We start from the raw sequence: 57,671 nt of genomic DNA, 5'->3' as shown, positions 1-57,671 counted from the left end.
GAAGATATCCGCCAGTGTCTTGATCGCCCGCTGAAGCGGGTTCTGCTTGCGGGCAGCAGCTGACTTCACCTCATCCTTGGAGGAGCGGGAGCCGCCGGTCAGTTGAATCATCTCGTCATATACTTTATCGACCGTGCCCGGACCGATAACAATCTGGAATTGCCCCTGGGAAGAGAATTGTCCTTTCACGAGGTCATTTGCGTCCAGCGCCGCCGCGTCCACCTTACTCTCGTCATAGAGCGAGAACCTTAGCCGGGTCACACAATGCGTCGCAACCTCAATATTCTCCTTGCCCCCAACCGCCCGGACAATAGCTTCAACATTTTTGCGGTCTATAGCCATATTGTCACTCCTCGCATAGTTGATGAATACATAGTAGCCCATCAGATTTCAACTTGTGAAAATTACTTTAACTAATCGCTTGCTAAGGGTTTGCCGCTCCCCGATCAGATCAGGGGGTAAAGGGCAGGCTTAATTGCAATCTGTACAACTAAATCCTCGGATGTGCCCCCGTATCTCTGCTTAGCTGTATTTCGTGCAATTAAGATGCCTAAATACTTGGATTTTCGCCCATCCGGACAAATTTAGTTGTATAGACTACAGTTAGAAGAGGAAAGCCTTCCGTTTGACTGCTACCCTTTCATGCTCAACTGGTCAAAAATACGTTCGAAGTATATTCCCGCAATTTCGGTCTTTTGGTCTTTTCTAGTTCTGACTGATCAGCCACATATATGAGGCGTACGGGCTTAACCGCAGCTCTTGCTTGAATGCAAGATCCTCTCCCGTATTGCCGAGCAGAAGCTTGTCTTGACCCGCTGCGCTTAAGTCTGCCCACTGATGATCCGCAAGCCGGAAGGTGATCTCCTTACTGCTGAAGTTCGAGACCATCACCAGTGCCTCGCCGTCCCCCATACGTGCATAAGCGAACACCTCGGGATGTGCTTCGTCCAGTCTGCGGTAGATGCCGTCCGTGAAGACCGCATGCGCCTTGCGCAGAGCGATCAGCCTGCGGTAGTGATGGAAGATCGAATCCGGCTGATCCAGCTCTCTCTGCACATTGATGTCCGGGTAACGTTCATCCACCTTCAGCCAAGGAGTACCAGTAGTGAACCCGGCGTTCGGGCTGTCCTCCCACTGCATCGGCGTCCGGGCGTTGTCCCTTGAACGTTCCTGAAGGATTGCAAGGGCCTGCTCAGAACTTGATCCCTGCTCACACAGAATACGGTACATATTCAGCGATTCAATATCACGGAATTCTTCGATGCTCTTCCATCGCGGATTCGGCATCCCGATTTCTTCACCCTGATAGACATACGGTGTGCCCTGTAGTCCATGCAGTGTAGTCGCCAGCAGCTTGGCGCTCTCCTTGCGGTACACAGTATCATCGGTGAACCGGGAGAGGGCGCGCGGCTGATCATGATTGTTGAAAAATAATGCGTTCCAGCCCCCGCCCTCCTGCATCCCGGTCTGCCACTCACTGAACAGCCGCTTGAGTGCTTCGAAATCGTAAGGCATCAGCTCCCACTTGCGGCCGTTCGGATAATCCACCTTCAGATGATGGAAGTTGAAGGTCATCGAGAATTCCCGCTGCTCAGGGCTGGAGTAGCGGATGCACTGCTCCAGTGTCGTAGAGGACATCTCACCGACCGTAACCAGCTCATGCGGGCCAAATACCTCGTCGTACATGGCCCGGATGTATTCGTGGACCCGTGGACCGTCTGTGTAATACTTCCGTCCGTCTCCCGGCGGCACACTCCCGTCATCGTCCGGGAAACGCTGGTCCTTGGAGATCAGGTTAATAACGTCCATCCGGAAGCCGTCCACACCCTTGCGGGCCCAGAACAGCATCATCTCGTTCACCGCTTGGCGGACCTGCCCATTCTCCCAGTTCAGATCCGCCTGAGTCTTGTCGAACAGGGTCAGGTAATATTGGCCTGACGCCTCATCGTACTGCCAGGCGGGACCGCCGAACTTCGACTGCCAATTGTTCGGTACTCCCCCGCCTGGCGCTGGGTCCTTCCAGATATAATAATCACGGTACGGATTATCCCGGCTGGAGATCGCCTGCTTGAACCACTCATGCTCTGTCGAGGTATGGTTGACTACGATATCCGTCATGAGCTTCATTCCGCGCCGGTGCAGCTCCGCTACCAGCTCGTCGAAGTCCTCCATCGTGCCGAATTCGGGGTTAATCCGCTCATAGTCGGCCACATCGTAACCGTTATCATGTCCCGGCGAGACATAGACCGGTTGGAGCCAGACAATATCAATCCCCAGTTCCTGCAAATAATCCAGCTTCTCCGTCAGGCCTCTGATATCGCCGGTTCCGTTCCCCGTCGTATCCCTGAAACTCTTCGGATACACCTGATACACGGTAGACCGGCGCCACCATTCCGCTGTCCGGGCTTGACTCACTTGATTCAACTAAAGCACCTCCATGAAGAACTTGTTGACATACATTACACTTGTATATACAAGTTCAAACAGAGAGGGGCCCGAATGTGAGGAGGATGCTCTCGCACCAACGGATACATTAGGCCCACGCACCGTCCCCCGGCACATTGTGTTCGGTTTTTCGCATCCATTTTTCCAGCGCCCTTCGCGCGAGCACAATGTATGCTGTTTTTGACATACATTCGGGCCGTATGCCGCTTGCGAGCACAATTTATGCTGTTTTTGACATACATTCGGGCCGTGTGCCTGCTTGCGAGCACAATGTATGCTGTTTTTGACATACATTCGGGCCGTATGCCGCTTGCGAACACAATGTATGCTGTTTTCCACATACATTCGGGCCGTATGCCGCTTGCGAGCACAATGTATGCTGTTTTTGACATACATTCGGGTCGTGTGCCTGCTTGCGAGCACAATGTATGCTGTTTTTGACATACATTCGGTTCACGCGCCCCTACCTGCAAATTGTGTGCGGTTTTTCGCATACACTGGGTCCACGTACCTTCAGGCCGAGCATCCACCACTCCACCTCACGAAAAAAACAGCGCCCCTCCCCGCAACCGGGGACAGAACGCTGCTTGTTAAAATGCTATTAACTCTACACTCTTCGCTTATTCGCACTACTTTTCGCTATGATTAGCTGCTTTCTACTACTCCAAATATCCCTTAATCAGTCCCAGCGGCAGCAGCTTCGGCTGCTCGCAGGTGGTGGTCAGCTCGGCATAGCGCTTCGAGTCGGAGCTGGTGTGGAAAGCGTGCATGATCTCCAGCACATGATTCGCCAGCTCACCGTTTGCGCGCGGGGTCTCACCAGTTCCGATGCAGCGGGCCATATCCGCCACGCCGATGCCCCGGCTGTTGCCCTCATAGCTATGGACCACCGGAATCTCCTTGAATTCGGAGCTATGCGCCGGGCGCAGCAGGATCGGGCCGCCGAAGGTGTTCGGGTCCGGCACAATCAGGGTGCCCAGCGAGCCATAGATCTCGATGCGCGGCAGTGTGCTGTGCCAGACATCGAAGCTGGTAATCATCGTGGCAACCGCACCGCTGGCGAACTGGATTGTTCCGGCCACATGTGTAGGTACTTCAACCTCGACTACCTTGCCGAACTTCTTCTCACTGGTGATCGTCCGGGTAGGGAACGAGGTCTTCGTCATGCCGCATACCGTAGTGGCCGGACCAAGCAGAGATACCAGAGCCGTCAGATAATACGGGCCCATATCGAACATCGGGCCGCCTCCTGCCTGATAATAGAATTCCGGGTCCGGGTGCCAGCTCTCATGCCCATGGCAGAGCATGAAGGCAGTGGCCGCTACAGGCTCACCGATATAGCCGTCCGCGATCAGCTTGGCGCAGGTCTGGAGTCCGGCTCCGAGGAAGGTGTCCGGCGCGCAGCCGATGAACAGCCCTTTGTCCTTAGCCAGTTCCACCAACTCAGTCCCATGCTCAAGCGACAGCGACAGCGGCTTTTCCACATACACATGCTTGCCTGCGAGCAGTGCTTGCTTACACACATCGAAATGGTAATTAGGCGTGGTCAGATTCACGACAATCTCAATCTCGTCCGAAGCCAGCAGCTCCGCTGTCGTCCAGACATTCGGCACTCCGTATTGCTCAGCCGCCTGCTGCGCCCGCTCCAGATTTAGATCCGAACAGGCGTAGACCTCCGTATTCTTGAACGTTCCCGTCAAATTCTCGAAATAAATGCCGCTGATATTTCCGCAGCCGACAATCCCAATTTTTACTTTACGCACGCTGTCTCCCACCTTGTCCTTCGTTTATTTGGCTGCCCACAAGAAGCCCCGGCGCATCAGTTCCTTGGCCTCCGGGATATCGAACACATCCGCATGATGTCCAAGCGCGTTATAGAATACCTTGCCCTGGCCCCATTTCTTCGTGTAGACGACCGGCATCGTGATGACACCATTGGCCGAATGCTCCCCTTCACTCATAACAAAAGTAGTGGTAGCCAGTACATTCACCGCCGGATCGACGTGCAGATAATACTGCTCCGACTTCACCATAAAGTCCTGCATACCTTCCACAATCGGGCTGGAGCCGGATTTCACGATGTTCACTTCATAATCCACCCCATCGTTGAAGGGATGTGCCACCCATTGCGATCCGGTCAAAAATTGCCATTCCGTATTGGTACGGAAGGAGTCGCACATCCCGCCGTGACAGCCCGCGATGCCTACGCCGGAAGCCACAGCCGCCAGAACCGCCGAGCACTGCTCCCCCTTGATTTCACCCATGGTCCACACCGGCACGATCAGGTTCAGCGCCTTCAGTGCCTCGGCATCATTGAAGCTGTCCAGCGTATCCGAGACTTCAACCTCGAAGCCTTCATTCTTAAGAATATCCGCAAAAATCGCCGCTACCTCATTCGGTTCATGCCCGTCCCATCCGCCTTTTACAATCAATGCCTTCTTTGCCATATCAAGCTCTCCTTTTTGTCCTATTTATCCAAGTTCGGGTTATAGATTGATTAAGATCCGGTCTTCCTGAAGAAATTGTAATTCATTGCGGCCGTTCCTGCTCGTCATTTTACTTGTAGGAATGGTCATTTTTTGCTAAATTTAAGACTGCATGATGCGAGAAGCAGCAAATCACTGAAACCGCTTCCCGACGAACTGCCGGGAGGACGAGAACAGGAGTAACCATGAGAGCGTTTCACGAGAACCGGACGTATGGCTATGCGTTTCCTTTCACTGCCTTTGTAAGCCGTAATATTGATTTTTTGGCCCACTGGCACAATGATCTGGAGATTGTCTATGTGCTGGAGGGATCGATCCGGATGGGGATTAACTCCGAGACACGGGTGCTGACCGCCGGCGATCTGGCCGTATGCAGCAGCGGGGATATTCATTATTATGACAGCAAGAACAGCCAGTCCAAGCTGCTGATGGTTATTTTCAACCCTTCACTGATCGGATATCCGGCCGGCTGGCCTCTGAATATGCGGCTGATGTCCCCTTTTCTGCATAACAGCCCATCTGCCCCGGCAGAAGGCAATCCCCGGCTGCCTGCGATTATGCAGGAGCTGCTCGAGGAGTATCTGGAGAAGCCACCGCATCATGAACAGCTGGTGACCGGCCTGCTGCATGAGCTGTGTGCGCTGATTCTGCGGCAGATGCCGCTGGATATCGTGAATCCGCATAAGGATAAGCGGCGCATTACCAATATGAAGATTATGCAGGAGGTGCTGGAGTATCTGGATGTCCATTACATGCACCCCATCACCCTGGCCGATGCCGCCCGGCATGCCAATATGAGCCTGTTCTACTTCTCCCGCTTCTTCAAAAGCATTTCAGGCATGAGCTTCGTCGCCTACCTGAACAGCATCCGCGTCAACCAGGCGGAACGGCTACTGCTGGGCACCGACAAAAGCATTCTGGATATCGCCCTGGAATGCGGCTTCACCAATATCCGCACCTTCAACCGGGTGTTCAAGCAGGTCAAGCTGCGGACACCGAGTGAGCTGCGATAGCATTCCGTGGCCTTTTTTACAGAGTATTGGCGAAAAATTGGATATGTATAGGTTGTTACCGTCTCATCGGGGAATTTCCAGGAATATGATGAAAGTACCCTACTTCAAGGAGGCTAACCTGTTGTCGAATCCCAGCATCCCTAACATCAGCCCCACGATAAACTTAACCAGGGACGATGTCATTAACCTGCTGCTATCCTCCATTGCCATGGAGGAACTGGCACTTGCCCATATTATTAACGCCGAAGGCGAGAAGCTCCAATTTGCTTTGGGGACGCTGACTGGAATTAGCGTTCCTCCTGCTACACTCGCATAGGTGCAAACCTTAAACTAATGAATAGAAAGAGGCAACTTCGGAAGCTTGATTACTCCTGAAGCTGCCTCTTTCTTTTATCCATACGCTTAGTTGTAGCAGATTCTGACCCTGACTCCGCACCAAACCATTACACCTGAATATGGATATATTAATTATTAACAATTATGCTGCTGACTCCGCACGTGTGCTGAAACCGTTCTCAAATATAATGACAGGAAGTGATGAAGGAATGGCCTTTTTATCAACAGGACCCATCGAGAATAACCTGGTTAACGGGATGAGGCCAACTCAGCAGGTTACTGTTAAAATCGTTAACAGCAGTGGGATCTCGGCTTCCTCAGTCTCCATTCAGGGGTATTATCTAAATGCAGGAACAAGGCACATGTATGTGAACGAAGTACTCGCTATTACAGAGAATCAAGTCATCACGAAGGAATATTATGCTGATTTTAATGGTTTTGAATTTAAATTTATTACATCCGATACTCCCACTGATAGGAATCAATCTGTTCAAATATCGGTGTGGGGCAAGAGTAGTACAGGTCAGCTGGTAACCGCACACCGTCTGGTATCTGAAGAACTGCTTGGTGAAAATAACGTCGGAGCGACAGGACCTGCTGGAGAACAAGGCCCTCCTGGAGAGGATGGACCTACAGGGGCAGGGACAACGGGCCATACCGGGCCAACCGGCATCGGACTTCCTGGACCTACCGGCACTACCGGGGCAGGGCTTCCCGGACCTACCGGCACTACCGGCATCGGACTCCCTGGACCTACCGGCACTACCGGGGCAGGGCTTCCTGGGCCTACTGGCACTACCGGCATCGGACTCCCTGGACCTACCGGCACTACCGGGGCAGGACTTCCCGGACCTACTGGCACTACCGGCATCGGACTTCCCGGACCTACCGGCACTACCGGTGCAGGGCTTCCCGGACCTACTGGCACTACCGGCCTCACGGGCGTTACCGGGCTCACGGGTGTTACCGGGGCTACAGGTACCCTTTCAACAGCTTATGCCGTTAGCTTTGCAGATTCTTCTACTACTGCGGTTATTCTTACTCCAAATGATAAAATAGGTTTCATCGCACCAGCTCAATCTCTTGGTATTACATGGAATGCCGCTTCAAAAGATTTTATAGTTCCTGCAAATGGAGTTTATCATGTAACGTGTACTGTTTCTGTTGCAAGTGGTTCGGACGGAGTGTTTGAGTTCATGAGTGGACCTACACCATCAGCGGTAAGCAGGTCAATTGCATATGCAAGTTCCTCTGGTTCTGTTACCATGTTCGATATTTTCTCCTTGAACGCTAACGACAAAATTGCCGTTAGAAATGGCGGCAATGCAAGTGTTACGATGCTAACCGGCACTACTGACGGAAGAATTCCAAATTATGCAATGGTCACTATCATCAAAATCTCCTGAGCATAAGTACCACATAACAATTTGTAATCGATTACAAGTTCGTACTTGGCAGTAGGAAATGTTAAAGGGCCCGCCATTCCGCGGATTCAGCTGTCCTTCAATCTGGATGATAGCCAGATCGGCACCCTGCTCTCGCTCAATGCGCTGGGCTATCTGATTGCCTGCTCCTTCACCGCTGTTCTTGTCCGCAAATGGGCCATCAATGCCGTCACTATTATTTCATTCGCTTCCATGGTCCTCTCGGGGGTACTGATTTACCTGTCCATTGCCATGGAAGAGCTTGGACTTGCCCATATCATTAATACTGAAGGTGAGAAATCCAGTTCGCCCTGGGCACGCTGCCGGGGATCACGGGTCCCCTTGCCACTCTCGCACAGATTCCAGAGGTTAACGAGAGTACACGGGCTATGCTGAATACCATCTCCCGCCAGGAGATGTTGCTGGATTCCAAGCTGACGACCGCTGCCAGCCTTCCAACACTGGCTGGACCTAACGGAGCCCCTGAGGCTGTCACCAGTGTTAATGGTCAGACCGGCGATGTCGTGCTGGGTGCCGAAGACGGTGTCTTCCCGATCAACAATGATGGTTTTCGGGTAGTAACCTCAGTCAATTTAACCAGCCGGGGGTCTACCGCTCGGCAGACCCGTTCGGTCCAGATGCGCAGAACGGTCCAACTGTCCTCCACAATGCCGTCTGGACCCTTTATGACTCCCAAGTCGGCAACTATGTCCAGCAGCTCTACATCTCCAATTCCTCCCTCTACTACCGCAGCAGTCAGGATGGCGGAACCAGCTCCCGGGTGGTTGGATTCCCATCGGCGAACAAGGACCCACGGGGCCGACAGGTACCGGAGTTACGGAGCCAACTGGGACGACCGGGCCGGACGGTCCAACTGGAACCACAGGTTTAGCTGGTCCGACGGGTACAACAGGTCAACCTGGGACCGCCACTTACTCTGTGGGAGGACAGTCTCGCGGAATGGCCATTAATATCCTTGCGAATACGCTGTATGTAGCCAACTCCCAAGCTGCAGCCAATAATATTTGGCAAATCGATATTCCCTCAGGAGTAATCACACCAATTGCTAATGTTACAGCCTTTCATGTTCAGATTGATATCAATCCATCTGGTCTATGCCAGCATTGGAGCGTCGAATGCCGTAGTTTTCATTGATCCATTTTTGTCATAACGCAGGCTAAGAACGGATTAACCGTCTGTGCCTCACGTATTGCAAGGAGAGGTGCGCAAGCAGTTGCGCACCTCTCTTCTATATAATGATGGACAGAATTCCGCAGAATAACAGCTCATCCTCTAAGTCCACACCAAACCGCTAAGTCTGCATATTACTATATTAATCATATAAGTATGCTGCTGACGGGAGTATTTCCGATTATATGTGCAGACTCGGCATACCATGCTATTCCGCACATACTTGAATGAAATCCAATTATACAGACAGGAAGTGATCAAGTAATGGCCTTTTTATCAACAGGACCGATAGAAAATAACCCGGTTAACGGAGTGAGGCCGACTCAGCAGGTTACCGTTAAAATTGATAACCGCAGCGTTGACTCGGCTTCCTCAGTATCCATTCAAGGGTATTATCTAAATGCGGGAACAAGAGTCCTGTACGTTAGCGAAGTCGTCCAAATTGCAACAAATCAAGTCATTACGAAGAATTATTACGCTGATTTTAATGGTTTTGAATTTATCTTTGTTACACCTGCAAATATGACTGAATTGAGCGATTTCATTCAAATCTCGGTGTGGGGCAAGAGCAGTACAGGTCAACTGGTGACCGCACACCGGTTGGTGTCTGAAGAACTGCTTGGAGAACATAACGGTGGAGGGGCAGGTCCCACTGGAGCAAGTGGACCCACCGGACCCGCCGGCGAAAGAGTGACGGGTCCTACAGGAGCAACGGGGAAAGACGGAGCAATCGGGCCGACTGGGCCAGGAGTGGGGGCAACTGGCGCTACTGGTGGTACCGGGGCTGCAGGAGTTACAGGGCCGACTGGGACAGGAGTAGGGGTAACTGGTGCTACTGGTGCTACTGGTGCTACTGGTGATACCGGGGCTGCAGGAGTTACAGGACCGACTGGGCCAGGAGTGGGGACAACTGGTGCTACTGGTGGTACCGGGGCTACAGGAGTTACAGGACCGACTGGGACAGGAGTGGGGACAACTGGTGCTACTGGTGCTACTGGTGGTACCGGGGCTACAGGAGTTACTGGCTTTACAGGAGCTACTGGCTTCACAGGGGCCACTGGCTTCACAGGAGCTACTGGCTTCACAGGGGCCACTGGCTTCACAGGGGCCACTGGCTTCACAGGGGCCACTGGCTTCACAGGGGCCACTGGCTTCACAGGGGTTACTGGAAACACCTCCACCGCCCGCCATTTATTTATTGGAAACAACACTTCCAATACTACGTTTGCTGCCAACACCGAAGTTCCGTTTAATCAGACGATTGTCGATAACGGCGGTCCCGATATTGTACTTTCATCGCAAACCTCAATTACTCTGTTACAGGGAAACTACTGGGTTTCCTGGAATATAAGCGGAGGTGTTGCCACCGCAGGCACCCCTCTGTCCTTTGCCTTGCGAAGAGGCACGACGCTAATCACGGGTAGCAGAGCAGTAAACAGCATTGCTCCTACTGCTCAAACCATTTCTGTAGGGGCCGATCTAATCATAGCCGTGACTAGTGCCAGCGATTCTATTAATTTATATAACGATGGTGGCGACGCATCCGTAACTTCATTAGGCAGTCGGCTTGCAGCCCAAATATCCTTTATTAAATTATCGGATTAACTGCATCCTCATATAAAATTACAGGAATTCCATCCTGGTGAAGCCGAGAAGCAGCCTCTTTTATAGGGCTGCTTTTTCACTCCTGCTATTAAGTCCGGCCCGTTTGCAGAATTCGCAAATGGCATAGCCAGATTACTACTATATCTCTGGTCAAAACCGAAATATCTGAATACGATGTCAGGAACAGGAATTAAGGGAGATATCAAAATTGCCGATAAACTTAACTGACAGTCCTTGCTACGGGAACAATCAACCCTTGCCCTTTCACCGTAAAATAACTACAATACACAAATACACGTATTCCAACAAGCAATTATCCAGGAGGCACTCTACCTTGAAAGCTCAGTCCCGCAATTCTACCAGCAAACGCAACACCGTCTACATTATGCAACTCGTAACGATCTTCCTCGGCTTTGTGGTCTTTGGCATCTCCGAGAATATCAAAGGGCCCGCCATTCCGCGGATTCAGCTGTCGTTCAATCTGGATGAAGGCCAGCTCGGCACCCTGCTCTCGCTCAACGCGCTGGGCTATCTGCTCGCCTGCTCCTTCACCGCTATTCTTGTCCGCAAATGGGGCATCAAGGCAGTCACCGTTATTTCCTTCGCTTCCATGGTTCTCTCAGGGGTGCTAATCTACCTCTCGCACAGCTATCCGCTGTTTGCTTCCTCTTACTTTCTAATGTACATAGGGAACGGGATGCTGGAGATCGGACTGGCGATTCTGGGGGCACGTATCTTCGTCAAAAACACGGGGATGATGATGAACCTATCCCACTTCTTCTATGGATTAAGCTCAACTGTAGCGCCGCTGCTCGCTACCGGAGTGATGTCGCTGAGTGTATTCGGTCATACGCTGGACTGGCGGGGGATGTATCTGGTCATGCTGTCGCTCTGTCTGCTGCCGATCCTCTCGGCGCTGCGCAGCACATTTCCCGGGGATGATCTGCCGAATGAGGACCGCACCTCCTTCCGTACCCTGACGCGCGATCCCGCGCTCTGGATGATGGTGATGATCCTGTCCTTCGGCGTGGTCTCAGAGCTGGCGGTGGGCGGCTGGCTGGTCAACTTTCTGGAAAAGGCTTATGCCTGGGACACTGTCCGGGCTTCCGGCTTACTGTCAGCCTTCTTCCTGCTATTCTCCCTGGGACGGCTCTTGCTGGGTGCGCTGACCGACCGGATTGGCTTCGTGCTCTCGCTGATTATTTTCTCCTGCTTCTCGGCGGTCTGTACCTTCGCCGCCCTGGCCGGCGGGGAGCGTCTCGCCTTTCTGTTCGCCATATCCGGGGCCGGGATCGCTATTATCTATCCTACCGTGATGGCTTTTATTGCCCGCCGCTACCCGAACGGAAGCGATACAGCCATTACCTTTGTGGTCACCTTAATGGGCCTCGGGAGCGTCATCGGCAACTATATTATCGGCTGGGTTATTGAGTCCGTCAAAGCCTTCTACGGCTCCACCACCGAGCTTGGCCTGCTCCGCGGTCTCCAGGCGGGGTACGGGTTCATCGGGCTGTGTGCAGCCGTCTGCTCCCTGTCGGGCATCGTGCTGTATGTATATTTGAAGCGGCGGCAGGAATTGATCTGAGGGACTGGACTGAGGCTTGCCGCTGCTACCAGACCGCACGGAATCCTAATCGACCCTCTCTGTAATCAGTTATAGGTTTCACATTATACGATCCCAGGTATCTTGAATGTTATTGATGCAACAAGCTATGCCTTATTAGGCACGGTTACTGTTGGCAGCAATCTTACGAATGTTGAGAGGTGCGTCTAAGCAGTTGCGCACCTCTCTTCTATGTAAAGATGGACAAAATCACACAGGATAACAGCCGGAAATATATCAGTAATACCACTAGGCTACGGATTCGCAAAGGAATACTTGAAATGGACTCGACCTTAATCCGCACCAAACCGGAGTGTCCGAATATTACTATAGTAATCATTAAGTATGCTGCTGACTGGAGAGTTTCCGGTTATGTATGCAGACTCAGCATATAATACCGGGCGCATACTTGAACGAAATCCAAATATACGGACAGGAAGTGACCCAATAATGGCCTTTTTATCAACTGGACCGATCGAAAATAACGCGGTTAACGGAGTGAGGCCGACTCAGCAGGTTACCGTTAAAATTGATAACCGCAGCGTTGACTCGGCTTCCTCAGTATCCATTCAAGGGTATTATCTAAACGCGGGAACAAGAGTCCTGTACGTTAGCGAAGTCGTCCAAATTGCAACAAATCAAGTCATTACGAAGAATTATTACGCTGATTTTAATGGTTTTGAATTTATCTTTGTTACACCTGCAAATATGACTGAATTGAGCGATTTCATTCAAATCTCGGTGTGGGGCAAGAGCAGTACAGGTCAACTGGTAACCGCACACCGGTTGGTGTCTGAAGAACTGCTTGGAGAACATAACGGTGGAGGAAAAGGGCCGACTGGAGTGACAGGACCGACTGGTCCAGGGGGAGGGGCTACAGGGCCGACTGGAGTGACAGGACCGACTGGTCCAGGAGAAGGGGCTACAGGGCCGACCGGAGTGACAGGACCGACTGGTCCAGGAGATGGGGCTACAGGGCCGACCGGAGTGACAGGACCGACTGGTCCAGGAGATGGGGCTACAGGGCCGACCGGAGTGACAGGACCGACTGGTCCAGGAGATGGGGCTACAGGGCCGACCGGAGGTACGGGAGTCACTGGAGCTACTGGAGCTACTGGCGTTACTGGCGTTACTGGCGTTACCGGCGTTACTGGCGTTACTGGCGTTACTGGCGTTACTGGCGTTACTGGCGTTACCGGCGTTACTGGCGTTACCGGCGTAACCGGCGTTACTGGCGTTACCGGAATCACAGGGCCTAATATATTGGCCACTCATGGACAATTTGTACCGGTCAATAACACAACAGTAACTAATAACGTCACGCTTAATATCCCGTTCATTACAGTATTTACTCAGGGGATTACCCTTGGAGGTACCGGTGGTAATCAAAGTATAGTGATACCGGAAACAGGCATTTATTTTGTTGCCTACACCATTCGATTGTACATTAGTGATACCTCTGCAAGCGCCGATATTATAAGTATTGTACCTACCTTGAACGGTAATATTACTCCCTTCCCCTCCTATCTGTATAAAGCAGATGGAGGAACTCCTGGACCTGGCGGCCTGGCGCTGGCGGCCAGTGGTCTGATAAATGTAACCACGGTAGACTCAGAGCTTATTTTCCCAGTCTTAGCACAAGGAATTACGGGGTTAAACTTGCAAATCACAGGACAATCTAGCTCTAACACTTATAGTAATGTAAGCATATTTAAAATTTCTTAAATATAGAGCTGGAAAATGAGCACAAGCAGGATGCCCAGTATGCGATTGAATGATCGCAAAGGCACCCTGCTTTTTAATAATCATGAAGCCAACCGTGCCCTTGAGGCTAGCGTATGCGGGAGACATCCTATTCGATTTTTCTCATACAATGGGCCGTTCGCCTTCCCGAAGGGGGGCCAAGAGGCTGGAAAAACACCAAAGTTAAAATAGGCATGGCGCTTAGACCTGACAGTGTTATTTTCACGCCCCTATGACTGCCTCTTACAAATACCCTTTAAGATTGTTGAGCACCACCGCGTACCCGTTAGCATACATGTGGACACCGTCCATCGTGTATGCTTCTTTCAAATTCCCTTCAGCATCCATCAGCCCCTCATTGACATTAATGAACTCATAACCGTGCTTCATCGCCAGTTCCTCCACAGCCCGGTTCGCTTCCAGCAGCGCCGCATTGGTTCTCGTTCTGAAGTAGTTCTCACGCATCTCCTCATCCATTCCGGGGAAGTCGGCCTTGGCATTCACCGGATAATACGCCATGACATACACCTTGCACTCCGGCAGCCTGGCCCCGATCCGGGTCAGAATCTCATTGTAATTCGCAAGCAGCTTCTCCAGCTCATACTCCCCGTCCGCTGAGCTGATGTCGTTGGTGCCGATATTAATGAACAGCTTCGAAGGCGCAAGCTCCAGCACACAGACCTCCAGCGCTTCGAGCAATTCCCGGGTCACATAGCCCGCAATCCCGCGGTTATAGATAACCGTCTGCTTATCCAGCGTCTGCTGCAATTCATTCACCGGAAAAAACTCCATCAGCGAAGAGCCCGCCAGTACAGTCTGCCCTTTTAGCGCCAAGGTGTTCAGGATGCTGTACTTCTTCACCTTTTCTTCTTTCTCCTCTTGCATTTGCTTCTCCCACATTGCGTCAAGCTCTTCCTCAGTCAAGCTAATCTCCTCCGTTTCTGCTGCTCTACTCTATTGTACTCTGCTACTCTACTATTGTTCTACTCCATAACTAAACCTGCAACTCGCTCCAAATTGTGTCAGAAATATGGAAATTGATCTTCATGTAAGGTTTATGTTCTATGCACACGTGTTCCGTTATATGTTAGATATCGGGTGCGGTCAGAGGTGCACATCTGGCTGGTTTGCCCGCAAGGTGCCGGTACGCCGGACCTCAATTCTACAGTTGAAGGGCGGAATGTTTTTGAAAAAGGTAGTTGGCTTGCTCCTGTCGGTTGCACTGTTGTCTTCGTTCTATGTTGCCAGTCCCCCCGAGGTATCAGCCGCATCACCAATTGTGGTGAATTCGACGATTGTAGTGAAGGCCGGGGAGACGTATAACGGCAATGGCCAGACGTTCGTTGCCAATCCGAGTACGTTGGGAGACGGCAGCCAGGCAGAGAACCAGAAGCCCATCTTCCGGCTGGAAAAGAATGCTACACTCAAAAATGTAATTATCGGCGCTCCCGGCGCAGACGGGGTGCACTGTTACGGCAACGCTACCATCTCCAATGTGACCTGGCAGGATGTCGGCGAGGATGCCCTGACCCTGAAGGCCTCCGGCACCGTCAATATTACAGGCGGAGGTGCGTACAAAGCCTACGATAAAGTGTTTCAGGCGAACGCTGCGGGCACCATCAACATTAAGAACTTCAGAGCCGACGATATCGGCAAGCTGGCCCGCCAGAACGGCGGCACCTCCTACACGGTGAACTTCACACTGGACAACTCGGACATTTCGAACGTCAAGGATTCCATCTTCCGCACAGACAGCAGCAGCAGCGCCGCCCGGATCACCAATACCCGCTACCGGAATGTGCCAACCCTGTTCAAGGGTTTTGCCTCGGGCAAGACCAGCCAATCGGGCAACACGCAATATTAAGGTACAATAAGGTGTACAATAAGGTCAGGGAAGCTAGTGTGAATACACCCGGCTGATTCCTGCAGCAGACCACCTTTAACAGTAACCGCCTCCATTTCCGGCTCCGCCGGGATGGAGGCGGTTTCAGTTCAGACGGACGGCCAAGCACACATGAACACGATAATATCCGGGATGGAGAATTGGATTTATTTTGGACACATCTGCCCCTCTCAACTCTATCGACATGAACTCACATGATATGTTATTATGATACACTGATAACGTATTAACGAACTAAAGCAACCGATGCGGCAGGCAATCTACTAGGGGGATTAGAGAGATGAAGAGACAGGGAATATGGGTTCTATTAACCATCATGGCTATTGTACTAATTACAGGCTGCTCAGGCTCCGGTTCAGGCGGCAAGGACGGCAAGCTGGTGATCGGCATAGATGACAAGTTCGCCCCGATGGGCTTCCGGGATGACAACAATGAGCTTGTCGGCTTTGATATTGACTATGCGAAGGCAGCTGCCAAGAAGATGGGCAAAGAGGTGACCTTCCAGCCGATTGACTGGTCCGCCAAGGAATCCGAGCTGAACAGCGGGCGCATCGATATGATCTGGAACGGATACACCATCACGGACGAGCGCAAGGAGAAGGTGCTGTTCACCAAGCCTTATCTGGAGAATAGCCAGGTGGTAGTTGTGCTGGCGGGTTCATCGCTGGCAGCGCTTAAGGATCTGGCCGGCACAGAGGTCGGACTGCAAAGCCTCTCCTCTGCCGCAGATGCCCTGGATGCCAGTCCGATCAAAGCCGAGCTTAAGGACGTGACCGAATACCCCGACAATGTGCTGGCGCTGACTGACCTGAAATCGGGCCGCCTGGACGGGGTCGTCATTGATGAGGTTGTCGCCAGATACTACATAGCCAAGGAGCCGGATACGTATAAGCTGATGGAAGAATCACTGGCTCCTGAGCAATATGGTATTGGAATCAAGAAGGGCAATGATGAGCTGCTGAAAGAGCTGCAGAAGGCGCTGGACGAGCTGAACAGTGACGGAACCGCCGCTGAGATCTCAACCAAGTGGTTCGGAGAGAACAAGGTATTGAACTAGAAGCTATCGTTTAGGAGCCGGTTGAAGACATGGATATCGATTATATTATTAGAATTTCCGGACCGATGCTGGAAGGCGCCCGGACCACGGTGCTGCTGTTCCTGATCGTGATCGTGCTGTCCATTCCGCTCGGGATGGTGGTCACTCTGATGGCCAAAAGCACGCTAAAGCCGCTGTCCTGGATCGCACACGCTTATATTTACGTCATGCGCGGAACGCCGCTCTTGCTGCAATTGTTCTTCTTCTGCTTCGGTTTGCCGCAGATTCCCGTAATCGGGCAATATCTGGTTATGGACCGCTTCGTGGCGGCCAGCCTGGGCTTTATTCTCAATTACGGCGCTTATTTCGCCGAGATCTTCCGGGGCGGGCTGCTCTCGATCGATAAAGGCCAGCATGAAGCAGCCAAGGTGCTCGGCTTAAGCCGATGGCAGACGCTGCGCAAGGTCATTCTGGCCCAGATGTTCCGGGTGGCGCTTCCTGCGGTTGCCAATGAGTCTATTACGCTGGTCAAGGATACCGCTCTGCTGTATGCCGTGGCGGTACCTGAGCTGCTAAATTTCGCCAAGACGGCGGTGAACCGTGATTTTACCGTCACTCCTTTTGTCGTAGCGGGCGTTATTTATCTGCTGATGACACTGGTGCTGACACTATTCTTTAAGCTGCTGGAGAGACGTTTCAAATTTGAGTAGAAGGGCTGTTTGGCTATGAGTAGCATGATTGAAGTACGTCAATTGAAGAAAGACTTCGGCAGCCTCAGTGTGCTGAACAAGATTAGCTTTGACGTGAAGCCCGGCGAAGTCGTTGCCGTAATCGGTCCCTCGGGCTCCGGCAAAAGCACCATGCTGCGCAGTCTCGTGCATCTGGAGGAGGTCACCGGGGGCAGCATCTCGATCTGCGGGAAAGCGCTTGTTGAGGATGGCCGTTACGCCAGTACGGCAGCGATTAGAGACATCACTTCAAGTATGGGAATGGTGTTTCAGCATTTTAATCTGTTTCCGCATCTCAGTGTGCGGGACAACCTGGAGCTTGCCCCCAGAACGCTGAAGCGGGAGAGTGTGCAGCAGATTACGGCGAAGAGTCAGGAGCTGCTCTCGAAGGTAGGCCTCTCCGACAAAGCGGACGTCTACCCCTCCACACTGTCCGGCGGGCAGAAGCAGCGGGTCGCCATCGCCAGAGCGATGATGCTCAGCCCGGACATTCTTCTGTTCGATGAGCCCACCTCGGCGCTCGATCCTGAATTGACCGGCGAGGTGCTCCGCGTCATCCGCCAGCTCGCCGAGGAGAATATGACGATGATGATCGTCACCCATGAGATGAGCTTCGCCCGCGATGTCGCCGACCGTGTATTCTTCATGGACCACGGGGATATTGCCGAATCCGGCACACCGGAGGAGATCTTCGGCAGCCCGAAGTTGGAGCGGACACGGGCGTTTTTGATGCGGGAGTAGGCTTACTTCCGCATACATCTGCCCACGTGTCTTCGCGCGAGCACAATGTAATCGGTTTTTCGATTACATTTGGTCCGTGCGCCCTCGCCCAGCACAATGTAATCGGTTTTTCGATTATATTCGGTCCATGCACCCTCGCCCAGCACAATGTAATCGGTTTTTCGATTACATTTGGTCCGTGCGCCCTCGCCCAGCACAATGTGATCGGTTTTTCGATTACATTTGGTCCGTGCGCCCTCGCCCAGCACATTGTGATCGGTTTTTCGATTACATTTGCTCCGCGTGCCCTCGCCCAGCACAATGTGATCGGTTTTTCGATTACATCTGAACCACATGTCTTCACGCGAGCACCAGCATACTGTATCTCATCTTTGCAAACGAAGGACCGGAACGCCACTACGGCGGTTCCGGTCCTTTTCTGGCAGTTCACTGCCCTGTCAATCCCTCATGCCTCCGGCACCTGCTCCGGCTCCGCCGGTCCCATCGGCGCTGCCGGCTCCGGCTCCTCGTCCCAGCGCTTGCGGATGAACAGCTGATACAGCTTGACGATGATGATTTTGAGCATCATATAGACCGGAATAATGACCAGGATACCGATGATTCCGCCGAAATCTCCGCCGGCCAGGACGAGAATGATGGTAGTCAGCGGGTGGATATCCATACTTTTGCCGAAGATATAGGGGGCCACCAGGTTATCCTGAATCTGCTGCGCAACGAGCACGACCACAATGGACCAGACCGCCGTAGACGGGGACTCAAACAGACCGATGATGAAGATTGGCACAGTAGACAGAATGGCTCCGATAAACGGGATAAAGTTCATCAGCACCGCCACCAGCGTCAGCAGCAGCGCATACGGCAGGCCAATAATCAGAAAACCGATGTACATCAGGACGCCCAGCGCCAGATTAACCAGCACTCTGCCGACGATGAAGCTGCCCATCACGCCGTCAATCTCGGCAATCACCCCCGCGCCCTCCTCGTGATAGCGTCTCGGGAAGAAGCTCACGAGCTTATCGCCGAACTTCCCGCCTTCCTTCAGCATGTAGAACAGCAGGATCGGAAAGGTGAAGAGCACAATCGCAAAATTAGAGACAAAGGAGAACAGCCCGGACACATAGCCCGTTGCCAGCGAGAAGCCTGTATTCAAATAGCCCATCAATTGGCTGGACAGGTTCATATTCTCGGGAATCAGACCCGACAGCAGCTCCGTGTTCTCCAGCTTACTTAACTGTTCTCCCACTGCTCTCAGCACACCCGGCATATTGTTGCCCAGGTTCAGCAGCTGACTTTGCAGCGATGGCCATACGCCTACCGTGAAGCCCAGCAGCAGAACAGCAATGACCAGATAGACCAGCAGGATCGCCAGCGTCCGCTTCAATTTGCGCGAGGACAGGAAGTCGATCAGGGGCCGAAGCAGATAATAGAAGAATACGGCCAGCATTAACGGCACCATCACAACATTGAAGAGCGAGATAATAGGGGTAAAAATAAAGTCTACCAGTGAGCTGACATAGATAATTCCCAGCACCAGCAGCACGGCAATACAAATGCGGATGAACAAATTCAATTTGGCCATAGTTGACTCCCGTTCCGTTATTTTGAGCAGCGTTTCTTGTTCACTTAAATATAGCCGGGGTTTCTTAATTCAGACTAAACCAAGTCTAAAGATAAGCTAAAGATTTGGTCTTCGGGCCGGAATACGACTATGTTTAATTCCCTCATGAAACGGCTCTGGGATAGACGGGTATCTATTTGCCGAAAAGAAAGCTGCTGTCTGCGCGGTTAGCCGATAGTTTTGACTACATTGCCTTCCTGGTCTTTGATGTAAGTCTTGCGGATCTGCACCTTCAACGCTTTGGCGGCAGACAGCCGCAGCTCTCCTTCCTTGGGCTGGAGCTTCGTCTCCAGCTCCAGGACTGCCTCTTCTGTCAGACCGATACTGACAAACTCCTCATTGACCCTACTCTCGTTAACAGGTCTCAATTCCAGCATCACCTGCCGCTTCTTGCTGGTCAGCGTCAGCGGCTTCCCCTTCAGCAGCCGGCCGCGCAGCAGCTTGGCTATAATCGGTGCCTGCCGTGCGCCTATAGTCAGGACGGCCGGTGCTGTGCCGATCAGACGGCTTGTGCCAGGCTCATAGCCCAGCTCATCCACATACAGAATGCCCGTCTGGGAACCGTCACGGTCGATACCCTGACGCACCGCTTCCTGGATGGCCGGAAGTTCGAGCAGTGAACCCCGGGCAAGATCGGTGATATAGTGGGGGAGAACCTCCCTGCCGGCCTCCAGAAAGGCGTTGGTATTCCAGGACATCATCGCTTCCAGCTCGTCCGCTGTGATCCCTACCATCTGCAGAAATTCCACACGGCCGTTCGGCGTATCCACAGCCGGAAGCTCCGGGTCATCGGTGAACGCCAGCGCCGTCAGCCCAGTATCTGCTCCCAGGCATATCGGACCATTGGCATCCAGGTGATGGCCGGAAGCAAAGATATTGCCGCTGGAGAACACATATCTGGCCATGTTCTGCAGCAGATTGATCGCCCAGGCTGGAGGCTCCTGCTCGCCTGCACTGCGCGCCAGGCGGAAGGTCAGCTCGAAGCCGTAGCCGCTGTATTCAGGGTCCTCAGACTCCTTCTCGAACAGTTCGGTGAAGCCGAAGGTTACGAAATGCCAATGCGGATATGGCTGCTCTGCTGCATAGGCGCTGATTCCGTTCAGCGGGTCATTGCCTCCCAGGCTATACGGCAGCATTGCAGCATAATGCTTCGGCTCCTGTTGTCCGTATAGCCTAGTCATCTGTTCCTCTATGGCATCCCAGCCGATAGCTTCCACTTCTTGCTCACTCATTTTGTTCCCTCCGGTCTCAGAATTATGTATAGCCGGTACTTCCATAACCGGCCTAGAATCTCCCGTTCATTACCCGTAATTCCGCTGGCATAATCAACGCAGTGTCGAGCTCAACTTCACCCTACCGCCGCGACAAAAAAACGGCAAGCTCATTCGTTGAGCTTGCCGTTTCAATAATTAGTTTATGCCGACCAGCAGGTCCTTACGGGCTACGCCGCTCTTAGCTGCCGCTTCGGCTACAGCCATGCGGATTCTCTCTACTACACGCGGATCGAAGGCATCCGGGATGATATATTTCTCGTGCAGCTCGGATGGGTCAATCACTGAGGAGATCGCCTCCGCTGCCGCCAGCTTCATGTCTTCATTAATATCTGTGGCTTCACAATCCAGCGCCCCTCTGAATATTCCCGGGAAGCACAGTACATTGTTAATCTGGTTCGGATAGTCGGAACGGCCGGTCGCCATAACTCTTACATGCGGCGCAGCAATCGCGGGATCAATCTCCGGGGTCGGATTCGCCATGGCGAACACAATCGGATCTGTGGCCATGTTCAGCACATCTTCCAGCTTCAGCACGTCCGGTGCAGAGACTCCGATGAAGACATCCGCGCCTTTGATTACATCGGATAGACTTCCGATTTCAAGATAAGGGTTCGTAATCTGGGCGTAATCGCTCCAGTGACTGCGCTCATAATCCGCCAGCCGGTTAATCGCGCCCTCCCGGTCCACGCCGATCAGGTTCACTGCTCCGGCATGCAGCAGCATTTTGGAGACAGAGATGCCGGCTGCGCCGATGCCGTTGACTACGATTTTGACGTCCTTGATATCCTTGCCGCATACCTTAAGCGCGTTCAGTAGTCCGGCTGTCACGACAATTGCCGTACCATGCTGATCATCATGGAAGACCGGAATGTCCAGCTCAGCTCTTAGTCTGGCTTCAATCTCGAAGCAGCGCGGGGAGGAGATGTCCTCCAGGTTAATGCCGCCGAACGTCGGGGCAAGCGCTTTTACAATCGCAATAATCTCTTCGGTATCCTTGGTGTCCAGGCAGATCGGCACGGCGTCGACGTCTGCGAATTGCTTGAACAGCGCCGCTTTGCCCTCCATGACCGGCATGGCCGCCTTCGGCCCGATATCGCCCAGCCCCAGTACAGCCGTGCCATCAGATACGACAGCTACGGTATTCTTCTTCGTGGTTAGCTCATAGGCCTGGGACTGATCGTCGGCAATCGCCTGACAGACCTTCGCCACACCCGGCGTGTAGACTTTGGACAGGTCGTCCTTGCACAGAATCGGATGCTTCAGGGTAGTTTCGAGCTTACCGCCTTTATGCAGCAGCATAATTTCTTCTAATAGTTCCATATTAACTCCTCCATTCAGCTGGTTAACCGTTTGTTGCATTCATTATAAAATCTTACTATATATAGCGGATCTTCCTGCATCCGGAACTGTACCAGACCCGTATGCAGGCCCGTCAACTCTGCATTTCATATACTCCCTTAGTCATTCTCCGCGATAATTATCGGATTGGCAAGATAAAAGCTGACACCTGAAAATTGTCCACGATTTAGACACGATTGGATGCGATTTCATGTGATTCAGGCGTATCGTATGCGGATTGAGTTCCCTGATCAGCCGCCCCAGACGGAGATGAGCAGCGTAGCCACAACTACTGTAATCGCTCCGCCGATACGGGTGGAGATCTGTGCGAATGGCATCAGCTCCATGCGTCCCGACGCAGACAGAATGGCTACATCGCCCGTTCCGCCAAGGCCGCCGCGGCAGCCGGTAACAATGGCCGCTTCAACCGGATACATATTGACCCATTTGCCGGTAAAATAGCCGGTGATCGTCATCGCCACGATAACGGTAGCGCAAACAATAATATAAGGAAGCGAGATCAGGGCTGCAACATCCTTCAGCGGAATGTACAGCATCCCGAGGCCGACCATCAGCGGCCAGGTTAACGTACCTGATACCAGCTTGTAGAGCTGATAAGCGCCCTGCTCGATTTTGGACGGGAGCAGCTTGGAAATCTTGAGTAATGCCGCTGCGAAGATCATCAGGATCGGACCCGGAATGCCGACAAACGGCGACAGCAGGTGTCCGGTGATGAACAAGCCGCAGGCGAACAGCAGGCCCGCACCCATCAGCAGGAAGTCCGGCTTCGCGCTGTCATACGTGCTGCCCGCCAGCTTCTGGCCGTCCTTCGACTTTACGAGCACACCGTTACCGGTGATGGACGGATTTTTGTCAGCCATCCGCTTAAGCAGGCCCGCGCCGATAATCGCAAACACGTTGCCGATCACCGCCGCCGGAATCATCTGCGCCACATACGACCCTGATTCGCCGCCAAGAATCTGCGAGAACGCGATGGACAACGGGAGAATCCCTTCACCGACGCCACCGCCGATAATCGGCACGATAATGTAGAACAGCGTCCGGTGTGCGCTATAGCCGAGCAGCATCCCTACGCCCAGGCCCGCAGCCACTGCAGCGAGGGTTCCAGCCATCATCGGAATGAAAATGCGGATGAAACCGTTGATTAGTGTGGTACGGTTCATACCTGTAATACTTCCGGCTACCAGAATCGAGATATACAGGTACAGGAAATTCGATGTCTTCATTAGGGTGTTCACGGATTCGAGAACCGAAGGGTCGAGCACATTCCAGAATACCAGGAACGATGGAATCATTAACGAGAGAATCGCCGGGCCGCCGATATTCTTGAGAATCGGAAGCTTGAAGCCCAGATCACTGAGCAGCACCCCCAGTACAATAATTACTGCAAAGCCGCCGATCATGTCGTTTGGCAGTTCACCAAGCACAGATGCGGCGAAGATGATGAGTGCAAATACCACATACAATGGGAGCGGAATAACGCCTACTTTTAAATGCAGAAGCTTCTGGACGAAACCCTGTTCTCCTTGCTTCAGTACATGCTGCTGTTCCGGTACCGAAATCGGGGGTTGAATTGCTTTTTGCATGTTAACCTTACCTCCTTAACTCTTTTACAAATTCATCATAGCTGCTTTGTAAGCGCTTTTGTTTTTATGAAAGTAATAAAGGGGTTTTGTAAATTATTAAAGTAAGCGCTATCAGGAGAGGGAGCTGGGGGACGCTGGGATTAGTGGGGATTAGTAGAGTGGATTGTAGAGTGGGATTGTAGAGTGGGTTAGTACAGCGCATTAGTGTAGAGAATTAGTAAAGAGCATTGGTAGAGGGCAGTGGTAGGAGCATTGTTGGTAAATGATATTAGTAGAGTGCTCCACTTGGTCGAATCTGACTATAGTTGCTGGGGAGGACGTAGATGAAGTCGGGTAGGGTCAGATGGAAACAGGTAGTATCAGGGGGAGGCAGGTAACATAGTTAGTATCAGGGAGTTGCAGACGTAGCCTGATTACATCAGGTGCATTAGTGCTCTTCATTTTGGCTTACCACTGACTTTTGGCTGATTCAGGCGCATTTGTGCTCTTCATTTTCGCTGAACGCCGACTTTTGGCTGATGTCAGGTGCATTAGTGCTCTTCATTTTCGCTGGACGCCGACTTTTGGCTGATTCAAAGGGATTTATCCCTCTCATTTCGGCTCCCCACCCCACTTTTGGCTGATTCAAAGGGATTTTTCCCTTTCGTTTCCCCATCCAGCCCACTTTCGACCAAATCAAAGGGATTTATCCCTTTCATTTCACCTCCCAGCCCGCTTCCGCTCTCTGCGCAATACAAAAAGCTCCGCCGCAGGTTGCACGGCAGGAGCTCAAGAAATAGTTAGTTATACTCTTACGCACTCAAATATACTTAGTAATCAATCCCTTACCGTTCGGAGCGAGCCGGTATTTCTGCACAGGCCTGCCGATGCTGCCGTAGACGAGGTCCATCTCCAGCACTCCCATCTCCGTTAGCCCGATCAGATATTTGCCGGCGGAGACCCGGGAGATGCCGGATACCGCCGAGATCTCCTCAGCCGAGAACAATTCGCTGCCGCAGGCCTCGACGGCACGCCAGATCGTCTGGAGCGTCTGACGGGTGAAGCCCTTGGCCAGCTCCTGCGAGGACGTCCGTTCCTGCTTGAACCGGGACAGCCTGTCCAGCTCCGACTGGTTCAGCCGCTCCTGGCTGCGGAACAGCTTGTTCTGCTCCCTGTATCCATTAAGCGCGGCCCGGAGCCTGGAGAATTCAAACGGCTTAATCAAGTAGTCCACCGCCCCGTTCTGCAGCGCTTCCTGAATGCTCTCCTTGTCACTCGCCGCCGAAATCACGATGACATCGATCTTCACACCCCTGCGCCGGATCTCGGACAGCAGCTCCAGCCCGTTGCTCTCCTTCATGTAAATATCCAGCAGAATCAGGTCATAGGCCTGCTTCTCCAGCATACCCAGCACTTCTTCCGCCGAACTGGCCCAGCCATCGGCACGGAAGCCCTCCACCTGCTGCACATAAAACTTATTCATCTCCGATACCATAGGATCATCTTCAACGATAAGTACTTTTATCATAATCGTTATCACCACTCTTCATGGGCTATCCACCCTTTTCATGATTAATTTAATTCTTCGCTCTATACGGAATCTGCACCGTGAATTCGGTGCCTTCCCCTTCCAGGCTGTCATACGTAATCGTCCCGCCCAGCTTGTCTACACTTCGCCGCACCAGATACAGCCCTACGCCCCGGTCTCCGCCTTTGGTCGAATAGCCCTGCTCAAACAGGTGATCTCCATTCTCCGCCGATATGCCCGTCCCGTTATCACTGACCTTAAGGGTAAGCAGGTTGTCCTTATGCCGGAACCCCATCTCGATCTGCTTGTTGTCCGCGCCTTGGAGCGCCTCCAGCGCATTGTCCAGAAGGTTACCCGCGATCGTGACCAGCTCCCGCGCCACCTCGTGATCCGCCGCTTCAGGCAGCAACCCATCATCCCGGATAACCAGCCGCACATCGGCCTCCCTGATTCTGCTGAGCTTGCCGAGCAGGAAGCCGACCATCACCGGGTCTTTGACCAGCCGGACTACTGAATCCGCCTCTGTCTGGATGCTCTGTACAATATCCGTCAGATATTCTTCCAGCCGGTCGTACCGCCGCATCGTATTCAGCCCCATAATGACATGCAGCTTGTTCATGAACTCATGGGTCTGGGCACGCAGTGCCTCGGCGTACAGGGAGATGCCGGAGAGCCGCTCCATCAGAATACTGATCTCGGTCTTGTCCCGGAACGTGGCAATAGCCCCTTCGATGATTCCGTTCACCCGGACCGGAACCACATTCACCAGCAGCGTAATGCCGCTCTGCTCCACTTCCTTATCCTGCAGGGCTTCACCGGTATCCAGCACCTTCTCCATCCGCAGCAGCGGCCAAAACTGCCCGGCCTGCTTACCTACCGGGTCCTGGCTCAAGCCGACGCTGTTCATCAGCCTGCGGGCCTCGGCATTCACCAGGGTAATCCGCGATTCCTTATCGACGGCCAGAATGCCCTCCTTGGTCGATTGCAGCATGGCGCTGCGCTCCTCCAGCAATTTGGCGATTTCTCCAGGCTCCATGCCGAACATCATCCGCTTGATTTTGCGGGCGAGCAGAATGGCACCGAATATCCCCATCAGCCCGCCGACCAGGATGCCTGAATAGATAATCCAGCGGTTCTGCTGTACGGCGGAACGGACGCTGCCAAGCGATATGCCTACAGCTACTGCTCCAACCTGCTTGCCGTCAGCGGCGTAGATCGGTGAGAACGCTCTCACAGAATAACCAAGCGAGCCTTCAGCCACGGATATGGTCTCCTTGCCGTGCAGTGCGTCTGCCTCATCCCCGCCCATGAAGTGCTTGCCGATCAGCTTGGGATCGGGGTGGGAACGGCGAATCCCCCGCATGTCCATCACCACCACGAACTGGACATCATTAATCGCGCTGATGTCGGTTGCATAACGCTGAATGCTGCCGGAATCGGACTCTGCAAGCAGCCCGTCCACCACCCCCGGTGTACGCGAGACCGTGCGGGCAATCGTGATGGCCTTGTTCTCCAGAGAAGCCCGGGCTTCTTCGGAGAATCTCATGCCGAACATTACATACACAATCAGCAGCACCAGCACGACGATGCCGCAGGTCATCAGGGTGATGGCGGTCTGAAGGCGTAATCTTTTTGTACCAATTCTCACATTACTCCACCTTCAGGAAATTTTTCTCGATTATAACGCAAAAGTATTCAAAGCGCGATATTCACAATTCAAAGTAAATTTGGCTAGGACTCCGCAATCACAGACTGGTTACGCCCTCTGCTCTTCGCCAGATACAAGGCCTGATCCGCCTTCACAAGCAGTTCCGTAAGGTCAGCGGCATGGGAAGGGTAGTGGGCAATTCCCTGTGAAACCGTAAGCCTCGCCGCAATCGGCCCCTGGCTCCGCTCAACCGCAAGACGGATTCGCTCAGCAGCGCTGAAGGCTTCAGCAGGCGTGGTCCGGGCCAGCAGAATAACAAATTCTTCCCCGCCGTAGCGGTAACAGATATCATCCGGGCGAAGCGAGGTTACGATGACCCGGACAACATGCTTCAGAACCTCATCACCCAGGTTATGGCCGTAAGTGTCATTGACGAGCTTGAATTTATCTATATCCAGCATCACCAGCGAGAAGGGAGCACCGGAGCTTATCCGCTGGTTAATCGTATGTTCCAGGGATCTGCGGTTCATCAGACCGGTCAGCACATCCGTTGCAGCTTCATGGGTCAACTGCTCAGTCTGCTGCTGGATATTGGCCAAGGCAAGTGACACCCCGTCTGTCAGTAAGTACGCCTCCCGGCTCCAATACCGCCTCGCTTCCTGCAGCTCTATCTGCTCCTTGCCCATTTTACTTACGACATCTGCCAGATAAACGAAGGGACGTGCAAACTTGCGGGCCAGCAGAATAACCCCCAGCAGCAGGACGATGAACGGCAAGGAGGAATACCCGATCAGGATACGAAAATGCCCCATCAGCTCCTTATGAATCTGGCTAATCGGGGAGACGACCACAATGCCCCAGCCATTGGCGGGAACACTCGAATAACCCGCCAGCATCTCGATGCCGCGGAGGTTCGTGACAGGCCGTTCTCCGCTTTGCTTATTCATCAGCTGCTGCACAACCTCGTTACTGCTGACATCCGTGCCAATCCGCGCTCTATCCGGGTGATAGACCAGATGCCCTTCAGAATCCACAATATAATAATAAGCCCCCGAATCATCCTCCTGCCCATTGTCAAAAATCTCAGACAGCACGTTATTCTCCTGAAGATAGATGGTACCGCTAAGAATTCCGGCATAGGTACCCGCAGCATCGAAGATGGGCTGGCTCAAAAATACGATTAACCGCTTGGTATTGGCAGTCAGGTAAGGGGAAGAGATATACGGCTTGCGGAGCGCTAATGCTTCCTTGCTATTCTCAGAGGTAATATGCTTGCCTGTAGTCCCTATGCTGGCAGGTGAGACATGGCGGATGAGTCCGCCGGTATCAACCATAGTGATGGAATTGAAGAAATTGCTGCTGCTGCGCATCAGATCCAGGGAATCATTCACTTCCTGAGGCGGCATAGCTTCTATGTCAGACAGCCGGGCGGCGTTGTACTCCAGAGTCCCGCGCATAGCCTGAAATAAGGAATCCATCGTCTTGGACATCCGGTCTGCATTGAGGTAATTCAGATGAAGTGTAGTTTCCATTAAGGAGCGCTTTTTGGACTCATAAGAACCAAGCAGAAGAATACTCGAAGTTAGCAGAACCACCAGCGTCACCAGACCTGTGAGCAGCGTGGTGAGACTCAGCTTTTTGCTTTGATTAACCTTACTCTTTAACCCTTTATACAAAACTGCAATCCTCCTTGAAGCAAGAAACGCAAAGTTACACCCATCATACCGCAAATACTGATAATGTTCGACAGCGGATTTATGGCAGAACAGACGGCGAATGTCTCCCATACATAGCAGAATAAGCCCGCACAAGCGAGGCTCATCTTCAAGCAATTAATCAGGTTAAGATCAGTTTCACCCTACGCCTGCAAAATCTCATCTACCCGCGCCGATGCACCCTTCCAGGAAGTCATCAGCGGAAAAGAGTACTGCTCACGTGCCCTAAGGTTCCACGGATGCGGGATACAGAGCACCTTCTTCCCTGCCTGTACCGCAGGCAGCAGGTTATGCGGGCCGTCATCAATCAGCAGGTCGTAGCCGATCAGATGCTTCCGCTTGCAGGTGAAGAAATTGTCGGCCGGGATATACGGCATATGCTTTTGCAGCCAGTTCCATTTCTCCAGCACCGTCTTCGGGACAGCGGCCGTCACAATAATAACGTCATAGGCGTTGTGCAGCTTCTCCATCTCTTCCACCACATATTCGTCAAACAGCTCCAGCTCCTCGTAGAGGCCCGGTCTGCCGAAGAACAGATCCATGGTGCTGTCCGGATGGCGCAGATGGTCCGTGTTCCAATCCATCATATCTTCATAGCGAAGCGGATGTGTAGGAAACTCAATGTTATTGTGGTATATCGCACGCTTCACGAGATGACAGATCGTATCATCCATATCGACGGCGATGATCGGTTTGCGCATTGAATCTCCTCCAGGTTAGATTTTCATTCATTTTCATTTATTATAGGCAACCTGCAGATAGGTGTCCAGACCGGCGGGACGATGACTCAACACAAAAACACGCGTCTTACTCTGCGTAAGGCGCGCTTGTACTTGGTGTACTCAATGAATCATTGCCTATCACGATAGCCGTCAACGTCTACCTCCGTGACCGTCCCTTGAACAGGTTGACCACGAACAGAACCGCAGCGACAAAGAGCAGAAGATGAATCAGATTGCCCATGACATGAAAAATAAAACCAAACAGCCAAGCTACAATAATCAATCCGATTAATCCCCACAGCATAAGCTTACCGCCTTTCTCTTTCCGGGTTATTTGTCTCTATTTTACCCTTGTGGAGCGGGATTCAAACGGTTGTCCGGCAGTTCCGGCCAGAGGGACTGTTCTTTCATGACACCAGAGATTGCTTAATTACGGAGCGTACTGGTATACTGTTTTTAAATAATACAATTGTATTGTAAAAAGGAGACGTACCAGCCATCATGACTAACTCTTCCAGTCACCCGAAGACTCCTGCCCCGAAACTGCGGAGCAGACTGCTCAAATTCCTGTTGATCCTTGTATCTACCGTCCTATTTCTCATAGGATCTGGGTTCCTATATGAAGCCCTTTCCTCCAGCTCTGCCCGCAAAAACTATCCTGCACCAGGTCAACTGGTGGATGCCGGAGGCTATAACCTCCACATTCGCCAGTTAGGAGCAGGAGCCCCGACTATTATTCTGGAAGCAGGCAGCGGCGAAACCAGCCTGTCGTGGAGAGATATTCCTGAGAAGTTAGCTGAACATGCCACCGTTGTCACTTATGACCGGGCCGGATATGCCTGGAGTGAACAGGCGGATACCGAACGCACCGGTGCCAACATTGTCCGCGAACTTCATACGGCACTTCAGAATGCCGGCCTTCCCGGGCCGTATCTGATGGTCGGACACTCGCTTGGCGGCATGTACGCCCGTCTATTCACCCAGACTTACCCGGAGGAAGTAGCCGGGCTGGTGCTGATTGATGCCCGGCCCGAGAATGACGACCGGGAGACGAAGCCGATTCTGGAGGCCGAGCATTATACCGGCAACCCCTCCGCTTCCATGCTGGCACTGTTCAAGCGCTCCGGTGTGCTTCGGCTGTTCCAGGACCAGCTGCTCAGTGGACTGGTCGCGGAACAGGACCGGGCACAGTTCATTAACGTTATTTCCACGCCTGCCTATTTCGCTGCCAAGGAGCAGGAAGCAGCGCTGGCAAGCTCTACCGAGGACGCGATCCGTGGACAGCACTTCGGCTTCGGCGCACTCCCGGTGAAGGTGATCGCCCGTGGCCAGCCTCAGGACTACGCCGCCTTCGGGATTTCCGGGGAAGGCGGCCGCAGGCTCGAAGCCATCTGGCAGGAGGGCCAGCGTAATATGCTGAAGCTCTCTTCCAATAGTGAGCTTATTGTCGCCGAGAAGAGCGGGCATATGGTCATTCATGACCAGCCGGAGCTGGTCGTCCAGACCATCCGCAGGATGCTTGCCGCAGGGAAGTGACCTTGATTGCAGCAAATTGTATTCAGCATGACATCTCAAGCTGCATTCATTATGGGTACATCGGCTTGATTACATTCCAGTTAGCATGCATAGACAAGGTTACCGGGGAACAGCCCTTGGGCATCAGAATGCCAAGTCCATAGCTATGCTCGAATTGTAATGCATAGTACTGCTTCTGAAGATCTTCCCACAGACGGTGCACGCCGAAGTCGTCTTGCATAGCCGCAATATCATGGAACAGAATAACACCTTGATCCGCCAGCTTCGGCAGCCAGGACTCATAATCATGCTTAACCGCCTCATAGGTGTGAAGGCCGTCAATATGCAGCAGGTCGATGCTTGAATCCGGGAATACATGCAATGCCTCATCGAAGGGCATGCGCAATAGGCGGGAGATTCCAGGGTAATAGGTGCTTGACGAAGATTGTACCGACTGATAAATAGATTCATCATAGAGCCCTGAATGCTTGTCGCCTACCCATGTATCGACTGCATAACACTCCGTTGCAAGCCCATGATCCTTAACCGCCTGACAGAAGGCGAAGTGGGATGCCCCGTAATAGGTCCCTAATTCTACGATCTTGCCAGGCAGCAAATGAAGGACCAGATCATAAGCGAACCGGCGGTGTCCTTCCCAGGCGGTATACCAATGCGTCCCCTGCTCATCCGTTTCAAAAACAGGACTTCTGCTATTCCATACATTCATGTGTACACCTCCTGACGCAATCATATCTCGGCTCACGCCTGCGTAACTTCTAGATATGAGCCAGTGTATTCGAAAGTAGAAAGATTGGAATACGCAGTTGTCCGCCAAATCCGCTAAAACTACCAGATAGTCCGGATTGCGCACGAAAAAACGGTACAAACCAAAGCTCAATTTTGAATGAGCATCTAGTCTGTACCGCTTAAGTTCCATTTCAAGTCACTTCGCCTACAGGGTGCTGCTTAGTCCTCCAGCTCATACACCTGCGTGACGATCTTGTAGCCGTCCACGGTCTGCTCCGCTGCTGCCAGCTTCGAGACCCGGCGCTCCAGCACATCACTCGCGTAGACCGCCCCGGCCTTGAAGGAAGGGGTCACTTTAAGCTCAGCCGCTTCTGCGCCCAGATTGTACCAGCGGGCCACGAGATCGCCCGTCTCCTCGGATAGCTTCAGGGTGGAGAAGGCCAGCGGGGAAGCTTCGGCATTCCAGCTTAGCCACTGGCCGGATACCGGCAGAGCCATTCCGCCTGCATGCGGACGTCCATTGACGGCCGGTACGCGTGCAGCCGGGCCTTGGGTCTGAAGGACCGTCCATGGAATCTGGTATTGGTAAGCCTGGGCATACGCACCGGATACAGCGCCGTCACCAGTGTAAGGGATGATTGCATATTCTACGCTCTGCTCGCCCAGGCACTGGGCCTCCGGTGTCTCGAACACCCCCCAGTCTCCCAGCTCAGAGGAGGAGCGCAGCAGGGTCACGGCAATCGTGTTCTTCCCGTCCAGCAGAACCTCGTATTCATTCAGGCCTTTGTTCGCCACGGCAAGTCCATGGACTCCGTCTGCTACGCTGACGAATACCTGCTGATGCTGGGCGTTGCTCGGATTGATCCACTCCGCCGCAGGCTGGTTACTGCGTCTGGCCACCTCGAAGACGGAGTCCGCATAGTGATGATCCGCTTCGAGTCCTGTAGGGAACAAGGCTCTGAGCCGCTGATCCTTGGTCTGGTTATTGAAGCGGGTTCTGACCTGGAGCATTCCGCTTCCGGCTTCCAGCGTGTAATGGGTTGTCAGTACAAGCGGAACCATCTGCTCCGAACGCCCGGCCTTGCGCTCTGTGAACGGAACCATCTCCTGCTTCTCGGTGAGGAAGGTCTCATCTGCGCTGGCCGGAACTTCCCAGCGCAGCACCGTCTCCATCACCACACGCGACGGAGACTGCTCCTTGACTGTAATCTCAGCCGTCAAGCCTTCGGTGGTCAGCACCTCACTGCCTTCCGGATGACGGTAGACATACTCATTTCCGATGTCACCGGTATTTTCGTAGGCATTCAGTCCGGCATAGACCGCACCTGACTGCTTGTCTGTAACGGTCACGGTACCATTATCAGCAACCGCAACAATCAGCTTGGCATTCTCCATGGTGTGGCCCTGGACATGTACACTATCCAGCACGGCTGCTTCCGCACCGGCGGCAGCGGCAGCGGGAACCATAGCATACGTACGGTACCCAAGCGCAGCCACCTCCGCTGCCGGGAAGCTCATCCGCACCTTACGCGCCATATAAGGCTGGCGGAAGCGGTCCTTGGGCAGCTCATACCCGAAGTGAACCCCGAGATCCTCAATCTGGGCCGGATAGACTTTGCCTTCTTCGTCCATAACCTGCCATTCGCCCAGCGGCTCCTGCTTCAGCTCCCGTGCAAGCCCCTGCGGGGTTGGGCCTTGAGGGAAATATTTTTTCGCCGTAATCAGCTCCACCGTCACACTGCCGCTTCTCGCCCAGCCACTTGTATTGAATACGGTGAACGGAACGGCTTCCGGTCCCCAGGCCGCTACTCCTGCCACATCAATGGCTTCAGTAAGCGCAGACGCGCTCTGCGCGGCAATCGCCTCAGCCATCTGGCTGCTCTTGGCGAACCGGGTCACCATCTCGCGGTGTACCTCGTCCACACTGCAGCCGCAGATGCTGTCATGCGGATGGTTCTGCATCAGCGTCTTCCACGCATACGTCAGCAGCGCATGCGGATAGGCGTGTACCCCGGCCAGCGCAGCGAATGCCGCCAATGGCTCAGCCACCTTTTCCAGTAGGGTCTGGCCGGATTGGTTCAACTGCTTCAGATATACCCGCGAGGATGCCGTATTGACCAGTGTCCCCCATCCATCCGTATGCTGGCTGCGCAGCTCGCCCTCCACTGTCACCAGATCGCCTGGAAGATTATTCTCCAGCGCCTTCAGATATTCGTCGAAGTTGGAATGCACGAACTCTACGTCGGGATACAGGCTGGAGGCGGTGCGGATGGCCTCGGACAGATCCGTCTGGATCGGCTGATGATCACACCCGTTCATGAACAGCAGATGCGGAGTAGAAGCGAACTTCCCGGCGTCTGCGAGATTCTTGTCCCAATAAGCCTTGGCGGCCACCGGATCGGCCGGAACCTCCATCCCGTTGCAATACCAGTTGGCGAATAGCACGCCCAGCACCTCCGAGCCGTCCGGCGAACGCCAGATCATCTCGGAATAAGGAGACTCGTAGGTATCGTTCTCGCTGACTTCATTATTGAAGCCTGTCGGCTTCACGCCGCGTCCGAAGATGGCATTCGTAATTCCGGCCTGCTGAAGAATCTGCGGCGCCTGGCCCATATTGCCGAAGGAATCGGGGAAATAGCCCGTTTTGGAGATGACTCCGAAGGGCTTGGCATCCATATGCCCGATCAGCAGGTTGCGCAGATTCGCCTCCCCGCTGGTCAGGAACTCGTCCTGGAGCACGTACCACGGACCGAAATGAATGCGTCCTTCACGGATATAGCGGTCCAGCCGTTCTCTCTGCTCCGGACGGACCTGCAGATAATCCTCGCGGATAATCGTCTGTCCGTCCAGGTGGAAATAACGGTACTCCGGGTCTTGATCCAGCGTATCCAGCAGCTTGTCCATCAGTTCAATCAATAACAGATGGTGATGTTCATAAGGCATATACCATTCGCGGTCCCAGTGGGTGTGCGAGATGATATGCGCCTTTTTGTGCTTAGTCATAGGGGGAATCCTCCATTATCCTTTTGTCGCTCCGCCCATGCTGAACCCTTTGGACATATACCGCTGGGAGAACATATACAGCACTACGGAAGGCATCGTATAGAGCAGTGAGAAGGCAGCCAGTCTGCCATATTCGACCATGCCGTGGCTGCCAAAGAATTGATAGATTGTGACCGAGGCCGGCAGCTTCTCCGGTGTCTGGAGCAGAATATACGGCACGAAGAAGTTGCCCCAACTGCCTGAGAAGGTGAAAATCGCAATCGTTGCGATACCCGGAAGCATGAGCGGGGCAACGATCCTTCTTAATCCGCCCCATACCGAGGCTCCGTCGATCCAAGCTGCTTCCTCCAGATCAATTGGCACGGAGTCCATGAAGCTCTTCATCATCCAGATGCCATACGGAAGGGAAGATGAAGTGAGGAAGAGCATGGTAGCGAAGATTGAATTCTGTAATTTGAAGAACAGGAACATTTGAAATACCGGAACCATGACAGCCGTAATCGGCAGCGCCGTCATGAACAGGATGCTGAGCAGAAAGCTTTTTTTGAAACGCATCTCATAACGGGATAAGGGATAGGCAGCCAGTACGGATGCAAGGACGACCAGTGTCGCCTGACCTCCGGAGAGAATGACACCCACGCCGAACGAGCGCAGATTGCCGCTGTCTCCGAGCACTGCCGAGAAGTTATCCAGCGTGAAATTGGGGAACCTTATACCCTGCTGGGCATTTGTATCAAACGAAGCGAGCAGAATCCAGAATAACGGCAGCAGGAAGCAGAGTCCCAGAACCACCAGAATGCCGTATTGTATATTACGTTGAAGCCTATGCTTGACCACAGTGATGCACCTCCTTCAGGGTTAGACCTTGACTTTCATTGATTTCATGTAGAACAAGCTTGCAACAATTCCGATCACCAGCAGCACGAGTGAGATCGCGGTACCGTATCCGAATTGATAATTGACGAAGGCCTGATTGTACATAAATACCGGCAAGGTCTGAGTGGCCGTACCCGGGCCCCCTCCGGTCATCGTATAGATCAGGGTGAAGACGCCCAGCGTCTGCAATGTAACGAGCATCATGTTGGTAACGATTGAGCCTTTGACCATTGGGATGGTGATATAACTCAGAATTTTGAAGTTGCTGGCCCCGTCGATGGTGGCGGCTTCCTCGATATCTTTAGGAATCTCATCCAGTGCCGATTGATAGACCATCATCGAAAAAGCGGTCCCGTGCCAAATGTTCGCAATGATTACACTCACCATCGGGAAGCTGAACAGCCAGGAGACCGGGCTAATGCCAAACCAGCCGATGATCTGATTGAGGGACCCGTTATCACTGAAGAACGCAACCATACAGAAGGCGACTACGATCTCCGGTGTAACCCAGCCCGCAATGACAATAATGCCGATGATCCGGCGGAAGGTTACATTCTTCTCCTTCATTAACAAGGCCAGAATGAAGCCGAGCACGACCTGGCCGATGACCGCTGAGAAAATCAGAAAGACCAAGGTTCTTAAGACGCTGATCCGGAAATCCGGGTCCTGGAACATGTTGGTGAAATTCTGGAACCCGATGAATTGCAGGTTACGGGCGGCACTCCCCGTCAAGGCCATATTGGTAAAGGCAAAGCAAATCGTTAGAATAATCGGTACGATAAAGAATATAAGCAGCAGCAAGACAGAAGGCGACAGAAATAAAAATGCGCCCCGCGACTTTCTTTTCATAGGTCACTCCCCCTCCAAATCCGAAAGAGGAGAATCGCTTCTCCTCTAAGTCCGAATTCTCAAATCCTCTATTTAACTTCTACTTTATCTTCGCCAAGCGAGCGGGCTACGTTATCCTTCAACTGCTTCACGCCATCTTCCGGTGTAAGCTTGCCGGATGCAATGCTCTCTACAATGCTCTGAAGCTGTGCGGATACGGTAGCATACTGATCATTGGCCGGACGGAATTTCGCCACTTCCAGCAAGGCCTGCGCTTCCGCCGTAAACGTACGGTCCGTATAGCCTGCTACATCCACGGAATCGTTACGCGGGCTCAAGTTGCCCTCTGCTACTACGCGTCCTGTAGCATTCTCCTGATTCATCAGGAATTCAAGGAATTTCCACGCCGCTTCCTTGTGCTGCGATTGCGCCGGAATCGACCAGGCCCAGCCGCCGGACATGGTGATGGCCCCAGGGGCTTGACCGTTCTGCGTCGGGAACGGGGCGAAGCCCATCTTCTCTGCTACATTTGCAATTGGAGCCGCGCCGTTCTCGAACCAGGTCGATCCTGCCCAGCTTCCATCCACCGCCATAGCCAGCTTGCCTTGCGGAAAGAGCTGCTGGAAGGCAATGCTGCCGGCTTGTCCGTTAAGGGCAACCTGCATCGTTGGTCCTGTTTTATCCACATTGAATACCTGATTGATGAATTTGAAGGAGTCGAGCAGACCCGGGCTGTTGACCACCCATTTCTTCGTTTGGTCATTATAGAGCGTGTCGTTCGTTCCATACAGCAGCATTTCCAGGGTCTGCATGGTTACGCCTTCTCCGCTGGACTTGCCCACGATCATATTCAGCGGGGTTACACCCGGCAGCTTATCTTTAATGGTACGCGCTGCTTCCAGGACCTCATCCCAGGTAGCAGGTTTAAATGGCACCGGCAATCCCGCTTGCGCCAGCAACTCTTTGTTATACCAGATTCCCCGGGTATCGGAGGTGGCCGGAACGCCGTAGACTTTGCCGTCTTCACCGGTTACCCCTTCTTTGAGGTTCTCAATGAACTTGTCCTTCCAGTCACTCCAGCCTGCAACCTGTGTATCGAGCGGCTCCAGATAACCAGCTGCCGCATCCGACTTGATGATCGAGGTGTCTTCTGCCACAATATCCGGCGCTGTATCAGGAGACTTCATCTGCAGTACGATCTTGGAGGTATAGTCCCCCTCACTGGCCAGTACCGGAGCGATATTAATCTTAATATCCGGGTTCGCGGTTTCGAATTTCTCAATCAGCCCGGATTTGAAATATTTGGCCAATGTGTCTTCTGAGCCTGACGAACGGAAGGTAATGGTGACTTCTTCCTTGCCTCCGGCATTTCCCGAACCCGCATTGGAATTGCCGCTTGAACAGGCCGTTGTCAACAGAAGAAGGGAAGCCATGGCCGCTGTCATCGTTACTTTTAATTTATTTGTTTTCATTTGTCCTTGCCCCTTTGTTTGTGGTTTCATAACGCTTTCATAAAAGCTTCAGAAAGAACGGCTAAGCCGTTTCTTCCTCAGATCAAACCAATACCAGAGCTACTTCAATACCCGGAAACCGCAATAATCCATAATCAGTTCACTGAACAGCATATTCGACCAGGAGAACCATGGACGGGTGAACTGTGAAGCATCCTCCACGGAGAAGCCTTCATGGGTCAGGCCGGTTCCGGCATCCGTGTCTTGAATGAGCTGGAGTAAGCGCGCTTTCTCGCTGCGTTCCGGGGAAGTCAGGCCCTGCATCGACAATGCGATGTGCCAGATATAACCCTCCGGGGTATGCGGGCTTCCGATGCCTTCCGCCGCGCGTCCTTTATAGTAATAAGGGTTATCCTCACTCAGAATGAACTTCCGGGTATTCCGGTACACCTCGTCACTCTCGTCGGTGTAGCCCAGATACGGCAGGGACAGCAGGCTTGGAACATTGGCATCATCCATCAGATTGTAGTGGCCCAGCCCATCCGTCTCATAAGCATAGATTCTCCCATATACGGGATGATTATAGATGCCATGCTCTTGTATTCCCTGATTGATCTCATCGCCCAGCTTCTTCGCGGATGCTGCAAGCTCCTGATCCCCGTAGATCTCACGGGCAATCTCTTCCAGATAACGCAGGACAACGACAGCGAACATATTGGACGGAATCAGATACCCGTATTCACAGTTATCGTCACTTGGACGGAAGCCTGACCAGGTCATCCCGGTATATGCGGTCTCACTGCCTTTGCCTTCTCTGGCCAGTGTGTCCGTAAGCGGGGCATCCAGACGCTGGAAGGTATACGGGGACTTGGTCTCATGATGCTGCTCCACTCTCCACAGCTTCAGGATCGCAAAGGCAGCCCGGCGGAAGGTCTCATCGAACTGCGTGACACAGCCGCTATTCTTCCATAGCAGATAACTGAGCTGAATCGGATAAGCCAGCGAATCGATCTCATATTTGCGTTCCCAGATCCATGGGCTCATCTCGGTCAGATCCGATTGATGTCCGTGGCCGTTCGCCGTTTCATTGAAAGCATTGGCGTACGGATCAAGCAGGATATAATTCATCTGCCGCTTCACCAGCCCCGCGATCATCGCTTCCATCCCCGGGTCCTCGGCGGCAAGCAGCAGATACGGGCGAACCTGCGCCGCGGAATCACGCAGCCACATAGCTGGTATATCACCTGTTATAACAAAAGTGGTCCCGTCCGCTTTTGGCGAAATCGTGGTACCAATAGTATTGATGATGCAGTCCTCGAACATCTTCGCCAGCTTGGAAGAGTCTGGAAGCTCTCTCTGTACCTTCTCGATCAAATCATGGACGGACTTTGGAATTACATTCTGCAGTTTCAAGGTTGTATGTTGCACCTCCAAATAGTATATATCAATATTTCAAACGCTTTCATCATAGTAAACAAATACTATCAATATGTCAATATATTATTGGTATATTTATAGACTATAATGATCTAATAGTATAAATAGTATGTTCAGTAATGTTATTTCTATGTATGGGGAAATTACTTTGATGGGGGTGGAATGAAGAAGGGTAACACAATGTATGCTGTTTTTCACATACATTCGGGCCATGCGCTTGCTTTGGAGCACAACGTATGCTGTTTTCCACATACATTCGGGCCGTGTGCCTACTTGCGAGCAAATGTATGCTGTTTTTCACATACATTTGGCCGTGTGCCTGTTTGCGAGCAAATGTATGCTGTTTTTCAGATACATTCAGGTCGTGGCCTGCGTGCAAACACATTGCTGTTTTTCACATACATTTGGTCCATATGCCGCTGTATCATCGAATTGTATGCGGTTTCAAGTAATTTATACTAACCTTTTCCACAGCAGCAGGAAACTATAGTTTCCAACTAGATAATGCGTGCCTCTGGGCACGCTACGACAAAAAAGCCCTCGCAAACGAAGGCTTTAATCTCACTCCGGCCATTGGGCATTCTGCCATTTCAGACACCCCGGTCCTCACACCAACCAACTCACTCCTGCCGTGCCTGTGCGGTTGAGCGGCCAGGAATGAATTGAGCCGGCAGCAGAATCCGGGTGATAGGCTGTTCCTGCCCCTGCATCGTAAGTACATTCTCGAAGGCTTGCTTCCCGATGCTGAACTGATTCTGACGCATATGCGTCATTCGGCAGCCCTCATGCGGATCGGGACTGTCGAAGCAAATGACGGACAAGTCTTCGGGAATGCGCAGTCCCAGCTGGCCTGCCGCCTCCTCCACCAGCAAAGCGATGTCATACTCCGCAGCAAACAATGCCGTAATCTGCGGATATTTCCGCAGATGCTCCACCAGCCTGTCCACATCTCCGATCCGGGCCTGCGGGTCGAACACATTCGGCATCGTGGACGTAATCGTCTCCATCCATAGCTCACGGTTCAACAGCAGATTATGCTCCACATGCGCTTCAATAATGCCGTCGATCCGTTCCTCAATGGCTGTGGTATTCGCGGGCGGCGGAGCCAGGAATCCGATATGACGGTGTCCCAGCCCGAACAGATAACGGGTTGCCTCCTTGGCGGCCTGCACATTATCCGTACTGACGGACGAAGCGGGAATACCCTTCAGGTATCGGTCAATCATGACGAACGGGAATTTCTGAATGACCAGCTTCAGAATCTCAGCGCTGAAGTATTCGCCTTGCGCCGGAAAAATAATCAGCCCATCCACACCAATCCCCAGAAGCTGCTGAATCGCCTTCTCTTCCAGTTCCGGAATGCCGAACGACCGCCGCACCACCAGGAAGGCGTCATGGTCCCGCGAAGCCTCTTCCATCCCATAGATCAGCTCGGTACCGTACATATCACTGAAGTGTGTAATGACCAGTCCAATAATCTGTTTCTTGCCTGGGGTCCCGGGCGGCTGCTGGAAATCAAACGGTTTCATTAATAACGAATTCGCATCGGCGACGAAGGAGCCCCTGCCCGGCTGGCGGATAATCAGTTGTTCATCGGCCAGCAGCTTGAGGGCTTTCTTGGCTGTAATCCGGCTCACCCCGAATTCACTGCACAGCTCTTTCTCGGAGGGAACCCGGTCCCCGGCTTTATATTCATGTTGTGTGATCCGTTCGCGCAGCGTTCTAAAAATCATTTCATACATCGGGATCGAGCCCGAGTCATTGGCCATATTCAAGCACCTCCATTACCACTTTCTCTCAAAGACACATCCTAATATACCATGTTATATTAGGAATGTGAAGAATGGGTTATGCTTGCATATGGCTCGTATGATCTTAAATTACCGTGCGCGCTGGCGCAATGGATTTGCTTTCTTCCGCTTATACTGGCTCCGCTCCGGCTGCCCTTCTCCTTCCGAATCCTCCTTACTGGGAGTCACCGCGAAGAAGGACAGCAGGCCGCCAACCGCACCGACACCTGCCATGGTGCCGAACAAGGTCCAGTGTCCCCGATTCATTAAGAGTGACACCACCGGCGGTCCCAGCGCGACCCCGATGAATCTCATGCTGCTGTATAGGGAAGTAATCGTGCCCCGATTTTCCTTCTCGATTCCTTCTGTAATCAGCGCATCCATGCAGGGCAGAACCACCCCGATCCCGATTCCGCTTACACTCAGGAAGCCTACCATGTAATAGATGTTCTCGTTGAAACCTGTCACTAGCGTCGAGGCTGTCAGTAAGGCCATGCCGCCGAACCCGAGCCATTTCATGAGCAGCTTGTTTTTCCCGATGATCTTGCCGCTTCCGTAAGAAGCCAGACACAGCAGGGCAAGCGGAACGGCCAGCACGAAGCCTTTGTAGGCACCATGCAGGTTATATTTCGACTCCAGGATCTCCGATAAATAGAACAATACCCCGAAGGTTGCAAACATACAGATGCCGCCAATCGCAAAAATGGCATACAGCCAACGCCCCCGCTCATGCAGAATCTCTCTGATCCCGGTCAGGAATTGCTTAAGGCTTGTCTTGACCGCCTGCTCCCCGGTCTTCGGCTGCTTGACCAGGAAGATCACCAGCAGGAACGAAATTAGGCACAGGACCGGAATGGCAATGAACGGAGCGTACCACAACAGAGCTCCCAGATAAGCTCCCAGGATCGGGCTTAGCACCTTGCCGAAGGTGTTGGAGGTTTCGATCAGGCCAAGGCCCTTACTGACCTCCTTCTCATCCTTGAACAGATCGCCTACGAACGGAAGCACGATGGGAAAAGCGCCTGCGGCTCCGATCCCCTGAACCAAGCGTCCGGCCAGTATGATCCAATACGCAGTGATTCCGGTGAAGAACCAGGCTGCGGCCACACATCCTGCTCCGCCCAGGGCAGCCAGCAGCAGACTGGGCAGAATGACGATTTCCCGCCCGAAACGGTCCGATAAATACCCGGCAATGGGAATCATCAGAATGGCGATCAGGCCATAGACCGTAATGATCATACTGACTTGAAAAGCACTGATCCGCAGCTCCTTGGAAATCTGCGGCAGAATCGGCAACAGCATGGAGTTGCCGAGTGTCATAATCAGCGGGATGGAAGACAGTGCAATTAATGCCCCTTTAGACCCTTTCATCGTCGAACCACCTTCAATTAGTTTCGCATCCTGTTTATTCTCGGTCTAACGACTGTATTTATACCCTTGAATCAAAATGCTGCTGCGCAGCCAACATCAGTTGAAGAGGGACCTGCCCTTAACCATCAGATACCAGAGGTAGCATAACGAACAGGCCAGTAAATAAGATACAAACGTCCAGCCCAGATTCCAGCCGTGAGCATAGCTTACTTTCCCGCTTAGCACCAGGCAGAACTCAAACATAGTTTTGCAGAACGTAAACAGCAAGAGAAGAAGCAGCGAATTCAGGGAAGACCTCCTTACCGTATAGATAAGCAGACAGGAGACCACCGGAAATATCCCCAGATTATAGGGAAGAAAGGATAGAATTCCCAAGCCGGCCGGAGTAATGCTCCACCACTTCATATGGTATCCGACCTCATCGAACACAAAGGCGATTACACTTGCAATAGGTGCGATGAGCAGGATAACTGAGCTGTCTTGTCTGAGAAAATAACTGGCTATACACCACGGAATAATCCATCCGATGATTACGTTAATAAGCATTTACTTCCATTCCTCCATCTAAATTCACATCTGCCTATTATGGCTTAATGAATTGCCCCTTATGCGTGTAGGCGGTCATCCGCAGGCCTCTTGCTGGTTGTCCTAATCCTGACATTGGCTGAATAAGCTAGCTATATCAAGGAGGTGGACAACATTAACATATTTATAGGTTACATGGTTCTGGGTTTGTCCCTGTCGGCACCGATCGGCCCCGTCAATGCGGCTCAGCTCGACAAAGGATTGCGCGGAGGCTTCATGCATTCCTGGGCAGTCGGCCTCGGTGCGGTCAGCGCCGATATCATCTACATGCTGCTGGTATATTTCGGCATGATTCATCTGCTGGATGCCCCGTTCATCAAGGCGTTCCTCTGGTTGTTCGGGTTCTTCGTCCTGGTCTACACCGGCGTGGAGAGCATCAAATATTCGGGAGAGCTGTCGGCAGCCGAGATGAGGAAGAGCGAAGCCCCCCTGTCCAGATCTTTTGTGTCGGGATTCCTCATGTCCCTGTTCAATCCGCTCTCCATCCTGTTCTGGCTGGGTATCTACGGCTCGATCCTGGCCAAGGCAGCCAGCGAATACCCGGTGCAGCATCTATTGATCTACAGCGGCGCCATCGTGCTCGGCATTCTGCTCTGGGATGTGACCATGGCCGCAGCCTCCAGTATCTTCCGCAAATTCCTGACTCCCCGGGTATTGCGGGCCATCTCCGTATTATCCGGCCTGTCTCTCGTCGGATTCGGCTTCTATTTCGGCGTTCAGGCTGTCCGACTGCTGTTCTTTCATTAGAGCTTGTTCTCCAGCAAATAAACATATCCGCTAAGCATCAACTCATTCATATGGAACAAATTCCCATGAACAAATACATAATTAGAATAGGCAAGACTACTTCCCATAATTGAGTATCGACATATACTGAACTACTCAATTATGAAGGAGGTATTTATTTGTCAACGCCAAATGTTCCCAATATTACTCCGTCAATTACATTGACGCGGGACGATGCAATTAATATGTTGTTCTCTTCCATTGCCATGGAAGAACTCGGTTTGGCTCATATTATTAATACAGAAGGAGAGAAAATCCAGTTCGCACTGGGTACACTGCCGGGACTCACCGGTCCACCTGCCACTCTGGCACAGATTCTGTCGGTGAACAATAGCGCACAAGGGTTACTGGGCACCATTCTCCGGCAGGAAATGATGCTTGATTCCAAGCTGGAGGCTGCTTCAAGTGTTCCCAGCATGATTGGTCCCTCAGGTCCTGTAGGGCCTGCGGGTGCTGCAAGTCCTGTTACCAGCGTCAATGGCCTGACTGGTGATGTTGTGCTGGACCCTGCAGAAGTAGGAGCAGTTCCCCTCACAGAGAATCCTTCTTATTACCCCTTAGGCTCATTTACCCAAGCCGGAGTCTACAGTTCCAACGATCCTCATGGATTCCCCCCTGTTGATAGTCCGCCAGTAGCGCATCGAGCCGTCTGGACCCTGTATGTATCTCGGGTTGGGTCTTTCATTCAGCAGATTTATATCTCCAATCCTGCCCTTTATTACCGCAGCAGTCCAGATAACGGAGTGAACTGGACTGCATGGCAAGAGATTGGCGAACGCGGCGCGACAGGGATCACAGGCCCGACCGGTCCAGATGCTACTGTAGCTCCACAAGGCGTTACCGGGACCACCGGACCCGAAGGTATCACCGGAAACACGGGCATGACCGGGAACACAGGGGTTACCGGTCATACAGGCGTCTCCGGAGCCACAGGCGATACTGGAAATACCGGCGTTACCGGGAACACGGGTGTGACCGGACCTACAGGTGCCACTGGACCTACTGGTGTCACCGGATCGACAGGTGTCACTGGACTTACAGGTGTCACCGGGCCAACGGGTATTACTTCTGGACCCACGGGCGAGACCGGCCTCACTGGCGTTACGGGCGTTACGGGATTCACAGGCGCAACGGGTGTTACCAGCGCTACAGCTTTCACCGGAGCAACAGGTATTACTGGCGACACGGGCGTGACCGGAAACACAGGCGTGACCGGTGACACGGGTGGTACGGGTGTCACTGGGGACATTACGGGCGACACGGGTGTTACCAGCGTTACCGGAGGCGTGACCGGTGACACAGGCTTCACCGGTGTTACGGGCCTTACCAGCGTCACGGGAGGCGTGACCGGCGACACAGGCTTCACCGGCGATACGGGCGTGACCAGCGTCACAGGGGGCGTTACTGGCGATACGGGTTTCACCGGCGATACGGGCGTGACCAGCGTCACGGGGGGCGTTACCGGTGACACGGGTGTTACCAGCGTCACTGGCGGCGTGACCGGTGACACGGGCTTCACAGGCGTTACGGGCACAACAAGTATTACAGGCGGTGCTACTGGGGATACAGGATTCACCGGCGTTACCGGCGTTACCAGCGTCACAGGGGGCGTTACCGGCGACACGGGCTTCACCGGTGCTACGGGGGTGACCAGTATCACGGGGGGCGCAACTGGCGACACGGGTGTTACCAGCGTCACAGGGGGCATTACCGGCGACACGGGCTTCACCGGCGCTACGGGCATTACCAGCGTCACGGGGGGCGTTACCGGTGACACAGGCTTCACTGGAGTTACGGGAGTGACCAGCGTCACGGGGGGCGTTACCGGTGACACAGGCTTCACTGGTGCTACGGGCGTTACCAGCGTTACAGGGGGCATTACCGGCGCTACAGGCCTCACTGGCGATACAGGCTTTACCGGCGCTACAGGGGTTGTCACAGGAGCGACTGGGGCAGCAGGATTATCCAGTGACTTTGCCAATGCCACTATCGACAGCGGCACTCCTACTGTTAATGGGAATTCCCCGGTTCCCTTCAACACCATTATTCCTACAGGTGGAAGTAACAATATATCACTTGATCCTGTAACAGGAATATTCACTTTGGCTGGCGGTCATATTTATCTAGCCATCTATTCTGTAGGGTCTGAGCGGGATAAGTCCTTTCAGTTCGCTAGAGGTGTGTTTCCGGATCCTCCAGATACAGTGATACCAGGAACTCTGACACTAGCAACAAGCGGCTCCGACGCTAATCACACTTCGACTACGGTTATTGATCTTATGACAGTCTCTTCAATTACACTAGCAGTCCTGAATGCTCAAAGTACAGCTGCTATTGTTAATGGTGCCAGATGCCAGGTGACGATTGTGACACTAAGATAATGAACGATTAAATCATGAAGGAGGGTTTTATTTGTCAACACCTAATATTCCAAATATAACACCATCTATCACATTGACAAGGGATGATGCCGTTAACCTGATCTTCTCTTCAATCGCTATGGAAGAACTCGGTTTGGCTCACATTCTCAATGCAGAGGGAGAGAAGATCCAGTATGCTCTGGGCACGCTGCCGGGACTCAGCGGTCCGCCAGCTACTGTTGCCCAGCTGCTGCAGCTTAACAACAACGTACGCTCCATGCTGAATACGACCTCCAAGCATGAAATGATGCTGGATTCTGTATTAAGCACTGCCTCCAATCTCAAAGTTGTAATTGGAGCGACGGGGCCTACAGGACCTACGGGTGCTGCCGGCGGCCTCTTAAGTATCAATGGTCAAACCGGAACGGTTGTGCTTGACTCTGAGGATATCGGGGCTATGCCTTTAACCCAAGAGCCGACTGAATCCAATCTGGACTTGTTCATAGAAACCGGTGTCTATAGCTCCGCTAGTCCCAATGGAATAGATCCTGACAACGGTCCGCCGCTTGTAGCTCATCCCACAGTCTGGACCTTGTATGTCTCCAAGGTGGGAGAATATGTTCAGCAGCTCTATATCTCCAACCCTGTCCTCTATTACCGCAGCAGCCAGGATGAGGGAGCGAACTGGACACCCTGGCAAGAGATCGGGCAGCAAGGCTTCACCGGACCTACCGGCACTACTGGCGCAGGCCTTACGGGTATAACAGGCTTTACCGGAGACACGGGAACTGAAGGGCAGACCGGTGCCACCGGACTAACCGGTATTACTGGAGCCACCGGCGTCACTGGGCCAACGGATATCATCGGGCCAACCGGTGTCACGGGATCAACGGGTATAACCGGCACGACCGGCGTAGAAATGATGGGGCTCACTGGAGCGACCGGCCTCACCGGTGAGACGGGCGTCACCGGAGCGACCGGCGTTACCGGACCGGCGGGTATGACTGGAGCGACCGGGCTTACCGGGCCCACCGGCCTCACCGGAGCGACGGGCGTTACCGGGGCCACCGGGATTACAGGGCCTACAGGGGATACCGGGCCTACAGGCGTCACCGGGCCTACAGGCATTACCGGGCCGACAGGTGTTACCGGGCCGACGGGTGATACAGGGCCTACAGGCGTCACCGGGCCGACCGGGGACACAGGCCCCACAGGGGTTACAGGACCCACCGGCGTCACTGGACCGGACGGTGTCACCGGGCCAACGGGGGTTACCGGACCCACAGGGGTTACCGGACCCACCGGAGACACGGGCCCCACTGGGGTAACGGGAAATACAGGGATAACGGGGCCAACAGGAGTCACAGGGCCAACAGGAGTCACCGGACCCGCTGGCACCACCGGACCAACGGGGGTTACCGGACCGACCGGCGTTACTGGTGACACCGGCAGCACGGGTCCCACCGGTATCACCGGGCCAACCGGGGTTACAGGACCGACCGGGGTCACTGGACCGACCGGGGTCACTGGACCGACTGGCTTCACCGGACCCACCGGGGATACCGGACCGACGGGCATTACCGGGCCCACGGGGGATACCGGACCGACGGGCACTACCGGGCCGACCGGCGTTACCGGACCTACAGGGGACACCGGGCCGACCGGCGTCACTGGACCGACCGGCATCACAGGGCCGACCGGGGACACGGGTCCCACCGGTGTTACCGGACCCACCGGCGTTACCGGGCCCGCAGGGGTTACCGGACCAACGGGGGTTACCGGATCGACCGGCGTTACCGGACCGACCGGCGTTACCGGGCCAACAGGATTTACCGGGCCGGCAAATGACTACATGTATGCTAATATAACCGCCGACCCGTCTCCAACTGTTGGCCCTAATGCAGCTGTTCCGTTCGACGCTTATGTTGGAACAAGCAATAATATTGCACTTGCCGCAGGAACCTTTACTTTACAAGCCGGGCACGCCTACCTGGCTATTTACACGGTAGGGGCCGGTAATAATAACTCCTTCCGCTTTGCAAGGGGTGTAGCTCCTGGCGTTCCAAATACTCTCGTTCCGGGCACTCTTACGTCAGCATCCAATAATACAAATGTCAATCACACGACAAGTGCCATTATTGATCTTCGCGGTGAGACAACTGCTGCTACTTTGGAGGTTCAAAATGTTGGAGGGGGAAATATAACAGTTGTCTCTGCCAGATGCGGAGTTACGATAAATACGTTGACATAACGATATACTGATCATCAAATCATGAAGGAGGGTTTCACTTTGTCTACACCCAATATTCCCAATATCTCTCCAACGATCACATTAACAAGAGATAATGTCGTTAACATGTTGTTCTCTTCGATCGCTATGGAAGAACTCGGTTTGGCCCACATTATTAATGCGGAAGGGGAGAAGATTCAGTTTGCTCTAGGCACACTGCCAGGAATAAGCGGTCCGAATGCCACACTGGCACAGGTGCTGGAGGTGAATAACAGTACTCAAGACATGCTGAATACCATCATCCGCCAGGAAATGATGCTGGACTCGAAATTACAGACCGCCTCTGGTATTCCAACGATAACAGGACCGACTGGACCGACTGGAGCTACTGGACTTCCAGGAGCCGTCACCAGTGTCAACACCCAGATCGGAGCCGTTGTAATTGATGCCGAGGACATAGGCGCTCTGCCTTTAAGCGAGGAAACGTCTGATTCTGATCTAGACTCATTCACCGAAGCCGGTGTCTACAGCTCCGATAATCCCAATGGAGGAGATCCTCGTCACGGTCCGCCGCTTGTAGCTCACCCCGCAGTCTGGACCTTGTACGTCTCCAAGGTTGGAGAGTATATTCAGCAGCTCTATATCTCTAATCCTGTCCTCTATTACCGTAGCAGTCAGGATGACGGAGAGCACTGGACAGACTGGCAAGAGATTGGGCAACGCGGCTCCACTGGCCCCCAGGGTGCTACTGGTGACAGCATTACTGGTCCAACAGGGCCGTCGGGCGTCACCGGGCCAACCGGCACCACCGGGCCTACAGGGTTAACCGGTCCCTCGGGCATCACCGGGCCAACCGGCACCACCGGGCCCACAGGATTCACTGGACCCACGGGTGTTACAGGGCCGACGGGCGTCACCGGAACCACGGGGGCTACCGGAGCTACTGGCGTTACCGGACCCACCGGCGTCACCGGACCGACCGGCGTTACCGGGCCCACCGGCGTCACAGGAAATACAGGGGTAACTGGGCCGTCGGGCGTCACGGGGCCCACTGGCGTCACGGGGCCCACCGGCACCACCGGGCCGTCGGGAACCACCGGACCCACTGGCGTCACGGGGCCCACCGGCGTCACCGGGCCTACCGGCACCACCGGGCCCACCGGCGTCACCGGACCTACTGGCGTCACCGGACCCACCGGCGTCACCGGGCCGACGGGAACCACCGGACCCACTGGCGTCACCGGACCCACTGGTGTCACCGGGCCGACGGGAACCACCGGACCCACTGGCGTCACCGGGCCCACTGGTGTCACCGGGCCCACTGGTACCACCGGACCCACTGGCGTCACTGGGCCCACCGGGGTCACCGGACCCACCGGCGTCACTGGACCCACCGGCGTCACCGGGCCGACGGGAACCACCGGACCCACCGGCGTCACTGGACCCACCGGCGTCACCGGGCCGACGGGAACCACCGGACCCACCGGCGTCACCGGACCCACCGGGGTCACCGGGCCGACGGGAACCACCGGACCCACTGGCGTCACTGGACCTACCGGCGTTACCGGACCCACCGGTGTCACCGGACCGACGGGTGTCACCGGGCCGACAGGCACCACTGGACCCACTGGCGTCACCGGACCCACCGGTGTCACCGGGCCCACAGGCACCACCGGGCCGACAGGCGTCACCGGGCCAACAGGCGTCACCGGACCCACTGGTACTACCGGGCCAACAGGCACCACCGGACCCACTGGTGTCACCGGACCCGCCGGCGTCACCGGACCCACTGGTACTACCGGGCCCACAGGCACCACCGGACCCACTGGGGTGACAGGTGTCTCAGGTGAACCTCTTAACGCTGTGTATGCTACTATATCGGTTACCGGTCTGACTGCCGAGCCTCAAGGTCCGGTGCCGTTTGATACTCTTAATGGAACAAGCGACACAGTAACACTTACACCAACTGGAACCATTAATTTAACCGCTGGGCACTCTTATCTAGTCATATATTCTGTAGGAGGCACTCCTGATAACAGATACCAACTTTCCATTGGTACTTTCCCTGATCCCCCAACGAATTTTGTTTCGGGAACATTATCTTTATCCACTAACGCCTCAAATGTCAATCACACTGCAAATGCGATTATTGATCTTATCGGAGGAGTAAATACTACCATGCAGGTCCAAAATATGTTAGGTACTCCTGTAATTATTACTACCCCAAACAGATGCGAAGTGACCATCATTACTTTAATTTAAAATTAGCTATAAACAAGGCAGCGATTCTCCCAAACCGGAGAATCGCTGCTTTTATTCCATTAGATCTTGTTCTTCCGCAGCCGAATGCCCTTAATCCGAATTCCTGGACCCCCATGCAGTGAATGATAGGGTACGGCTGCATGCTTGCTGCGGACATGCTGAACGATCCAGTCCCACAGCGCAATCAGCACTACAATCAGCAGGCTGATGTAGAAGCCCGGGCGGCTCAGCTTATAGAACAAGGTTCCGGTGACCGCCACCAGAATCAGTATCAGCCCGCTCCAGCGCTTCACTGCGCCCAGCGTACTTGGCTTCAGCAGCTTGCCCGAGGAGAGCAGAATGAAGGCCCAGTTATAGAGAATCATCAGTCCGGCTGCGGTAGTGATGTATTCATACACCTTCCCCGGCAGCCACAAGGACATCATAATGGCTCCGGTCAGACCGGCGGCAATCAGACACAGCGCGAAGAACGGGTACTTCTCCTTCCATTTCTTCGAGAACACCCTGGGCGCATCCCCCTCCTGGGCCAGCGTAAGCATCATTGAGGTGATTGCGTACAGCGAGGCAGTCATAGTAGAGAAGCCGGCAATGATCAGCACGCCATTGAACAGATGCGGCACGAAGGCCAGATGTTCGCTGCGCAAGGCCAGCATGAAGGGACTTTCCTTCGGGTTAAAAGCGCTTAGCGGCACCATAATCACCGCAAGTCCAATAGACAGGATATACACGGACGCCAGTCCCACCAGCATCACCTTCCCTGCCTTCGGGGCATCCTCCGGATTCTTGAGCCTGTAAGACATAATCCCCAGCACCTCAATGCCCCCATAGGCATAAAAGGCAAAAATAAACGCAGACCAAAGCCCGATACCTCCCGCAGGAAAGAACCCCTTATAGCCCTGCGGCAGCTTCGGGGTGTACTTGCCGCCGCCAATCCAGCCTGCCAGCAGCGCCGCCGCCAGCGCCAGGAACATCAGAATGGCCGCCACCTTGATGACGGCCAGCAGATTCTCCACCCGGTCGAAGCCCTTATTGCCGAAGAATACAATCCCCAGGCCAACCGCCGCGACCCCGGCCGCGAACACCCACATGGGTACGGCTGGGAACCAGAAGCGCGAGAAAATGGATAATGCGGTGAGCTGGCTGCCCATAATCAGCAGCTCCGAGAACCAGTACAGCCAGCCGCTGCCGAAGCCGGCCCAATTCCCGAAGGCTTGCTTCGCATAGGAGCGGAAGGAGCCTTGTTCAGGCTGCTCCGCCGTCATCCGGGCCAGGGCATCGAATACAACATAAGTTCCCGCAGCAGCTAACAGGTAGACCAGCAGCACCGTCGGGCCACCGATCGAAATCGCCAGACCCGAACCGAGGAAATAACCGGTTCCGATTGTCCCCGCAATGCCGAGCAGACTCAGTTGCCACCATTTTAACTTCTTTTCTTCTGTAGTCTTGCCGGATGCAGTCTTACCGGAAGCTTGCTTCATGAATTCCATCCTTATCGTCTTCAGAATTGGGGCTTTCACTCCAATTGTAGAATTCCCGGTCCGTGCGGATTCATGAATTTTATTTTCTCTTAGAATGGCGTTTGATTACGCCTGTCCTCATGATATTCAGCTTAGAAAGATTCAGTGACAGGCTGCTTCAACAAAAAGGCGCTTATACGCGTATCAATTGATCATAACCGTTCTTTATGCTCTGGAGCGACGTGTAACGGGGCAGGTAGCCTATTTGGGTGGCTCTGTGGTTAAGAGAATAATAGTTAGTCTTAGAGCCGGTTATGGAGTTATAGGAAGGATTATCTTGTATTTCATACTTAAGCCCGTAGGAACCTGCGAAGTAATCCAGAATCTCAAACTTCGCCGCAGGCTTTAGTGAAAATACATCATATACATTATTCCGTACATCTTCCTTCATACACAGCTTGATGAGCTGGACCAAATCCCAGGGGTGCACATAGTCTCTAACGATGTTGTCCGATGAGGTGTGCAGAATCTCTCCCTTTCTAAGGTGATCAATGATATCTGTCAGCAAATACCGTGAATCCAGATCAATAAACTCGCTAAAAAAACCAAATATCCGTAGATCCACAATGCGGTACTGGCCCAGACTTCTGTGCTTGGCCTCCATGTTCAGCTTGGTGATCCCGTAAAATTCCTGAGCGGATAGATGGTTGGGATCAAGCTTGAGCCACTTCCCGTCTGTAGCAGGCTGGTCGAAGTCAGACCCGTATACCGCCCCGCTGCTTAGATTGATATATATGGCAGCCGGATTCTCATGCAGATATTCCAGAATCAGCTTGTCGTAATGCTCGGTAATCTCAAAGACCTTGAACGGATGCTGAATGAGGTCACGCGGATCTCCGATCCCCACCCCATTGATAATCACATCATAGTCCGCCGTAAGTTCGAATTGACTGTACTCACAGAGCCGGGCATGTTTCTGAAGCTGCTTTTCCTCCAGGAAAAGGGCCATTCTGTCTCTGAACCGTGAGAATAAATACAGCTCATACTCCTGTGAAGCAGCTAGACCGAGAATCAGGTTCCTCGCAATGTGCCCAGTGGCTCCCAGTATAGCAATCTTATTTGGTGTGGGACTCTTCACAGCCGCCTCGCCGAGATTTCCCGCAGCTTCATCAGCCCATCTTCATAGTAATCTTCATTTGCGTAGTATTCTGTATAATAATCTTCATAATTCGAGATGTCACTTGAGTATCCATATCTCACAATAATATCGTACAATGGAATAATCACCCCGTACACACGCTTCTTCTTCTCCTCACGAATCGTCTCACTTTTCAGAGTCCGGCCTTCATAATGCAGAAACACATCCAGCGCACTCTTAATTACCATTCTACCTACGTTATATCCCTCTGGCGCAACCCCTGCAAAATAATATATTTTTTGGTTTATTATACAAAACTTAGGGTCCAAAGCAAGAATATCATATAGCCAATACATATGAATGATCCCCGTGGAAGCATACTTCGTTGTATCCTCAATCTGACTCCAAAGTGAGCGTTTCATCGTATTCATGGTCATGTGCACCGCATCATTACTTGTATGTGTCAGGAATAGATCACTGCCCTCCATGGTAACTACTTGCCCATCCGTATTCAACTGATTCGTATGAAACAGCGCACAATCAAGGTTGTTGAGCACAATCCCTATGAAATCAATCAGCGCCCCATCAAGCCAGTAATCATCGTCTCCATTCAATTTAATAAAGCTCCCTCTCGCCAGTGAGGAGACATGAGCCATATTGAGATCGAACCCTATGTTCTGTTCATTCCGGCTATAACGAAAGCTGGAGAATAACTTGGTATATGACTCACCGACCTCCTGTGTAGTATCCTGCGAGTGATTATCCGTGACTACCACTTCCACCAGGTCCTCATCACAAATTTGACTATAAATGGATTGAAGATTATTGTTCAGATGATGAGCACGATTATAGGTCGGAATGACTATCGACAACAGGGGATGCTCCCGGCGGCGTTCAAGTGCAGCTTTTGTTTCTTCCTCACCGTGCACGATAACCCATTCGAGTGTTTCAGGAATGAACACTTTGGTAACGACAGCGGGATTGCCGGAGACCGTGCAGAAGCTTGGAACATCCTCAACAACTACACTATTAAGCTCAACAATACTGAATTTTCCAATATTTACATTTCCGGCAATTACGCTATGTGCGCGAAGGACACATCCATCCCCCACCTCCAGCGTTTCCGGGCTATTCATCTCTTCTGAAGTGCTTACCCAACTTGGAAAACCCGGTCTAACCGTCCGGTCTGATATAATGACATAAGGTTCAATCTGCACATTCCGGCCTATGTGGACTTTATGGTTACTGTTAACATGAAAACCTGCTCCAATACTGCAACCGTCCTTAATTGTCAAACTAGGAGCATTGCCTGAATCCGCTCCCTTGATCCTCCAGTGATAACCCGCCTGCACATTTACATGGTTGCCTATAGAAACACAGGAGGGATTGGATACATAACCATTCTCCGCCAATACCGATTGTGATCCAAAACTGAAATAGCTCCCTTGTTCAGGGTTCGGTACATCCATTATATTAACCCCTTTCAATTTCAAACTACGCCTCTGCTTCCCAAAAAACGCCTAACACCTCTTTTGATTAATATTCACGCACGACTTTTTTATACATAAAAAACAATTGGTTACAGCTTCTGTTCACACTCTGGGAAACCATAAATCCCAGTAAGGCTGGTACTCCGGCCATAATAATGTAGTGTCTGGCTCTAATCCACGGTAGTGACGCATGTATCCGGCCAGGTACGAAAAGGAGTTCCCGTGCGGACCCAGAAAGTGAGGAGCATTCAGGCAGACCAGCCAATCCACCAACGCCTGCTCTTCCAGAGACAGGGCTTGAAATTCCTCCCAAAGTCCCGAAGATCGCCGCAGAATTTCTTTTTTACTAAGCAGAACCGTATCTGGGAATCTTTCCGTCAGCTCTTTGGAAGCCCTTCTGAGAACCTCTTCCTTCACACCGGTTGCTATATATACTGCCGACATTGCAGGGAACTGAGCCAAGTGGCCGGCTGCCAGATGCACATACTGCTGTGCGTAATTATCAAGACTTATGTTCATGGCCTCTTGGCCATACAATATATCTCCTTCGATACGTAATTGCATAGCAGCCCATTTGGGGTAATGGGACATAGAGCCGATGATCGTGTGGGCTAATTCCAACGGCTTGGCGGCAAAAGGAAGTGAAGCAGCTATCCAGATCCCCGTGTTATGGGCCTCCTCTGGAGTCAAGGTGCTGATAGGAAAACGGGAGCATCTAACCGCATGTTCAGACAATGATTCTGCATCTCTCAGTCTAAGGAGTGACACGCTTCGGGAGGCCAGGACTGACTGGAATTGATCTACCTCTATGAAAGCATCAATAGACAAAGGTGAAAAAAAAGGCTCATCGGTCAGATTAATAAAGTTGCGTGTTTGACCATCGGCAAGGATAATACAGGCGGATTCTCCCCGTTCAATGCACAGGAATGCTTCCGATACTGCCCTGTAAAGAGCCATCAGCTGATTGCAGAGTCCCTCCATCCCTTGCACATGGTTCTGGAAATATTTCATCTATTCACCTCTATTTTTGGATTGCATAATAATTAAATTATTCGCTTACCTCTTCAATCAGGATCATCCATCTCTACCACGAGATCGATTAGCATGATTCTTTTCAATTCGTCCCTGTCCAGATACGGATACATATCCTCAATAGGCCTATTTACAACCAGCTTGGGATAGACGTCGGTTGTTCTGTCCACCTTAACCTCAATAAATGCCGGTCCCTTAGTACTTAAGAACTGTTCAAGCTGATGAATATCATCCGTGTTATTCATTTGAAAGGCCGGAATGGTATAAGCTTTAACAATATCGATAAATGAAGGATTAGGATTTACTGTAGACTGTTTCCTGCCCTCAAAATACAAATTCTGGAACTGCCTCACCATTCCCAGAGAGCTATTATTCATAACCACTATTTTAATGGGCAGATGCAGCCGGACAACCGTATCTAATTCCTGTATGTTCAATTGAAAGCCACCGTCTCCCGCAATGACGAGAGTCTCGTCCCCTGTTGCTAAGCAAGCTCCGATGGCTGCCGGCAAGGCGAATCCCATCGCCCCCATCCCGCCGGAATTGAGTAGTCTTTGGTTCCCGGACAATAAGAATGACTGCGATGCCCACATCTGATGCTGTCCCACATCCAGGCAGATTGCCTTGAACTTCGCAGATCTGGAGGACAATAGCCCCATGAAGCGGTTAGGTTCAATTTCATTGGCACTCGGAGTGAAAGAATACGTAGGATATTGCCCTTTGAGACCGGCAATATATGCTAACCACTCAGTGATATCCGGCGGGTGATACCCGGTTAGTGCAGAATCCATCCGTTCCAGGAATACCTTCAGATCAGACTTGATGGCAAGTGTTGCTGCAACCTTGCTGTTAAGCTCATTATGATCAATATCCACGTGGATCATTTGGGCCCCACGCCCAAAGGTATCCGGTCTGGTTCCGGTCTGCCTGCTGTCGAGTCTTGAACCGAAGATGAGCAACAGGTCACAATTAGCAAGAATCAGATTGCTGTACCGGTTACCATAGGATCCTATCAGACCTGTATACAGCGGATGATCATGCGAGATCACATCAAGCCCCATTAATGATGTAACTATGGGTATTCCTGTCTTGCCAATGAATCGGGACAGTGCTGCTGCAGAATTACCGGCTCTTACACCACCGCCCGCTAAGATCAGCGGTCTCTTGGCTGCACCTAGCATCTTAATAACATCTTCAATGACAGAATCGCTTACGTCCCCTGAATCTTTCATAAGCGCTTTGTACTCTTTGCTATTGTAGAAGCTATTCAGAGTCTCAGGCTCAACCTGTGCCCGTTGAAGATTCATCGGAATGTCTAATAAGACTGGCCCTGGCCGGCCATGCTGAGTCAGAACTATTGCCTTCTCCAGCTCATACCTGATCTGATCCGGCTCTGTAACCATGACAGCATATTTAGTCAACGGCTTCGCTACGCTGACAATATCGGTTTCTTGAAACCCTATTTGTCTTACTTGCCGCTCAAATTTATATTCGTAAGTGTTCACTTGTCCCGTGATAAACAAACAAGGAACTGAATCGAAGTAACAACTGCCTATTCCGGTAAGCAAATTCAATGCCCCCGGTCCACTTGTGGCCATAACCACACCGAGCTTCCCGTTCATCCTGGCAT

The 57,671-nt window shown here is 52.8% G+C and carries 45 protein-coding genes and 2 pseudogenes (2 of these 47 only partly in view); 18 read left to right on the top strand and 29 right to left on the bottom strand.

The genetic code is table 11. The features are described 5' to 3' along the window. From treP to MKY96_RS06125, 4 genes are all read right to left on the bottom strand, one after another. Window positions 1-342, bottom strand: the 5' portion of a protein-coding gene (treP, locus tag MKY96_RS06140) for a PTS system trehalose-specific EIIBC component (RefSeq protein ID WP_340939195.1). 1,641 nt of this gene lie to the left of the window's left edge; 342 of the gene's 1,983 nt are visible here — the first part of the coding sequence; it begins with the start codon at window positions 340-342; its stop codon lies beyond the left edge, outside the window. Between the two features lie 363 nt (window positions 343-705). Further along, complete coding sequence (gene treC / locus MKY96_RS06135; RefSeq protein ID WP_445671421.1) at window positions 706-2,424, bottom strand: alpha,alpha-phosphotrehalase; 1,719 nt, start codon at window positions 2,422-2,424, stop codon at window positions 706-708. Window positions 2,425-3,104: 680 nt separating this feature from the next. After that, entirely contained in the window at window positions 3,105-4,208 is a 1,104-nt protein-coding gene (locus MKY96_RS06130) for a Gfo/Idh/MocA family protein (protein WP_340939193.1), read from the bottom strand. 24 nt (window positions 4,209-4,232) lie between these two features. Then, complete coding sequence (locus tag MKY96_RS06125) at window positions 4,233-4,892, bottom strand: ThuA domain-containing protein (RefSeq protein ID WP_076084364.1); 660 nt, start codon at window positions 4,890-4,892, stop codon at window positions 4,233-4,235. A gap of 224 nt (window positions 4,893-5,116) precedes the next feature. Here MKY96_RS06125 and MKY96_RS06120 point away from each other — a divergent pair, with 224 nt between their 5' ends. From MKY96_RS06120 to MKY96_RS06080, 9 genes and pseudogenes are all read left to right on the top strand, one after another. Then, on the top strand, window positions 5,117-5,944 hold the full coding sequence (locus MKY96_RS06120) for an AraC family transcriptional regulator (protein WP_340939192.1): 828 nt from the start codon (window positions 5,117-5,119) through the stop codon (window positions 5,942-5,944). 121 nt (window positions 5,945-6,065) lie between these two features. Further along, window positions 6,066-6,254: pseudogene (locus MKY96_RS06115) on the top strand (BclA C-terminal domain-containing protein); the annotation flags it as partial. A 145-nt stretch (window positions 6,255-6,399) separates the two neighbouring features. Continuing rightward, window positions 6,400-7,686 (top strand): hypothetical protein, encoded by a 1,287-nt coding sequence (locus MKY96_RS06110; RefSeq protein WP_340939189.1) that lies wholly within the window; start codon window positions 6,400-6,402, stop codon window positions 7,684-7,686. 57 nt (window positions 7,687-7,743) lie between these two features. Continuing rightward, a pseudogene (locus tag MKY96_RS06105) lies at window positions 7,744-7,950 on the top strand (MFS transporter); the annotation flags it as partial. A gap of 143 nt (window positions 7,951-8,093) precedes the next feature. Beyond that, a complete protein-coding gene (locus tag MKY96_RS06100; protein ID WP_340939187.1) occupies window positions 8,094-8,675 on the top strand; it encodes a hypothetical protein in 582 nt (193 codons plus the stop codon). After that, window positions 8,665-8,859 carry a hypothetical protein gene (locus MKY96_RS06095; protein WP_340939185.1) on the top strand — a complete coding sequence of 65 codons (195 nt, stop codon included), beginning with the start codon at window positions 8,665-8,667 and terminating at the stop codon, window positions 8,857-8,859. Before MKY96_RS06100 ends, MKY96_RS06095 begins: the two co-directional genes overlap by 11 nt. Window positions 8,860-9,417: 558 nt before the next feature. Continuing rightward, the gene (locus MKY96_RS06090) at window positions 9,418-10,500 is read left to right on the top strand and encodes a collagen-like protein (protein WP_340939184.1); all 1,083 of its coding nucleotides are present in this window, start codon (window positions 9,418-9,420) and stop codon (window positions 10,498-10,500) included. A 385-nt stretch (window positions 10,501-10,885) separates the two neighbouring features. Next, entirely contained in the window at window positions 10,886-12,085 is a 1,200-nt protein-coding gene (locus tag MKY96_RS06085) for an MFS transporter (RefSeq protein WP_340944462.1), read from the top strand. Between the two features lie 468 nt (window positions 12,086-12,553). Next, the gene (locus tag MKY96_RS06080) at window positions 12,554-13,828 is read left to right on the top strand and encodes a collagen-like triple helix repeat-containing protein (RefSeq protein ID WP_340939183.1); all 1,275 of its coding nucleotides are present in this window, start codon (window positions 12,554-12,556) and stop codon (window positions 13,826-13,828) included. 261 nt (window positions 13,829-14,089) lie between these two features. On the opposite strand, the gene MKY96_RS06075 is transcribed toward MKY96_RS06080, so the two are convergent. Beyond that, window positions 14,090-14,770, bottom strand: a complete 681-nt coding sequence (locus MKY96_RS06075) for a GDSL-type esterase/lipase family protein (RefSeq protein WP_340939182.1) — start codon at window positions 14,768-14,770, stop codon at window positions 14,090-14,092. A gap of 256 nt (window positions 14,771-15,026) precedes the next feature. On the opposite strand from MKY96_RS06075, the gene MKY96_RS06070 reads away from it, so the two are divergent. The 4 genes from MKY96_RS06070 to MKY96_RS06055 all read left to right on the top strand — a co-directional run bounded on the left by MKY96_RS06070 (window position 15,027) and on the right by MKY96_RS06055 (window position 18,254). Continuing rightward, entirely contained in the window at window positions 15,027-15,710 is a 684-nt protein-coding gene (locus MKY96_RS06070) for a pectate lyase (protein WP_036731535.1), read from the top strand. Between the two features lie 355 nt (window positions 15,711-16,065). Beyond that, complete coding sequence (locus MKY96_RS06065) at window positions 16,066-16,806, top strand: amino acid ABC transporter substrate-binding protein (RefSeq protein WP_445322075.1); 741 nt, start codon at window positions 16,066-16,068, stop codon at window positions 16,804-16,806. Between the two features lie 29 nt (window positions 16,807-16,835). After that, window positions 16,836-17,495 (top strand): amino acid ABC transporter permease, encoded by a 660-nt coding sequence (locus tag MKY96_RS06060; RefSeq protein ID WP_340939179.1) that lies wholly within the window; start codon window positions 16,836-16,838, stop codon window positions 17,493-17,495. A gap of 15 nt (window positions 17,496-17,510) precedes the next feature. Continuing rightward, the gene (locus MKY96_RS06055) at window positions 17,511-18,254 is read left to right on the top strand and encodes an amino acid ABC transporter ATP-binding protein (protein WP_340939178.1); all 744 of its coding nucleotides are present in this window, start codon (window positions 17,511-17,513) and stop codon (window positions 18,252-18,254) included. A 2-nt stretch (window positions 18,255-18,256) separates the two neighbouring features. On the opposite strand, the gene MKY96_RS06050 is transcribed toward MKY96_RS06055, so the two are convergent. The 10 genes from MKY96_RS06050 to MKY96_RS06005 form a co-directional block, all read right to left on the bottom strand. After that, window positions 18,257-18,589 carry a hypothetical protein gene (locus MKY96_RS06050; RefSeq protein WP_340939177.1) on the bottom strand — a complete coding sequence of 111 codons (333 nt, stop codon included), beginning with the start codon at window positions 18,587-18,589 and terminating at the stop codon, window positions 18,257-18,259. Between the two features lie 110 nt (window positions 18,590-18,699). Continuing rightward, a complete protein-coding gene (locus tag MKY96_RS06045; protein WP_340939176.1) occupies window positions 18,700-19,833 on the bottom strand; it encodes an AI-2E family transporter in 1,134 nt (377 codons plus the stop codon). A 206-nt stretch (window positions 19,834-20,039) separates the two neighbouring features. Beyond that, complete coding sequence (locus MKY96_RS06040) at window positions 20,040-21,104, bottom strand: suppressor of fused domain protein (protein ID WP_340939175.1); 1,065 nt, start codon at window positions 21,102-21,104, stop codon at window positions 20,040-20,042. Window positions 21,105-21,281: 177 nt separating this feature from the next. Next, the gene (locus MKY96_RS06035) at window positions 21,282-22,466 is read right to left on the bottom strand and encodes an NAD(P)-dependent malic enzyme (protein ID WP_340939174.1); all 1,185 of its coding nucleotides are present in this window, start codon (window positions 22,464-22,466) and stop codon (window positions 21,282-21,284) included. Between the two features lie 269 nt (window positions 22,467-22,735). After that, complete coding sequence (locus MKY96_RS06030; RefSeq protein ID WP_340939172.1) at window positions 22,736-24,091, bottom strand: 2-hydroxycarboxylate transporter family protein; 1,356 nt, start codon at window positions 24,089-24,091, stop codon at window positions 22,736-22,738. Window positions 24,092-24,890: 799 nt separating this feature from the next. Then, complete coding sequence (locus tag MKY96_RS06025) at window positions 24,891-25,598, bottom strand: response regulator (RefSeq protein ID WP_076084170.1); 708 nt, start codon at window positions 25,596-25,598, stop codon at window positions 24,891-24,893. A 49-nt stretch (window positions 25,599-25,647) separates the two neighbouring features. Then, complete coding sequence (gene dcuS, locus MKY96_RS06020; protein ID WP_340939171.1) at window positions 25,648-27,246, bottom strand: DcuS/MalK family sensor histidine kinase; 1,599 nt, start codon at window positions 27,244-27,246, stop codon at window positions 25,648-25,650. 83 nt (window positions 27,247-27,329) lie between these two features. Continuing rightward, complete coding sequence (locus MKY96_RS06015; RefSeq protein WP_340939170.1) at window positions 27,330-28,922, bottom strand: sensor domain-containing diguanylate cyclase; 1,593 nt, start codon at window positions 28,920-28,922, stop codon at window positions 27,330-27,332. Window positions 28,923-29,104: 182 nt separating this feature from the next. After that, complete coding sequence (locus tag MKY96_RS06010; RefSeq protein ID WP_340939169.1) at window positions 29,105-29,662, bottom strand: 5' nucleotidase, NT5C type; 558 nt, start codon at window positions 29,660-29,662, stop codon at window positions 29,105-29,107. Window positions 29,663-29,840: 178 nt separating this feature from the next. Continuing rightward, complete coding sequence (locus MKY96_RS06005; protein WP_340939168.1) at window positions 29,841-29,987, bottom strand: lmo0937 family membrane protein; 147 nt, start codon at window positions 29,985-29,987, stop codon at window positions 29,841-29,843. Window positions 29,988-30,184: 197 nt separating this feature from the next. Here MKY96_RS06005 and MKY96_RS06000 point away from each other — a divergent pair, with 197 nt between their 5' ends. Continuing rightward, entirely contained in the window at window positions 30,185-31,219 is a 1,035-nt protein-coding gene (locus tag MKY96_RS06000; RefSeq protein WP_340939167.1) for an alpha/beta fold hydrolase, read from the top strand. 49 nt (window positions 31,220-31,268) lie between these two features. Here the strand turns inward: MKY96_RS06000 and MKY96_RS05995 are convergent, their stop codons facing one another. From MKY96_RS05995 to MKY96_RS05955, 9 genes are all read right to left on the bottom strand, one after another. Next, window positions 31,269-31,925, bottom strand: coding sequence for a class I SAM-dependent methyltransferase (locus MKY96_RS05995; protein ID WP_340939166.1), 657 nt, complete (start codon window positions 31,923-31,925; stop codon window positions 31,269-31,271). Window positions 31,926-32,164: 239 nt separating this feature from the next. Beyond that, the gene (locus tag MKY96_RS05990) at window positions 32,165-34,948 is read right to left on the bottom strand and encodes an alpha-mannosidase (RefSeq protein WP_340939165.1); all 2,784 of its coding nucleotides are present in this window, start codon (window positions 34,946-34,948) and stop codon (window positions 32,165-32,167) included. A gap of 15 nt (window positions 34,949-34,963) precedes the next feature. Then, entirely contained in the window at window positions 34,964-35,785 is an 822-nt protein-coding gene (locus MKY96_RS05985; RefSeq protein ID WP_076084152.1) for a carbohydrate ABC transporter permease, read from the bottom strand. 21 nt (window positions 35,786-35,806) lie between these two features. Then, window positions 35,807-36,673 (bottom strand): carbohydrate ABC transporter permease, encoded by an 867-nt coding sequence (locus MKY96_RS05980; RefSeq protein WP_076084149.1) that lies wholly within the window; start codon window positions 36,671-36,673, stop codon window positions 35,807-35,809. A 68-nt stretch (window positions 36,674-36,741) separates the two neighbouring features. Next, the gene (locus MKY96_RS05975; RefSeq protein ID WP_340939163.1) at window positions 36,742-38,124 is read right to left on the bottom strand and encodes an extracellular solute-binding protein; all 1,383 of its coding nucleotides are present in this window, start codon (window positions 38,122-38,124) and stop codon (window positions 36,742-36,744) included. Window positions 38,125-38,223: 99 nt separating this feature from the next. Beyond that, window positions 38,224-39,477 carry a glycoside hydrolase family 125 protein gene (locus MKY96_RS05970; protein ID WP_340939161.1) on the bottom strand — a complete coding sequence of 418 codons (1,254 nt, stop codon included), beginning with the start codon at window positions 39,475-39,477 and terminating at the stop codon, window positions 38,224-38,226. 683 nt (window positions 39,478-40,160) lie between these two features. Then, on the bottom strand, window positions 40,161-41,309 hold the full coding sequence (locus MKY96_RS05965; RefSeq protein WP_076084143.1) for a GntR family transcriptional regulator: 1,149 nt from the start codon (window positions 41,307-41,309) through the stop codon (window positions 40,161-40,163). A 111-nt stretch (window positions 41,310-41,420) separates the two neighbouring features. After that, window positions 41,421-42,701: an MFS transporter gene (locus MKY96_RS05960; RefSeq protein WP_340939159.1), complete on the bottom strand. Its 1,281-nt coding sequence runs from the start codon at window positions 42,699-42,701 to the stop codon at window positions 41,421-41,423. A 96-nt stretch (window positions 42,702-42,797) separates the two neighbouring features. Further along, on the bottom strand, window positions 42,798-43,247 hold the full coding sequence (locus MKY96_RS05955; protein WP_340939157.1) for a CBO0543 family protein: 450 nt from the start codon (window positions 43,245-43,247) through the stop codon (window positions 42,798-42,800). Window positions 43,248-43,421: 174 nt separating this feature from the next. On the opposite strand from MKY96_RS05955, the gene MKY96_RS05950 reads away from it, so the two are divergent. From MKY96_RS05950 to MKY96_RS05935, 4 genes are all read left to right on the top strand, one after another. Next, window positions 43,422-44,033 carry a LysE family transporter gene (locus tag MKY96_RS05950; protein ID WP_445671420.1) on the top strand — a complete coding sequence of 204 codons (612 nt, stop codon included), beginning with the start codon at window positions 43,422-43,424 and terminating at the stop codon, window positions 44,031-44,033. Window positions 44,034-44,191: 158 nt separating this feature from the next. After that, complete coding sequence (locus MKY96_RS05945; protein WP_340939155.1) at window positions 44,192-46,453, top strand: beta strand repeat-containing protein; 2,262 nt, start codon at window positions 44,192-44,194, stop codon at window positions 46,451-46,453. A gap of 31 nt (window positions 46,454-46,484) precedes the next feature. After that, window positions 46,485-48,683 carry a collagen-like protein gene (locus tag MKY96_RS05940; RefSeq protein WP_340939153.1) on the top strand — a complete coding sequence of 733 codons (2,199 nt, stop codon included), beginning with the start codon at window positions 46,485-46,487 and terminating at the stop codon, window positions 48,681-48,683. Between the two features lie 39 nt (window positions 48,684-48,722). Next, complete coding sequence (locus MKY96_RS05935; protein ID WP_340939151.1) at window positions 48,723-50,924, top strand: pyocin knob domain-containing protein; 2,202 nt, start codon at window positions 48,723-48,725, stop codon at window positions 50,922-50,924. 59 nt (window positions 50,925-50,983) lie between these two features. Here the strand turns inward: MKY96_RS05935 and MKY96_RS05930 are convergent, their stop codons facing one another. The 5 genes from MKY96_RS05930 to MKY96_RS05910 all read right to left on the bottom strand — a co-directional run. Next, window positions 50,984-52,402 carry an amino acid permease gene (locus MKY96_RS05930; RefSeq protein WP_340939148.1) on the bottom strand — a complete coding sequence of 473 codons (1,419 nt, stop codon included), beginning with the start codon at window positions 52,400-52,402 and terminating at the stop codon, window positions 50,984-50,986. Between the two features lie 172 nt (window positions 52,403-52,574). Further along, on the bottom strand, window positions 52,575-53,519 hold the full coding sequence (locus MKY96_RS05925; protein WP_340939146.1) for an NAD-dependent epimerase/dehydratase family protein: 945 nt from the start codon (window positions 53,517-53,519) through the stop codon (window positions 52,575-52,577). Next, window positions 53,516-54,988 carry a glycosyltransferase gene (locus tag MKY96_RS05920; protein ID WP_340939145.1) on the bottom strand — a complete coding sequence of 491 codons (1,473 nt, stop codon included), beginning with the start codon at window positions 54,986-54,988 and terminating at the stop codon, window positions 53,516-53,518. The genes MKY96_RS05925 and MKY96_RS05920 overlap by 4 nt, the downstream gene beginning before the upstream one ends. Before the next feature lie 123 nt (window positions 54,989-55,111). After that, on the bottom strand, window positions 55,112-56,020 hold the full coding sequence (locus tag MKY96_RS05915; protein WP_340939143.1) for a hypothetical protein: 909 nt from the start codon (window positions 56,018-56,020) through the stop codon (window positions 55,112-55,114). A 53-nt stretch (window positions 56,021-56,073) separates the two neighbouring features. Next, on the bottom strand, window positions 56,074-57,671 hold the 3' portion of the coding sequence (locus MKY96_RS05910) for a thiamine pyrophosphate-binding protein (protein ID WP_340939142.1). 172 nt of this gene lie beyond the right edge of the window; the window shows 1,598 of its 1,770 coding nt (coding positions 173-1,770); its start codon lies off the right edge, out of view — the gene reads right to left on this strand; its stop codon occupies window positions 56,074-56,076.

This window comes from Paenibacillus sp. FSL R7-0302, assembly GCF_038006885.1.
Taxonomy (GTDB): Bacteria; Bacillota; Bacilli; order Paenibacillales; family Paenibacillaceae; genus Paenibacillus_AQ.
The sequence above is the reverse complement of the archived record's forward strand: the minus strand, read 5'-3'. Positions and strand labels throughout refer to the sequence as shown.

Bases quoted from the DNA above. Each gene is read 5' to 3' on its own strand.
- MKY96_RS06125 (WP_076084364.1), bottom strand. From the start codon at position 4,892: ATGGCAAAGAAGGCATTGATTGTAAAAGGCGGATGGGACGGGCATGAA.
- MKY96_RS06120 (WP_340939192.1), top strand. From the start codon at position 5,117: ATGAGAGCGTTTCACGAGAACCGGACGTATGGCTATGCGTTTCCTTTC.
- MKY96_RS06110 (WP_340939189.1), top strand. From the start codon at position 6,400: ATGGATATATTAATTATTAACAATTATGCTGCTGACTCCGCACGTGTG.
- MKY96_RS06100 (WP_340939187.1), top strand. From the start codon at position 8,094: ATGCTGAATACCATCTCCCGCCAGGAGATGTTGCTGGATTCCAAGCTG.
- MKY96_RS06095 (WP_340939185.1), top strand. From the start codon at position 8,665: ATGGCCATTAATATCCTTGCGAATACGCTGTATGTAGCCAACTCCCAA.
- MKY96_RS06090 (WP_340939184.1), top strand. From the start codon at position 9,418: ATGACTGAATTGAGCGATTTCATTCAAATCTCGGTGTGGGGCAAGAGC.
- MKY96_RS06085 (WP_340944462.1), top strand. From the start codon at position 10,886: ATGCAACTCGTAACGATCTTCCTCGGCTTTGTGGTCTTTGGCATCTCC.
- MKY96_RS06080 (WP_340939183.1), top strand. From the start codon at position 12,554: ATGGCCTTTTTATCAACTGGACCGATCGAAAATAACGCGGTTAACGGA.
- MKY96_RS06070 (WP_036731535.1), top strand. From the start codon at position 15,027: ATGTTTTTGAAAAAGGTAGTTGGCTTGCTCCTGTCGGTTGCACTGTTG.
- MKY96_RS06065 (WP_445322075.1), top strand. From the start codon at position 16,066: ATGGCTATTGTACTAATTACAGGCTGCTCAGGCTCCGGTTCAGGCGGC.
- MKY96_RS06060 (WP_340939179.1), top strand. From the start codon at position 16,836: ATGGATATCGATTATATTATTAGAATTTCCGGACCGATGCTGGAAGGC.
- MKY96_RS06055 (WP_340939178.1), top strand. From the start codon at position 17,511: ATGAGTAGCATGATTGAAGTACGTCAATTGAAGAAAGACTTCGGCAGC.
- MKY96_RS06050 (WP_340939177.1), bottom strand. From the start codon at position 18,589: ATGTGGTTCAGATGTAATCGAAAAACCGATCACATTGTGCTGGGCGAG.
- MKY96_RS06045 (WP_340939176.1), bottom strand. From the start codon at position 19,833: ATGGCCAAATTGAATTTGTTCATCCGCATTTGTATTGCCGTGCTGCTG.
- MKY96_RS06040 (WP_340939175.1), bottom strand. From the start codon at position 21,104: ATGAGTGAGCAAGAAGTGGAAGCTATCGGCTGGGATGCCATAGAGGAA.
- MKY96_RS06035 (WP_340939174.1), bottom strand. From the start codon at position 22,466: ATGGAACTATTAGAAGAAATTATGCTGCTGCATAAAGGCGGTAAGCTC.
- MKY96_RS06030 (WP_340939172.1), bottom strand. From the start codon at position 24,091: ATGCAAAAAGCAATTCAACCCCCGATTTCGGTACCGGAACAGCAGCAT.
- MKY96_RS06025 (WP_076084170.1), bottom strand. From the start codon at position 25,598: ATGATAAAAGTACTTATCGTTGAAGATGATCCTATGGTATCGGAGATG.
- MKY96_RS06010 (WP_340939169.1), bottom strand. From the start codon at position 29,662: ATGCGCAAACCGATCATCGCCGTCGATATGGATGATACGATCTGTCAT.
- MKY96_RS06005 (WP_340939168.1), bottom strand. From the start codon at position 29,987: ATGCTGTGGGGATTAATCGGATTGATTATTGTAGCTTGGCTGTTTGGT.
- MKY96_RS06000 (WP_340939167.1), top strand. From the start codon at position 30,185: ATGACTAACTCTTCCAGTCACCCGAAGACTCCTGCCCCGAAACTGCGG.
- MKY96_RS05995 (WP_340939166.1), bottom strand. From the start codon at position 31,925: ATGAATGTATGGAATAGCAGAAGTCCTGTTTTTGAAACGGATGAGCAG.
- MKY96_RS05990 (WP_340939165.1), bottom strand. From the start codon at position 34,948: ATGACTAAGCACAAAAAGGCGCATATCATCTCGCACACCCACTGGGAC.
- MKY96_RS05980 (WP_076084149.1), bottom strand. From the start codon at position 36,673: ATGAAAAGAAAGTCGCGGGGCGCATTTTTATTTCTGTCGCCTTCTGTC.
- MKY96_RS05975 (WP_340939163.1), bottom strand. From the start codon at position 38,124: ATGAAAACAAATAAATTAAAAGTAACGATGACAGCGGCCATGGCTTCC.
- MKY96_RS05965 (WP_076084143.1), bottom strand. From the start codon at position 41,309: ATGGCCAATGACTCGGGCTCGATCCCGATGTATGAAATGATTTTTAGA.
- MKY96_RS05960 (WP_340939159.1), bottom strand. From the start codon at position 42,701: ATGAAAGGGTCTAAAGGGGCATTAATTGCACTGTCTTCCATCCCGCTG.
- MKY96_RS05955 (WP_340939157.1), bottom strand. From the start codon at position 43,247: ATGCTTATTAACGTAATCATCGGATGGATTATTCCGTGGTGTATAGCC.
- MKY96_RS05950 (WP_445671420.1), top strand. From the start codon at position 43,422: ATGGTTCTGGGTTTGTCCCTGTCGGCACCGATCGGCCCCGTCAATGCG.
- MKY96_RS05930 (WP_340939148.1), bottom strand. From the start codon at position 52,402: ATGAAGCAAGCTTCCGGTAAGACTGCATCCGGCAAGACTACAGAAGAA.
- MKY96_RS05920 (WP_340939145.1), bottom strand. From the start codon at position 54,988: ATGGATGTACCGAACCCTGAACAAGGGAGCTATTTCAGTTTTGGATCA.
- MKY96_RS05915 (WP_340939143.1), bottom strand. From the start codon at position 56,020: ATGAAATATTTCCAGAACCATGTGCAAGGGATGGAGGGACTCTGCAAT.